The 56268-nt window shown below is 60.7% G+C and carries 56 protein-coding genes, 3 tRNA genes and 1 pseudogene (2 of these 60 cut by a window edge); 44 read left to right on the forward strand and 16 right to left on the reverse strand.

Annotated features, from left to right (window positions below; genetic code table 11):
- Nucleotides 1-238: the final stretch of a COX15/CtaA family protein gene (locus NL154_RS06940; RefSeq protein ID WP_434733831.1), read on the forward strand. 866 nt of this gene lie to the left of the window's left edge; the window shows 238 of its 1104 coding nt (coding positions 867-1104); its start codon lies beyond the left edge, outside the window; it ends in the stop codon at nt 236-238.
- Between the two features lie 18 nt (nt 239-256).
- Here the strand turns inward: NL154_RS06940 and NL154_RS06945 are convergent, their stop codons facing one another.
- The 7 genes from NL154_RS06945 to NL154_RS06975 all read right to left on the reverse strand — a co-directional run bounded on the left by NL154_RS06945 (nt 257) and on the right by NL154_RS06975 (nt 6832).
- On the reverse strand, nt 257-1045 hold the full coding sequence (locus tag NL154_RS06945; protein WP_434733832.1) for a TSUP family transporter: 789 nt from the start codon (nt 1043-1045) through the stop codon (nt 257-259).
- A gap of 7 nt (nt 1046-1052) precedes the next feature.
- Complete coding sequence (gene argC, locus NL154_RS06950) at nt 1053-1985, reverse strand: N-acetyl-gamma-glutamyl-phosphate reductase (RefSeq protein WP_434733833.1); 933 nt, start codon at nt 1983-1985, stop codon at nt 1053-1055.
- A 61-nt stretch (nt 1986-2046) separates the two neighbouring features.
- On the reverse strand, nt 2047-3009 hold the full coding sequence (speB, locus tag NL154_RS06955) for an agmatinase (protein WP_210628321.1): 963 nt from the start codon (nt 3007-3009) through the stop codon (nt 2047-2049).
- A gap of 221 nt (nt 3010-3230) precedes the next feature.
- Nucleotides 3231-4421: a CmlA/FloR family chloramphenicol efflux MFS transporter gene (gene cml / locus NL154_RS06960; protein WP_434733834.1), complete on the reverse strand. Its 1191-nt coding sequence runs from the start codon at nt 4419-4421 to the stop codon at nt 3231-3233.
- A gap of 307 nt (nt 4422-4728) precedes the next feature.
- Entirely contained in the window at nt 4729-5196 is a 468-nt protein-coding gene (rpsI, locus tag NL154_RS06965; RefSeq protein ID WP_009995734.1) for a 30S ribosomal protein S9, read from the reverse strand.
- Between the two features lie 2 nt (nt 5197-5198).
- Nucleotides 5199-5663 carry a 50S ribosomal protein L13 gene (gene rplM / locus NL154_RS06970; RefSeq protein WP_012483399.1) on the reverse strand — a complete coding sequence of 155 codons (465 nt, stop codon included), beginning with the start codon at nt 5661-5663 and terminating at the stop codon, nt 5199-5201.
- Nucleotides 5664-5932: 269 nt separating this feature from the next.
- The gene (locus NL154_RS06975; RefSeq protein ID WP_221147482.1) at nt 5933-6832 is read right to left on the reverse strand and encodes a LysR family transcriptional regulator; all 900 of its coding nucleotides are present in this window, start codon (nt 6830-6832) and stop codon (nt 5933-5935) included.
- A 72-nt stretch (nt 6833-6904) separates the two neighbouring features.
- Here NL154_RS06975 and NL154_RS06980 point away from each other — a divergent pair, with 72 nt between their 5' ends.
- Nucleotides 6905-7135 carry a DUF1127 domain-containing protein gene (locus tag NL154_RS06980; RefSeq protein ID WP_210628317.1) on the forward strand — a complete coding sequence of 77 codons (231 nt, stop codon included), beginning with the start codon at nt 6905-6907 and terminating at the stop codon, nt 7133-7135.
- 82 nt (nt 7136-7217) lie between these two features.
- Nucleotides 7218-8045 carry an enoyl-CoA hydratase gene (locus tag NL154_RS06985; RefSeq protein WP_221147480.1) on the forward strand — a complete coding sequence of 276 codons (828 nt, stop codon included), beginning with the start codon at nt 7218-7220 and terminating at the stop codon, nt 8043-8045.
- Here NL154_RS06985 and NL154_RS06990 read toward each other — a convergent pair whose 3' ends face one another.
- On the reverse strand, nt 8046-8882 hold the full coding sequence (locus tag NL154_RS06990; protein ID WP_210628316.1) for an EamA family transporter: 837 nt from the start codon (nt 8880-8882) through the stop codon (nt 8046-8048). It abuts the gene before it with no gap.
- Nucleotides 8883-9355: 473 nt separating this feature from the next.
- Nucleotides 9356-9679, reverse strand: a complete 324-nt coding sequence (locus tag NL154_RS06995; protein ID WP_434733835.1) for a hypothetical protein — start codon at nt 9677-9679, stop codon at nt 9356-9358.
- 117 nt (nt 9680-9796) lie between these two features.
- Here NL154_RS06995 and NL154_RS07000 point away from each other — a divergent pair, with 117 nt between their 5' ends.
- The 7 genes from NL154_RS07000 (at nt 9797) to NL154_RS07030 (ending at nt 16300) form a co-directional block, all read left to right on the forward strand.
- Nucleotides 9797-10225 (forward strand): CoA-binding protein, encoded by a 429-nt coding sequence (locus tag NL154_RS07000; RefSeq protein ID WP_221147478.1) that lies wholly within the window; start codon nt 9797-9799, stop codon nt 10223-10225.
- 119 nt (nt 10226-10344) lie between these two features.
- Nucleotides 10345-11628: an O-acetylhomoserine aminocarboxypropyltransferase gene (locus NL154_RS07005; protein WP_434733836.1), complete on the forward strand. Its 1284-nt coding sequence runs from the start codon at nt 10345-10347 to the stop codon at nt 11626-11628.
- Nucleotides 11629-11733: 105 nt separating this feature from the next.
- Nucleotides 11734-12252, forward strand: a complete 519-nt coding sequence (locus NL154_RS07010; protein ID WP_210628312.1) for an AAA family ATPase — start codon at nt 11734-11736, stop codon at nt 12250-12252.
- A 94-nt stretch (nt 12253-12346) separates the two neighbouring features.
- Complete coding sequence (locus NL154_RS07015; protein WP_434734155.1) at nt 12347-12721, forward strand: VOC family protein; 375 nt, start codon at nt 12347-12349, stop codon at nt 12719-12721.
- Between the two features lie 289 nt (nt 12722-13010).
- Entirely contained in the window at nt 13011-13322 is a 312-nt protein-coding gene (locus tag NL154_RS07020; RefSeq protein ID WP_210628311.1) for a DUF982 domain-containing protein, read from the forward strand.
- Between the two features lie 265 nt (nt 13323-13587).
- Nucleotides 13588-13938, forward strand: a complete 351-nt coding sequence (locus NL154_RS07025; RefSeq protein WP_210628310.1) for a cupin domain-containing protein — start codon at nt 13588-13590, stop codon at nt 13936-13938.
- Between the two features lie 232 nt (nt 13939-14170).
- Nucleotides 14171-16300 (forward strand): bifunctional diguanylate cyclase/phosphodiesterase, encoded by a 2130-nt coding sequence (locus NL154_RS07030; protein ID WP_221147477.1) that lies wholly within the window; start codon nt 14171-14173, stop codon nt 16298-16300.
- 61 nt (nt 16301-16361) lie between these two features.
- Here NL154_RS07030 and NL154_RS07035 read toward each other — a convergent pair whose 3' ends face one another.
- A complete protein-coding gene (locus NL154_RS07035; protein WP_434733837.1) occupies nt 16362-17606 on the reverse strand; it encodes a cytochrome P450 in 1245 nt (414 codons plus the stop codon).
- 149 nt (nt 17607-17755) lie between these two features.
- A complete protein-coding gene (locus NL154_RS07040; protein ID WP_210628307.1) occupies nt 17756-19183 on the reverse strand; it encodes a GGDEF domain-containing protein in 1428 nt (475 codons plus the stop codon).
- Nucleotides 19184-19402: 219 nt separating this feature from the next.
- Between NL154_RS07040 and clpP the strand changes: the two genes are divergently transcribed.
- The 4 genes from clpP (at nt 19403) to hupB (ending at nt 24909) form a co-directional block, all read left to right on the forward strand.
- Complete coding sequence (gene clpP, locus NL154_RS07045; RefSeq protein WP_038688182.1) at nt 19403-20032, forward strand: ATP-dependent Clp endopeptidase proteolytic subunit ClpP; 630 nt, start codon at nt 19403-19405, stop codon at nt 20030-20032.
- A 301-nt stretch (nt 20033-20333) separates the two neighbouring features.
- The gene (gene clpX, locus NL154_RS07050) at nt 20334-21611 is read left to right on the forward strand and encodes an ATP-dependent Clp protease ATP-binding subunit ClpX (protein ID WP_004680013.1); all 1278 of its coding nucleotides are present in this window, start codon (nt 20334-20336) and stop codon (nt 21609-21611) included.
- 398 nt (nt 21612-22009) lie between these two features.
- Complete coding sequence (gene lon, locus NL154_RS07055; protein ID WP_434733838.1) at nt 22010-24427, forward strand: endopeptidase La; 2418 nt, start codon at nt 22010-22012, stop codon at nt 24425-24427.
- A 206-nt stretch (nt 24428-24633) separates the two neighbouring features.
- Nucleotides 24634-24909, forward strand: a complete 276-nt coding sequence (gene hupB, locus NL154_RS07060; RefSeq protein ID WP_003558438.1) for a DNA-binding protein HupB — start codon at nt 24634-24636, stop codon at nt 24907-24909.
- On the opposite strand, the gene NL154_RS07065 is transcribed toward hupB, so the two are convergent.
- Nucleotides 24899-25165, reverse strand: a complete 267-nt coding sequence (locus NL154_RS07065; RefSeq protein ID WP_434733839.1) for a hypothetical protein — start codon at nt 25163-25165, stop codon at nt 24899-24901. The two genes, hupB and NL154_RS07065, sit on opposite strands and share 11 nt — an antisense overlap.
- Before the next feature lie 182 nt (nt 25166-25347).
- Here NL154_RS07065 and NL154_RS07070 point away from each other — a divergent pair.
- Nucleotides 25348-26257, forward strand: a pseudogene (locus NL154_RS07070) (DMT family transporter).
- Between the two features lie 95 nt (nt 26258-26352).
- The gene (locus NL154_RS07075; protein WP_434733840.1) at nt 26353-28551 is read left to right on the forward strand and encodes an esterase-like activity of phytase family protein; all 2199 of its coding nucleotides are present in this window, start codon (nt 26353-26355) and stop codon (nt 28549-28551) included.
- An 84-nt stretch (nt 28552-28635) separates the two neighbouring features.
- On the opposite strand, the gene NL154_RS07080 is transcribed toward NL154_RS07075, so the two are convergent.
- Complete coding sequence (locus NL154_RS07080; RefSeq protein ID WP_434733841.1) at nt 28636-29535, reverse strand: LysR family transcriptional regulator; 900 nt, start codon at nt 29533-29535, stop codon at nt 28636-28638.
- A 104-nt stretch (nt 29536-29639) separates the two neighbouring features.
- Between NL154_RS07080 and NL154_RS07085 the strand changes: the two genes are divergently transcribed.
- Nucleotides 29640-30629, forward strand: coding sequence for a zinc-dependent alcohol dehydrogenase family protein (locus NL154_RS07085; RefSeq protein ID WP_210628302.1), 990 nt, complete (start codon nt 29640-29642; stop codon nt 30627-30629).
- Between the two features lie 71 nt (nt 30630-30700).
- Here NL154_RS07085 and NL154_RS07090 read toward each other — a convergent pair whose 3' ends face one another.
- On the reverse strand, nt 30701-31687 hold the full coding sequence (locus tag NL154_RS07090; RefSeq protein ID WP_210628301.1) for an aldo/keto reductase: 987 nt from the start codon (nt 31685-31687) through the stop codon (nt 30701-30703).
- Between the two features lie 143 nt (nt 31688-31830).
- On the opposite strand from NL154_RS07090, the gene NL154_RS07095 reads away from it, so the two are divergent.
- Complete coding sequence (locus NL154_RS07095; RefSeq protein ID WP_434733842.1) at nt 31831-32232, forward strand: (R)-mandelonitrile lyase; 402 nt, start codon at nt 31831-31833, stop codon at nt 32230-32232.
- Nucleotides 32233-32338: 106 nt separating this feature from the next.
- On the opposite strand, the gene NL154_RS07100 is transcribed toward NL154_RS07095, so the two are convergent.
- Nucleotides 32339-32944 carry a class I SAM-dependent methyltransferase gene (locus NL154_RS07100; RefSeq protein ID WP_210628299.1) on the reverse strand — a complete coding sequence of 202 codons (606 nt, stop codon included), beginning with the start codon at nt 32942-32944 and terminating at the stop codon, nt 32339-32341.
- Nucleotides 32945-33106: 162 nt separating this feature from the next.
- Here NL154_RS07100 and NL154_RS07105 point away from each other — a divergent pair, with 162 nt between their 5' ends.
- Both NL154_RS07105 and NL154_RS07110 read left to right on the forward strand, forming a co-directional pair.
- Entirely contained in the window at nt 33107-33469 is a 363-nt protein-coding gene (locus tag NL154_RS07105; protein ID WP_434733843.1) for a hypothetical protein, read from the forward strand.
- A 126-nt stretch (nt 33470-33595) separates the two neighbouring features.
- Nucleotides 33596-34144, forward strand: coding sequence for a glutathione peroxidase (locus NL154_RS07110; RefSeq protein WP_221155970.1), 549 nt, complete (start codon nt 33596-33598; stop codon nt 34142-34144).
- Nucleotides 34145-34692: 548 nt separating this feature from the next.
- Here NL154_RS07110 and NL154_RS07115 read toward each other — a convergent pair.
- A tRNA-Val gene (locus tag NL154_RS07115) sits at nt 34693-34768 on the reverse strand.
- 407 nt (nt 34769-35175) lie between these two features.
- On the opposite strand from NL154_RS07115, the gene NL154_RS07120 reads away from it, so the two are divergent.
- From NL154_RS07120 to proS, 24 genes are all read left to right on the forward strand, one after another.
- A tRNA-Asp gene (locus tag NL154_RS07120) sits at nt 35176-35252 on the forward strand.
- A gap of 51 nt (nt 35253-35303) precedes the next feature.
- Nucleotides 35304-35380 (forward strand) — tRNA-Asp (locus NL154_RS07125).
- 247 nt (nt 35381-35627) lie between these two features.
- Entirely contained in the window at nt 35628-35993 is a 366-nt protein-coding gene (locus NL154_RS07130; protein ID WP_010055493.1) for an NADH-quinone oxidoreductase subunit A, read from the forward strand.
- Entirely contained in the window at nt 35984-36568 is a 585-nt protein-coding gene (locus tag NL154_RS07135) for a NuoB/complex I 20 kDa subunit family protein (protein ID WP_210628296.1), read from the forward strand. Before NL154_RS07130 ends, NL154_RS07135 begins: the two co-directional genes overlap by 10 nt.
- 18 nt (nt 36569-36586) lie before the next feature.
- Entirely contained in the window at nt 36587-37189 is a 603-nt protein-coding gene (locus tag NL154_RS07140) for an NADH-quinone oxidoreductase subunit C (RefSeq protein WP_210628295.1), read from the forward strand.
- A 46-nt stretch (nt 37190-37235) separates the two neighbouring features.
- Entirely contained in the window at nt 37236-37622 is a 387-nt protein-coding gene (locus tag NL154_RS07145; RefSeq protein ID WP_210628294.1) for a four helix bundle protein, read from the forward strand.
- Between the two features lie 60 nt (nt 37623-37682).
- Nucleotides 37683-38873 carry an NADH-quinone oxidoreductase subunit D gene (locus NL154_RS07150; protein WP_210628293.1) on the forward strand — a complete coding sequence of 397 codons (1191 nt, stop codon included), beginning with the start codon at nt 37683-37685 and terminating at the stop codon, nt 38871-38873.
- Nucleotides 38873-39145 carry a hypothetical protein gene (locus tag NL154_RS07155; RefSeq protein ID WP_434733844.1) on the forward strand — a complete coding sequence of 91 codons (273 nt, stop codon included), beginning with the start codon at nt 38873-38875 and terminating at the stop codon, nt 39143-39145. The genes NL154_RS07150 and NL154_RS07155 overlap by 1 nt, the downstream gene beginning before the upstream one ends.
- A 16-nt stretch (nt 39146-39161) precedes the next feature.
- Complete coding sequence (locus NL154_RS07160; protein WP_434733845.1) at nt 39162-40325, forward strand: NADH-quinone oxidoreductase subunit E; 1164 nt, start codon at nt 39162-39164, stop codon at nt 40323-40325.
- Between the two features lie 10 nt (nt 40326-40335).
- Nucleotides 40336-41640, forward strand: coding sequence for an NADH-quinone oxidoreductase subunit NuoF (nuoF, locus tag NL154_RS07165; protein ID WP_003558451.1), 1305 nt, complete (start codon nt 40336-40338; stop codon nt 41638-41640).
- Nucleotides 41641-41642: 2 nt separating this feature from the next.
- Complete coding sequence (locus NL154_RS07170; protein WP_434733846.1) at nt 41643-42326, forward strand: 5' DNA nuclease; 684 nt, start codon at nt 41643-41645, stop codon at nt 42324-42326.
- Between the two features lie 222 nt (nt 42327-42548).
- The gene (nuoG, locus tag NL154_RS07175) at nt 42549-44630 is read left to right on the forward strand and encodes an NADH-quinone oxidoreductase subunit NuoG (RefSeq protein ID WP_210628288.1); all 2082 of its coding nucleotides are present in this window, start codon (nt 42549-42551) and stop codon (nt 44628-44630) included.
- A gap of 12 nt (nt 44631-44642) precedes the next feature.
- On the forward strand, nt 44643-45686 hold the full coding sequence (gene nuoH / locus NL154_RS07180) for an NADH-quinone oxidoreductase subunit NuoH (RefSeq protein ID WP_210628287.1): 1044 nt from the start codon (nt 44643-44645) through the stop codon (nt 45684-45686).
- A gap of 40 nt (nt 45687-45726) precedes the next feature.
- On the forward strand, nt 45727-46218 hold the full coding sequence (nuoI, locus tag NL154_RS07185; protein WP_004680064.1) for an NADH-quinone oxidoreductase subunit NuoI: 492 nt from the start codon (nt 45727-45729) through the stop codon (nt 46216-46218).
- Nucleotides 46219-46359: 141 nt separating this feature from the next.
- Nucleotides 46360-46974: an NADH-quinone oxidoreductase subunit J gene (locus NL154_RS07190; protein ID WP_184452956.1), complete on the forward strand. Its 615-nt coding sequence runs from the start codon at nt 46360-46362 to the stop codon at nt 46972-46974.
- A 23-nt stretch (nt 46975-46997) separates the two neighbouring features.
- Nucleotides 46998-47306 (forward strand): NADH-quinone oxidoreductase subunit NuoK, encoded by a 309-nt coding sequence (gene nuoK, locus NL154_RS07195; RefSeq protein ID WP_003587269.1) that lies wholly within the window; start codon nt 46998-47000, stop codon nt 47304-47306.
- A gap of 7 nt (nt 47307-47313) precedes the next feature.
- On the forward strand, nt 47314-49314 hold the full coding sequence (gene nuoL / locus NL154_RS07200) for an NADH-quinone oxidoreductase subunit L (protein WP_210628285.1): 2001 nt from the start codon (nt 47314-47316) through the stop codon (nt 49312-49314).
- Entirely contained in the window at nt 49314-50825 is a 1512-nt protein-coding gene (locus tag NL154_RS07205) for an NADH-quinone oxidoreductase subunit M (protein WP_210628284.1), read from the forward strand. The genes nuoL and NL154_RS07205 overlap by 1 nt, the downstream gene beginning before the upstream one ends.
- 18 nt (nt 50826-50843) lie before the next feature.
- On the forward strand, nt 50844-52289 hold the full coding sequence (gene nuoN / locus NL154_RS07210) for an NADH-quinone oxidoreductase subunit NuoN (RefSeq protein WP_434733847.1): 1446 nt from the start codon (nt 50844-50846) through the stop codon (nt 52287-52289).
- Nucleotides 52289-53053 (forward strand): biotin--[acetyl-CoA-carboxylase] ligase, encoded by a 765-nt coding sequence (locus NL154_RS07215; protein WP_434733848.1) that lies wholly within the window; start codon nt 52289-52291, stop codon nt 53051-53053. Before nuoN ends, NL154_RS07215 begins: the two co-directional genes overlap by 1 nt.
- Nucleotides 53054-53070: 17 nt before the next feature.
- Nucleotides 53071-54741, forward strand: a complete 1671-nt coding sequence (locus NL154_RS07220) for a ribonuclease J (RefSeq protein WP_221147470.1) — start codon at nt 53071-53073, stop codon at nt 54739-54741.
- Nucleotides 54742-54743: 2 nt separating this feature from the next.
- Entirely contained in the window at nt 54744-55148 is a 405-nt protein-coding gene (gene mce / locus NL154_RS07225) for a methylmalonyl-CoA epimerase (protein WP_210628280.1), read from the forward strand.
- A 163-nt stretch (nt 55149-55311) separates the two neighbouring features.
- Nucleotides 55312-55587: a DUF1467 family protein gene (locus tag NL154_RS07230; protein ID WP_210628279.1), complete on the forward strand. Its 276-nt coding sequence runs from the start codon at nt 55312-55314 to the stop codon at nt 55585-55587.
- A gap of 580 nt (nt 55588-56167) precedes the next feature.
- Nucleotides 56168-56268 carry the start of a proline--tRNA ligase gene (proS, locus tag NL154_RS07235; RefSeq protein ID WP_210628278.1) on the forward strand. Its footprint extends 1222 nt past the window's final position, so 101 of the gene's 1323 nt are visible here — the first part of the coding sequence; it begins with the start codon at nt 56168-56170; its stop codon lies beyond the right edge, outside the window.

The raw sequence follows: 56268 nt of genomic DNA on the forward strand, positions 1-56268 counted from the left end.
GGTGATCGCCCTTCGCGCCGCACCCTGGACCACCCATGCCCGCCGCGCCGTCCTGCTTTTCGCGCTGGTGACCGTTCAGGCGGCAATCGGCATTGCCACGCTGCTGATGCAGGTGCCGCTTCACTGGGGCCTGCTGCACCAGGCCGGCGCGCTTGTTGTATTTGGTTTCGCCGTCGCCAACTGGCGCGGCTTTTACGGCGAATACCCGCACGAGACGATGATCACCGAACGCGATTGAAGCGAGAGGCCTTTCGTTCTAACGCAGCACGCCGTCGAGCAGCGGCATGCCGATAACGGCAGCGGCCGCGATCAGCACGTAGCAGGCGATGCGGAAGGTCCGTTCCTCGGCAAGCCCGAACAGTTTCGAGCCGCCATAGAGACCCAGCGCATAACTCGGCAGGACGACGACGGTGAGCGCGAACACGGCGGGCACGAACAGTCCTCCGACATAATAGCTGATGGCGCTGAACACCGACGAGATCGAGAAATACAGCACGACATTCGCTCTGACACGCGCGAAGTCGGTCTTGCCGCCGAGCCAATAGGCGACGACAGGCGGCCCGCCGAGCTGCGCGGCGCCGCTGAAAAGTCCGGCAATCAGGCCGACGCCGCTGCCGAGCGGCGCGAACGGCGCGCCGTGGTAGCGCCATCCCGATACGAGAAGCGCGAGCAGACAGATGGCGATGATCGTGATGCTCCAGCGCAGCAGCGTCGGGTCGAGCAGCGCCAGCAGCGCCGTGCCGGCCGGGACGCCGAGTGCCGCACCGGCCGCCATGACGAAGACCTCGGACCGGTTGGCGTCGCGCCAGGCGGGTGGGATCATCCCCAGTGTGGCGATGCCGTCGATGACGAGCAGGATCGGCGAGACCAGCTTCGGCCCGACGATGGCACCGCCGAGCGGGACGAAGATCAACGCTGCGCCGAAACCGGAAAAGCCGCGAGCTAGCCCGGCGATCAAGGCAAACGCCATCAGCGCATAAATGCCGTGACCGGGTAGGGCGGCGGCAAACCACGCCTGCATATCGGCGACAAGCCTATCCAGCATCGTGGCCTCAGCTGGCGAGCATCAGGTCCATGTTCTGCACGGCAGCACCCGAGGCGCCCTTGCCGAGGTTGTCGAGCAGCGCCACCAGATTGACCTGGGAACCACCCGGCGTACCGAAGACGAAGAGCTTCATCGTGTCCTTGCCCTCCAGTTCGACGGCGTTGACGCGGGGGAGCGCCTTGCTTTCGGCGAGCGGCACGACCGTGACGATGTCCTGTCCGGCATAATGGGCAACCAGTACCGCGTGAATGCTTTCCATCGTCGCGCCCTCGGCGAGATCGCCGAGATGCAGCGGCACCTGTACGATCATGCCCTGCGCGAACTTGCCGACCGACGGCGAAAAGATCGGGGCTCGGTCGAGCAGGCCATGTGCGGTCATCTCCGGCACGTGTTTGTGGGTGAGCGGCAGGCCGTAGAGGAAATGCGGCGCGGTGATCGCATCCGGATGATCCGGGTTTTCCATCTGCGCGATCATCTGCTTGCCGCCGCCGGTATAACCGGAGACCGCGTTGACCGTCACCGGATAGCCGTCCGGCAGGATGCCGGCGGCGCGCAGCGGCCGGATGAGCCCGATCGCGCCTGTGGGATAGCAGCCGGGGTTCGAGACGAAGCGGGCGGCCTTGATCCTGTCGGCCTGTGCGTCGTCCATTTCGGCAAAGCCGTAGGCCCAGGCGGGATTGACGCGGAAGGCCGTGGAGGTGTCGATGACGCGGACGTTGTTGTTGCCCGACAGCATCTGGACCGCTTCCTTCGACGCGTCGTCGGGCAGGCACAGAATGGCGATATCGGCGCCGTTCAGCATGTCTTCGCGCATGGCGGCGTTGCGCCGCTCGGCCTCGGGAATGGACAGAAGCTCGACATCGCGGCGGCCGGCCATGCGCGTGCGGATCTGCAGACCCGTTGTGCCGTGTTCGCCATCGATGAAGATTTTCGGTGCCATGTTAGACCTGCGCTTTCAATGGGTTCTGAGGATTTCCGGATTCAATTTGAACGATGATAAATCAGCCTTGTGAGGCCGCAATGGCGCGTCGCTCGGCATGAAGGCCAAGCATATACATTGCCACCGTTGCCCCCGCAATGGCGGTGATATCGGCATGGTCGTAGGGCGGCGACACTTCGACCACGTCGGCGCCGCGGATATCGAGCTGGTGCAGGCGCTGCAGCACCGAGAGGATTTTGGCGCTCGACGGTCCGCCGGCAACTGGCGTGCCGGTACCTGGCGCAAAGGCCGGATCCAGGCAATCGATATCGAAGGTGAGATAGGCAGGGGCGCCGCGCGTATGAGAGATGATCGCCGAGGCGATGTCGCCGGCATTCATGTCTTCGACCTGATGACCATAGAGAATATTGAGGCCGCAATCCTCCGGCGCATGGGTGCGGATGCCGATCTGGATCGAGCGGTCAGGATCGATGATACCTTCGCGCACGGCCCGCGCCACGAAGGAGCCGTGGTCGATGCGCCGCTCTTCGTCGAACCAGGTATCCTGGTGAGCGTCGAACTGCACGAGTGCGAGAGGCCCGTGTTTTGCCGCATGGGCTTTCAGCAGCGGCCATGTGACGTAGTGATCGCCGCCGAGCGTCAGCAGAAAGGCGCCGCTGTCGAGGATCGCGTTGGCCTGGCGTTCGATGGCACCAGGTGTGTCCTGATGATTGCCGTAGTCGAGCAGGCAATCGCCATAGTCGATCACCGCCATGTCGGCAAACAGGTCGCGGTTGAAGGGATATTGCGCATCATTGTCGAATATCGCCGAGGCACGCCGGATCGCCTGCGGGCCGAAGCGCGTGCCCGGCCTGTTCGATGTGGCGGCATCGAAGGGGATGCCCCAGACGGCGACATCGACGCCGGCAAGCTCCTTGGTGAAGCGGCGGCGCATGAAGGACAGCGCGCCGGCAAAGGTCGGGTCGCTGGCGGCGGAGGTGAGGCTGGTCGCCGTGAAGGCGTGATCAATGGTCTTGTTCGCCAAGGGGGGGCTCCTTCTCTGTGGGCGCCAACGTAGTCGCGTTCGATGTCGACCTTATATTGCCTGGCCACCGTCACGACCAAACCGCCTGATCCTGCCCCGAAAGGAACTGATGTTCGGTTCGGGGTAGGTAAGGGGTAGGCGAGGTGCGCCGAGATTTCAAGCGATGCCTCGCTTGACGGCCGCTCTGCGTTTTAAGCTGCCGCCATTCCGTGGCAAATTCCTCAGGCGGCCTTCCGCGCTAGCTGACGCAATCCGGCCAACGTTATCAGCGCTGCCGCGCCGGTATAGGCAGCGAGTGGCCAGGCTGTGTTCCCGTCGAGCAGAACCACGAACAATGTGCCTGCAACAGCGACCAGCAGGCTTTCGACACAGAAGTAGAGCGCCACGGCTGTTCCCGCGGTATCGCCGAAAGCCGCAAGCGCACCATTTGCCGTGACGGCTGTCGCAAAGACAATGCCGATCGCGATGATCCACATCGGCAGGATGAGGCCGATAAGGGGTGCCTGCAGAAACATCTCTCCCATAGCAAGCGTTACCGCGCCGACAAGCAGCAACGTCATGCCTCTTGCGAGGCTGCCTGTGATGCCCCAGCGTGTGACGAAGCGCTTGGCAAAACGCGCCGTCACGATCATCACCAAGGCCACCGAGGCAAAGATGAAGCTGAAGGTGATGCCGGAAAAGCCGGCCCGATCGATCAGGATACGGGGTGCGGTCGAGAAGAAGACGAAGAAGGCTCCCATCGCCGCGCTGAAACCGGTCGTGTAGATCCAGAAGGGCAGGCTCGCGAGGATCGGGCGTATGGCGATGGTTGTCGTCGCCGCAGCGGGGCGGGTTTCATGCCACCGCATGCCGGCATTGAGAATGGCAACGATCGAAAGCAGGCCGATGACGAGAAAGATGGCTCGCCACCCATAGTGGTCGGCAATCACCGCGCCGACGACCGGCCCGAACGCAGGCACAAGCGATAGCAGCGAACCGAGCAGGCTATAGATCACGCTGCTTTCCGGCCGTTCGGCGTAGACGTCGCGCACTGTTGCGAAGGTGGCGACAAGAGCCGCCGAGGCGCCGATCGCCTGCAACAATCGCAAGGCCACGAAGAGAAGTGCGGATGAGGCCCCGGCAAGCAGAAAGGACGCAAGGGCAAAGAGTGCCGCCCCGCCGATCAGCACGGGCCGTCGCCCGACGATATCGGAGATCGGACCAAAGACAATCTGGCCGACGCCGAGCACAAGCATGTAGAGGCTGAGGGTCAACTGGATGACTTCAGGCGAGGTGCCAAGTGCCTGGGGCATCGTCGGCACGACCGAGAGATAGATGTCCATGGCAAGCGACGCCAGGACGTCGAAAGGGGCGATCAGCAACAAGCTTGCCGGCACGGAGTAATTCCACGACGGAATTTTCGGATAAGACATGGGTAAGGTCCGCTCAAATGATTTTCATTCGGCGGCGATCTGTCTTTCATCAGTATCGGATTTGCTGGACAGATGCCGCAACAACAGCGCAAAGTTGTTGCGGCTTAGTTGTCTGCGGACTTGGTTGTTCCCATGATGCGACCTTGATTGCCGCTCCGCTCGTTCGCGAAGCGTTTTGTCGGATTTTTACCAGCAGAACCGGAGTGCGGCAATGGCGACCGGCAGGCGCTTCCCGGGATTCATCAAACACCCAAAGAAAAAGGCCGGGTTTCCCCGGCCTTTCGCAAATTCCGTCTGTCCGAAGCGATTAGCGCTTGGAGAACTGGAACGAGCGGCGGGCCTTCGCCTTGCCGTACTTCTTGCGTTCGACGACGCGGCTGTCGCGGGTCAGGAAGCCGCCCTTCTTCAGCACCGAGCGAAGGCCCGGCTCGAAGTAGGTCAGCGCCTTGGACAGGCCGTGGCGAACGGCGCCGGCCTGGCCGGAGAGGCCGCCGCCGGCAACGGTTGCGACGATGTCGAACTGGCCGTCACGGGCAGCCGCGACGATCGGCTGGCGCAGGATCATCTGCAGCACCGGGCGGGCGAAATATTCCGCGAATTCCTTGCCGTTGACGATGATCTTGCCGGAGCCCGGCTTGACCCAGACGCGGGCAACGGCGTTCTTGCGCTTGCCGGTGGCGTAGGAGCGGCCGAGCGAATCGACCTTGCGGACGTGGGCCGGAGCAGCAGCTTCGGAAGCCGTGCCGAGATCCTTCAGGGAGGAGAGGTCAGCCATGATCAGGCGCTCCTTACGTTCTTTTTGTTGAGCGCGGCAACGTCGAGGGCGACCGGCTGCTGGGCTTCATGGGGATGGTTGGAGCCGGCGTAGACGCGCAGGTTCTTCATCTGGCGACGGCCGAGCGGGCCGCGCGGAACCATGCGTTCGACGGCCTTTTCGAGGACGCGCTCCGGGAAGCGGCCTTCGATGATCTGGCGTGCGGTGCGTTCCTTGATGCCGCCGGCATAACCGGTGTGCCAGTAGTAGACCTTGTCGGAATACTTCTTGCCGGTGAAAACGACCTTGTCGGCATTGATGACGATGACGTTGTCGCCGTCGTCAACGTGGGGTGTGAAGGTTGCCTTGTGCTTGCCGCGCAGGCGCATAGCGATGATGGAAGCGAGACGGCCAACGACCAGCCCTTCGGCGTCGATGATCACCCACTTCTTCTCCACCTCTGCAGGCTTCTGTGAGAAGGTTGCCATGTGAATACTCTCTTTTAGGACCCTTGGCCCGAGGGCTTTAAGGGCGTTTCTTGTTGCTTGGATTGGCAAGCGCGAACCTGCCAAAAAGAAAGCAGCCCGGACAGGCTGCGTTCTGGCGCGGTGTATAAAGGCAATGTGACACCGGGTCAATATCGGCTTTCGCGACGGACGGAAAAAAGTACAAATGAAAACAAATGGTTATAAGTGTGGTGTTGTGATACCCCACAATCGAACTGAATATTTGCCCCGCCGTCGGTCGAAAACCATCGCTAATCCTCAAAAGCGCGCAGGCATTTTATCATTTCCCGAAGGCCGCGTGTCAGATGTTTGTCCCGGCGAAGAACCATGCCAAGGCGGCGTGTCAGCTTCGGCCGCAGCGACGATGCCGTCAGGAGACCGGCGCGGTCGCGCTTCACCGCCAACCCCGGCAGGATCGACCAGCCGAGTCCCACGGCCACCAGTTCCTTGATCGCCTCAATACTGCCGAACTCCATCGCCGGTCGGATCCTGGTGCCCGGGGCTGCCAGCCAGGCGTCGATTGCCCGTCTCGTATTGCCGCCCTCATATAGTAGCAGCGTCCTGTCGCGCATGAAGGCGGCGTCCGGTCCACCCTTGGGCACGGGGCTGCCCGCGGGGGCGACAGCCAGCAATTCCTCCTCGAAAAAGGGTTCGATCTCGAAGTTCCGTCCCGATGCCGGCAGGGCCACGACGGCGATGTCGAGACTGTTGGCTTCCAGATCGCGCAGAATATCGTCGGCATTGCCGATCGAGACGGTGATTTCGAGGCCGGGCATGGACTTCCGGGCGGCGGAGATGGCGCGCGGAAGCAGATGGATCGATGCCGTGCCGCCGCTGCCGATGCGCACACGGCCGCTGGCGCCATCCCTGTGGGGCATCATCGCTTCTTCCGCCGCGGCTGCCTCCTGAAGCAGACGCCTTGCATGCGAAAGCAGGTCGATGCCCGCCGCCGTCGGTTGCGCCCGCCGTCCGACGCGCTCGATCAGCCTGACGCCGAGCCGCTGTTCGAGCCCCTTGATCTGCAGGCTGACGGCCGGCTGCGTCACGCCTTCCTTGTCGGCCGCAGCCGTAAAGCTCCCGAGGTCGGCGACATTGATGAAGGTTGCGAGTTGGTCGAGATTGAGAGCCATTCCAAAGAAATCCTTATGCATATAATAATATCCATAAGCTTCTTTCGCGGCACCTTCCATCGCATCTTTCGTCCATCAGGAAAGGATGAAGAGATGACTATAGAATTCGACGAAAGCTTGGAGATACCGCTGAGCGCCCTTCGGCTGAAACATCGTGAGACGGCGCGTTGGAGCAGGCGGCTGCTGGTAGCCGTCGAGTGTCGGCTCGAAAAGCGCCGCAGCCGCCGCAAGCTGTCGGAACTCACCGATGACGAGCTACGCGATATCGGTCTGACCCCTGCGCAGGCGAGGGCGGAGAGATCGAAATCATGGTTCTGGTTTTGACCGCGACGGCGGATCCTGCTCGAAATTGGCGGCGCCTTGTGGCAGAACGAATGTGTGAAAATCGAGTGCAGGGAGCAGCATCATGGCCGAAATCGTATCCTTCCGAAAGGAAGCGGACAGGACGGATGGATTGTTGCTCCGCTCGTTGCGCGACGGCGTGCTGCGGCTCGTGCTTAACGACCCGCCGGCCAATGTGCTTTCGATCGCGCTTCTCGAAGCGCTGATGGCTGAGCTCGAAAAGGCGCAGGCCGATTTGGATGTGCGCGTCATCGTCATCGCCTCCACCGGCGTCGTCTTTTCCGCCGGCCATGACCTCAAGGAACTCACGGCCCATCGCGTTGACGAAGATCAGGGCGCCGCTTTTTTCGAGAAAAGCTTCCGGCTCTGCGCCGATTTGATGCTGAAGATCGCGCATCTGCCAAAACCTGTTATCGCCGAGGTCGATGGGCTTGCAACGGCTGCGGGCTGTCAGCTCGTCGCCTCGTGCGATCTGGCGATCTGCACCGACACTTCGACGTTCTGCACGCCGGGTGTCAATATCGGCCTGTTCTGTTCGACGCCAATGGTGGCCGTTTCCCGTGCCGCGCACCGTAAGCAGGCTATGGAGATGCTCTTGACCGGTGAGACGATCGACGCCTCGACCGCCAAGGATTTCGGCCTCGTCAACCGCATCGTGCCGAAGCAGTATCTGGCGCAGGTCGTTTCCAAATATGCCGCCGTGATTGCCGGCAAATCGCCACTGATCCTGAAAATTGGCAAGGAAGCGTTTTATGGGCAGCTCGAACTACCAGTGGAGGCGGCCTATGATTATGCCGCCAAGGTGATGGTGGACAACATGCTGACGCAGGACGCGCAGGAAGGGATCGGCGCCTTTCTCGGCAAGCGCAAGCCGGAATGGAAGGGCGAATGATCAGGCGAGTTTCAGAACCAGCACGCCGATCGCGATGACGACGCCAGCGACGTAACGCCAGATGCCGGCTTTTTCCTTGAATACGACAACCGAGAGCACCAGGGCAAAGAGGATCGAAGTTTCCCGCAGTGCAGCAACGGTCGCCACCGGCGCCTTCGTCATCGCCCAAAGTGCCAGTCCATAGGATGCAATTGATCCCGCGCCGCCGATCAGGCCGCGCCACCAGTTGCGGCGAACGTGACGCAGCACCGTCAAGCTGCCGCGCTGCGACGCCGCCCAGGCAAGTAGCAGTATCGGCGGCAGCAGCGACATCCACAACGTATAGGAAACCGCATTGCCTGAAAGACGAGCGCCGATGCCGTCAACATAAGTGTAGCTGGCGATGACGAAAGCATTGGCAATGGAGAAGGCGACCGCGTGGCCGCTGCTGCGCCGAGCCTCCAGGGCGAGCGTCAGGACGCCGGCTGAAATCGTCATGGTGCCGGCAAGAGCGGCGCCGGAAAGATTTTCGCGCAGGACGACACCGCTTGTCGCGGCGACCAGCAACGGCGCGCAACCACGCATCAGCGGATAGACGAGGCCGATATCACCGGCTCGGTAGGCGGCGGCAACCAGCTGGAAATAGGCGAACTGCAGGATGGCCGAGGCGCCGATGAACGGCCAGGCTGCGCTCTGCGGCAACGGCAGAAATGCCAGAAACGGCAGCGCGGACACCGCGCCGCCGGCCGAAATCAACGCCGCATCCAGGGATTTGTCGCTTCCCGCTTTGACGATCGCGTTCCATGTCGCATGCAGCAACGCACCGAACAGAACGAGCAGGATGACGTCGAGAGGCAAGGGATAAATCCGGTGCTGCGGAGGAAGGCGAAGCGCCTCGCCCCGACGGGGCAGAATTCTGGAAAGACAACTGATATTTGCACGAAAATGCATTGCCGCGGTCGCGGATGCGTTTTCGGTTCCCATACCATCCTTTCAATATGCAGACAATGTCGGGCTCTGATGACAATTTTTACGTGCGCGCGATATGCGTTCAATCCAGGCGATCTTCTCAACTATGAGATGTTTCTAATGGACGAGAGAACATATATAGCTCTTACGGAGAACATAAGGGGAAAAATACGGGGGGAAATCCGAAGCGGATCTTTCTATGCTGCTGAAATACAGATATTATTCTATAACTTTGATATATACAAAAAAGAAGCTTCAGATTGTATAATCTCGGGGAAATCGCAGCGCGCGATTGAGCTCAAAGCTTGTTTGCAAGCGGAGAAGGCGAACGGCGGCCGGGAGGAGGCGTGACGGCGGCAACGTCAGAGCTGATGATTCGGAATGAAGAGCATCCCGTCAAGGTTGTCTATGTTTTGGCAGTTCAGAACCGGGCAGCGGGGATCGTCCTTTGACGGGATATGGGTCCACTCCGCATAATCGGTTGCGTCACAATAATTGCTGTTGCGGACGTAGCGATCATAAAGCGGTAGCCCGCGGGGAGATTGGTAGCGGAAGATGACGGCGCCCTGATTGTGGATGGCCGCCCGCACGCTGGCGCAGCTCATGGTGAGCGGGTTGTAGCGCGAAATCGCCGCTGCGGGTGACGCGGCGAGCACAAGCGTGAGGGCAAGAGCAATATTTCTCATTGAATCATCCTCAGAGCCATTCAACTCCTATATACGCAAAACACGTGCAGCCGGTTTTGTCGACATGCCAAAAAATGCCGGCGGGCTCAAAGGCATTCCCGGAATGGAGAAATGGAAATGGATCATGACGCCTACACGGATGATTATCTCACCGGAATCCTGCAATCGGTAAAGACCATCGCCCTGACCGGTGCCTCGCCCAATCCGGCGCGGCCGAGCAACGGCGTCATGGGCTATCTGCTGTCGCGCGGCTATGAGGTCATACCCGTCAATCCGGGGCAGGCGGGCAAACAGATCCAAGGCCGCACCGTCTATGCCCGGCTTGCCGACGTTCCGGTGCCGATCGATATGGTCGACGTCTTTCGCGCCGCCGAATATCTCGATGGGGTCGTTAACGAGGCGTTGGCGCTGAGGCCGCTACCGAAGGTCATCTGGGCTCAGCTTGGCGTCCGCGACGATGCCGCGGCGGCAAAAGCGGAGGCTGCCGGCATTAGAGTGGTGATGAACCGTTGCCCGGCGATCGAATATCCCCGTCTCATTGCCTGAGCAGGGCTGCCCTGAGAGGGATTTTCCATCGAACGCCCAAGGGTTGAAACGGATCGCGATTAACTTTCGTCGGCGACAAGCTATGATCCTGCCTCGTGATCAACAATTCGGAGGGCGACATGGCCAAGAACGATCCTGGATTCAACACCTTGGCGATCCACGCAGGCGCACAGCCCGACCCAGCGACCGGCGCACGGGTGACGCCGATCTACCAGACGACCGCTTTCGTCTTCAACGATTCCGACCATGCCGCCGCCCTCTTCGGCCTGCAGGCCTTCGGTAATATTTACACCCGCATCATGAACCCGACGCAGGCCGTGCTCGAGGAACGCGTCGCCGCGCTCGAGGGTGGTACGGCGGCCCTTGCCGTCGCCTCCGGCCACGCGGCGCAGATGATCGTCTTCCACACCATCATGCGCCCAGGCGAAAATTTTATCGCCGCCCGCAAGCTCTATGGCGGCTCGATCAATCAGTTCGGCCATGCTTTCGAGAATTTCGGCTGGCAGGTGCGCTGGGCCGATTCCGCCGATCCGGCGAGCTTCGAAAGCCAGATCGACGACAAGACCCGCGGCATCTTCATCGAAAGCCTTGCCAATCCGGGCGGCACTTTCGTCGATATCGCCGCTATTGCCGACGTCGCTCATCGCCACGGCCTGCCGCTGATCGTCGACAACACGATGGCAACACCCTATCTCATCCGTCCGATCGAGCACGGCGCCGATATCGTCGTGCACTCGCTGACGAAATTTCTCGGCGGCCACGGCAACTCCATGGGCGGCCTTATCGTCGACGGCGGCACCTTCGACTGGTCGAAGTCAGGCAATTACCCGATGCTGTCTAGCCCGCGACCGGAATATAACGGCATGGTGCTGCACGCGACTTTCGGCAATTTCGCCTTTGCGATCGCTGCCCGCGTGCTCGGCCTGCGCGACCTCGGCCCGGCGATTTCGCCCTTCAATGCCTTCCTGATTCTGACCGGCATCGAGACGCTGCCGCTCAGAATGCAGCGCCACAGCGACAATGCCATCGCTGTCGCCCGGTGGCTGAAGGTGCACAGCAAGATCGCCTGGGTGAATTATGCCGGCCTCGAAGACGATCCGAACCATGCCCTGCAGCAGCGTTATTCGCCGAAGGGCGCAGGCTCCGTCTTCACCTTCGGCATCCGGGGCGGTTATGAGGCTGGCAAGACTCTGGTCGAAGGACTTGAGCTCTTCTCCCATCTGGCCAATATCGGCGACACCCGCTCGCTCGTCATTCATCCGGCCTCGACGACGCACCGGCAACTGAGCGACGAGCAGAAAATCGCCGCCGGCGCCGGACCCGACGTGGTGCGGCTTTCCATCGGCATCGAGGACGTTAACGACATCATCGCCGATCTTGAGCAGGCGCTCTCGAAGATCTGATTGTCCTTCGCAGCAAACGTTGTAATTTCGCAGATGATCATTGTCGAAATACAACCAGCGCCGCCTTGCGGATGCCTTCTGCTGGCCGCCATTGCGGGAACATTCATGCCACTCGTCATTCTCACCGGCGCATCGGGAGCCGGGAAAACTACCATTGCTGAGGCTGTCGGACGCCGGCACGGGCAGGAGATCGAAGTCTTTTACAAGGACAGCATCGGCGTTCCGCCTATGCAAGAGATGGTTGACCAATTCGGCTCCGTCGAAGAATGGCAGAGAGCGGCCACTTTCGCATGGATATCGCGACTGTCGCCGCTCCTGGCAGAAGGACGTAGCGTCCTGTTCGAGGGGCAGTCGCGTTTTTCCTTTCTGGCCGAAGCTGCCGAACGTGCCGGGATCGGTTCGCATTCCTGCCTCCTGATCGATTGCGACGACGACACCCGAGCCCGGCGCCTTTCGATTGATCGAGGGCAGCCTGAGTTGGCAAATCCGGATATGATGAACTGGGCCGCCTTCCTACGGCACGAAGCAGCGACATACGGATGCGAAATTCTCGACACATCGAAGCTGACGGTGGAACAGGGAATTGAACGAGTCCTTCGCGAATTGCGGCGGCAGCGTGTTTGATCCGGACCAGGCAGTTGAAGTTTGGCCGTTCCAGTGCGGCGGTTCGTCCGCTTGTTCTTGTAAAAGCATAGAATTCGCGCAGAGGGAGGCGCAGTTGCACCTGACGTTGGAGTTGTTTGTCCAAACGCCCCGGACATCGATTGATTTCTATCAGCGAGTCCTGGGCTTTGAAGTCGAGGGCTCGAGCACGGAATATGCGATGTTGAGAAACGGCGACGCCGCCATCGCGATCAATTCGCGAAGCGTCCTTTCGAGCGATCATCCGTTACGCGGCGAAATTGGCGACAGGGTCGGCCTCGGCGTCGAGATCGTCCTGAAGGTCGCTGATGTCGAGGATGCCTATCGCAAGGCGGACGAGAGCGGCTGGCCACTTTCCGCCCTCGCCGTGCAGCCTTGGGGACTGCGTGACTTTCGCCTTATCGATCCCGACGGCTATTATGTCAGAGTGACCAGTACCCACACGCACTGACAGGTCCATGATGGCGGTCATGGGCTTCGTGCCAAACGCTGAGCGGCTGCACTTCGGTGGCGACCGGTTGCAAATCGGTCGTATCAATTGCTGTCCTCGTAATCAGCGCGACCCATATCGCCGGGCCTCAGGACGCCCGGACAGGAGGTCCCTGAGCCCCTTTCTTTAGTCTCCGCTACTTCACGTTGAAGCAGTTTTATTGCTCAGTTTTCAATTCCAAATTTCAGAAAACAAGCGTATGTTGCGCGGTTAGGACTGCAGTAACCATGCCTTTGAGGGGTCGGGGACGATGTGCTGGAATACATCATCGGCATTCACGCCGGTCGCGCTTGCTTTGCGCGGTCCGGCAACACGCAAGATCGTCCGGACGCTCGGCGATGCGGCGCATCTCCTGATCAACGATTGGCCTTCTGATGACGGCGAGGAATACGTCGCTGCCGTAAAAGCCTGTGTCGATGCAATTACCGGGAAAATTAGCCCGGAACGATTCCGCGAGGCGCTTCTGCTTGCAGCCGATGAAGCGGGTATCGCTGCTCTGACAGTCGTCCCCGTCGGAGTGACAGAGCGGCGACCGGACCTGCGTTCGGCCGCGCCAAGATAGCCCCTATTTCAAGCGGCTCCTTATCAGCCTGGCATTGCGTCAGATGCGGCCGCGGCCAAGGCAGGCAAAACTCTCACAAACTGAAAGCACTACCGACAATTCTAACCGCCATCTTCACAAATGTCGCTCAAGGTGATGGGAGAAGGGGCTCCTGGAATTTCCAAGCGCGGTCAATGCCCTGTGAGACGAGAGACAAATTGCAAAATTTCAAACAATCGCGCGCAGACCCTTGCCGCAAACGACACTGACAGCGGAGAGGTCCACGATGGTTGCGGCGAATTTCATCACCTTCAACATCGACAATGTCGAACCCGAGTTCGGCGCGCCGGAGCCCGCTCGGATCATCTCCGGTGATCCGCAATTTCGCACCTGGAATCTGGAGGAGGGCGACGGCGGCCTCTATTCCGGGATCTGGGAGGCGACACCCGGCAAGTGGCGGATCGTTTACGAGGAGTGGGAATATTTCAGCTTGCTGTCAGGCCATTCGATCGTCACGGAGGACGGCGGTGAGCCGGTCCACCTGAGGGAGGGCGACCGAATGATCTTGAGGCCCGGCTTCAAGGGAACCTGGGAAGTCGTTGAAACGACTCGCAAGGACTATGTGATCAAGGTCTGAACAGCGGCTGCGAGCCGGCTTTGGCGATGGCGGTCTGTCCCGGTTTGCGGCGATTATGATCCGTTTCCCCCGAAATAACCGCCTCTCTTTCACGGATGGAGGGCATTTGATCTTTCCCATTAACGAGACCTACATCGTCAAATGCTAGACCTTATCTGCAGCGCATTGCGGACATGATGTCTCCTGCCGTCACCACAGACATGACCTTGCAGTTCATCTTTTCGGGATTGGCATGTCGTCGAATCTTGCGGGTAGGCACGTTCGAACCCAAACGTCTTCCATCATTGCGACAACCGTTTTCTTCCTCGTCGTCGCGCTCGTCTTGACCGGCCTCATGGCGCATGTCGTCGCCACGATGACGCGGTCGGCGAACGAAATCGATGATGCCAGAGCCAGCCGCGCCGCTCGCGCGGCGATCGCAGCCTTTGTCAGCCGCCTGAGCGCGACAACGACTGACAACGCCGTATGGGATGATGCCTATAAGGCGATCGCATCTCCCGGCGCCGCGGATTGGGCTTATGAGAACTGGGGTAAAACCAGCGAGGATTATCCGCTTTACGACGGCGCCATCGTGACCGGTCCCGACCGCTCGTCGATCGTCTCCGCCTATGCCAAAGGCAAGCCCTTCCAGCCGAGCGCCTTTTTCGGCGAAGCTTTCTACCGGCAGATCAATACGGCCACCGATTTCGGACAGGCGCCGGTTGTCAATTTCATCAAGACGGAAACCGGCATCGCGCTCATCGCGTCACAACCGATCCAGCCTTATCAAGCGGAAGGCGAGCTTCCGACGAAGCTCAGCGTGCTGAGCTTCTACAAGGAATTCAACTCGGACGTTCTCAGCACGCTTTCGAACGAACACGAACTCGAGGGCTTGCGCCTTGCCGCCGCGCCCGAGCCGAGTCTGCTGAACACACCGATCACGGATATGAAGGGTGGCGTCATCGGCCATCTCGTCTGGCCGAGCAAAGCGCCGGGAAGCGCCGTGTTCCGACAGGTCTACCCTTTTGTTGCGGCCGCTATCATCATTCTCGTGCTGTTCCTGGCCGGCGTTCTGCTGGTGGGCGCAGCCGAAGCGCGGCGTCTTCGTCAACTGGCGCAAGCAGCGATTTTCGAAGCGAACCACGATAGCCTGAGCGGCCTCCTGAACAGGCATGGGCTTCTCGCCCTGCTGGAAGACCTGAAAGGCTCGGAGATTTCGCCGCCTCGGCTCTACCTGGTCGATCTCGACGGTTTCAAGGCGGTCAATGACGCCTGGGGGCATGCGGTCGGGGATGATCTGATCAGGATCGTCTCGAACGCGCTGATCGCCTGCCACCCCGAAGTCGTTGCCGTGGCCCGGTTGGGGGGCGACGAGTTCGCTCTGGTCCAGGTCGGAACTGTCGCGCGTCAGGAGATAGAAGAGACGATTCTGGCGCTGTTTGCCGAACCCTTCAAAATCGATGGACGAACGATCGAGGTTGGCGCGAGCATCGGCGCTGCTGCGCGTGACGCAGACATTGAGCCCCTGGAGCTTTTGCGCAGGGCTGACATGGCGCTCTACCGCGCCAAGGAAAATGGCAGAGGGCGGGCGATCGAATACGACCCCGAGTTGGATCGGGAGCGCCAAAGGGTCGCCGAACTGGAAACTCTGTTGAAGAATGCCATCGGCAATGGCGCGATCGAAGCCGTCTTCCAACCTCTCGTTTCGGCGACGACGGGCGTTGTCACCGGTCTTGAAGCGCTAGCCCGCTGGCGCACTGCGACAGGAAATATCAGTCCGGAGATTTTCATTCCGCTTGCTGAAAGATGCGGCCTCATCGATGCTCTCGGCGGTCACATGCTGAAAACATCGATCGAGCACGCCAAGAACTGGCCCGGTTTAGCGTTGTCCGTCAACGTTTCGCCGGTCCAGCTCTGCAATCCGGAATTTGCCGCCGAGGTGATCTCTCTCCTGCAGGAACTCGATTTCGATCCCAGGCGCCTGACATTGGAAATCACCGAAGGCGTCCTCATGACCAATCCGGATCAGGCGCGTCGGTCGATAGATCACCTCAAGCAGGTCGGTATCAAATTCGCGCTCGACGACTTCGGCTGCGGCTATGCAAGCATCGGCGCATTGCGGCAGTTCGGCTTTGATCGGATGAAGATCGATCGCTCGCTGGTCTCCGCTCTCGACCAGGCCTCCAATGGCGCCGATGTTCTCAAGGCGACCATCGCTTTGGCGACCGCTCTGCAGATTCCCGTGACCGCGGAAGGCATCGAGAATATCCGCCAGGCGGCGATCTTGCGGGAGGCCGGCTGCGACCAACTGCAAGGCTATTTGATCGGAAAACCCATGTCGGCGCTCGACATATCCAGCAAGCTTCAAGAACAGGCAGCGTAATGCCGCGAGATCGCACAAGCACGCCGCGCAGAGCTTCCGCTGATCTGCCGACCGGTGCCGATCACCACCGGAGATCCAGCCGGTCGAGCCCGTGAAAATGATAGACGTCCTTGACGACGGGCGTCTTCGCCAGCCTGAGGCCGGAAAGCCGTTCGAACAGGATCGGCAGGACGACGTTGAGCTCCAGCCGAGCCAGCGGTGCGCCGATGCAGAAATGGATGCCGGCGCCGAAGGAGAGGTTCGGCGCCTCGTTTCGGTCTGGCCGGAAGGCGAGGGGGTCGGTGAATTTCGCCGGGTCGAGATTGGCGGCGGCGAGGATGAGGCTTACCTTGTCGCCGCGCCTGAAGGAAACGCCGTCGATCTCAGCGGGCTCGAGCGCCCAGCGCTGGAAGATGTGGACGGGCGCGCAGATACGCAGGGTTTCCTCGACGGTGCGCTCCGTCGCCGCTTCATCCCGGAAGAGTTCTGCCGGATCGCAGCCGCTGTCGAGGATGGTGTGTACGGAGTTGCCGATCTGGTGCACGGTCGCTTCATGGCCGGCATTGAGCAGCACGATCGTCGTTGAAATGAGCTCCTCCTCGGTGAGGTGCTGACCCTTGTGCTCCGTGTGGATCATGTGGGTCAGCAGGTCATCGCGCGGCTCGGCCCGGCGTTCAGCGATCACTACTCTGACATAGTCGGAAAATTCTCTGGCGGCCCGTTCGGCCTCTTCTTCTTGCCGGCGCGTGCGGCCGAACATGTACATGCGCACATAGGCATGCGACCAGGCGAGCAGTTGCGGCCCCATCTCCTCCGGGATGCCGATCATCCGCGCGATCATCGTCACCGGGATGATGTCGGCAAAGGCCGAGAGCAGCTCGACCTCGCCCTTCTGCGCGAAGCCGTCGATCAGCCGGTTGGCAAGCTCGACAAGCTCCGGCTTCATCTTCTCGACATGGCGGGAGACGAAGGCGCGATTGACGAGCGTGCGCAGCCGCGTGTGCTCGGGTGGTTCGAGCTCGAGCAGGGAATAACGTTCCGAGAGATCGAAACTTTCAAGATGCGCCATCGGCTCGGCAAGGCCGAGTTCCTCGCGGCTGGCGATATGCAGGATCTGCCGGCCGAAGCGGCGGTCGCGCAGCAGCGCGTTCACATGGTCGTAGCCGGTGAAGAACCACTGTTTCTGCTCGGTCCAGTAGAAGGTCGAACAATGGGCGTGGAGCGCGGCGTAAACGGCATTCGGGTTGCCGTAGAAGGCCGGATTGCGGACGTCCAGCGAGACATGGCGGAGGGCAGGGTCGATCGAAAGGAAGGGCGGTAACGTCATGAACCGAGGCTTAGCGGATTTACCGGCCCTCGAAAAGATGTGGAGAGGCGTGTTGGGCACGGAACGAGGAGCGCCCGATCTGAATGCGCCAACGGCTTTAAGATCTGTGTCTAAGCCCGGGGATTGATTCTGCTTTTTTTGACTTACGGCTAACTGGCCCGTGACAGGGCGCCCATGCGCCGCAGCGCCTCGACCTGGTCGTCGACCGTCGGCACGAGTTCGCCGGCGGTGGTGCTCGGCGTGGCCGGCGCCGGGGCCGCCGCTTCCTCTTCGCCGAAGGTGACCGTGCAATTGCGGCCGGCGGCTTTGGCCGCATAGAGGGCTCGGTCGGCGGCCGAGATCAGCTTGTCGATATTGGCGTCGATCGAGGAGGCGAGGGCGACGCCAATGCTGACCGTGACCGGAACGATCGCTTCGCCAGTGCTGACGGGAAGGCGGCAGAATTCGGTGCGGATCGCTTCGGCGATCGCCTCGGCTTCCGTCTGGTCTGTGACGCTCGCGAAGGCGGCGAATTCCTCGCCGCCCATGCGGCCGAAGATGTTGTTTGGAATATATTGCCGGGCCATGCGAGCGAAGGCGGTGAGCACGGCGTCGCCGGACTGATGGCCGAAGCGGTCGTTGACGCGCTTGAAATGATCGAGGTCGAAAAGGATCACCGCGACCTGCCGCTGCTCGCTATGGGCTCTCTCCTGGATGGACTCGAAATAGCCGAGCAGGCCACGACGGTTGAGCACGCCGGTCAGGGAATCGGTCAGCGTCATCGCGCGTAGATGCCGTTCGGAGCGTTCCATGACCAGTCGGCAAGTGAGCGCGAAGGCGATGGTGAGCAGGAAGGCGCTTGCCATGGCGGAGACACCGCCGAGATTGGTCGCCTCGATATCGCTTGGCAGCGTCACCGCCATCGTCAGCGCCGAGCCGAAACACAGGCAGCCCTGGATAACGAACACCCCCATCAGCTTGATGCGGGTGCGCTCGCGGCGCATGTCGCCGGCGGCGACCGCCATGGCCAATGCCGTGGCACCCGTCGCAGAAGCGAGATTATAGAGCACGACGCGGTTGGAATAATCGGTGTTGACCCAGGGCAAAAAGACCCCGGCAAGCCAGATTGCCGGCGGCAGCAGAGCCCACCATTCGATCTTTTTGCGGTCGAGCGCCAGAAAGCCCGCCACCCAGGCGCTCTGGCCGAGCAGCGCGATGGCATTGCCCACCTCGATGGAAAGCAGGCTGGGGATTTCGCTGCGCAGCGAGATCATCGCAAAGCCGATGGCGGTCAGAAAGAAGCCGAGGCCCCAATAGAGATAGGCTTCGTTCCTGACATTGTGGCGCCAGGCGACGAAAAGCACCAAAGCGAGCGTCATGGCCTCCGAACACCAGATGGCGAGACCCGTAGCGATATTGAACACGGCAGCAACCCCTTGCCCGTCGACCTGTCTGTTGGCCCGCATCCTTGCGGAGGAAGCTCGCCAGTTCCTTAATGTCGCTGCACTGCGGCATGATTTTCGGCCGGTATCTGGCGATAGGCTTTCCGTTGAGTAAACGTGCATGAGCGCTGTCGAATGGAGTAACCTTTCCTTCATCCTGTCATGGAGAAAAGCCGGGGAGTCGACATCGAGGGCTCGCGGCCAACAGGCGTTTGCGAGAAAGAGGCTGCCGGCGTCGAAGCCCTGCGGCCTTGCCCTCCTTCTTAACGTTATCCCAATGCGTGTCTTGAAGAGGAGGGCAGGGACACTCTATGTAGGGATAAGACATTTTCTTTGATTCCCGGCCTGCCGGCATGACGTTGACAAAGGACGCACATGAGAAACCCAGTTGATACCGCAATGGCCCTCGTGCCGATGGTCGTGGAACAGACCAACCGCGGTGAACGCTCCTACGACATCTATTCCCGCCTGTTGAAGGAACGCATCATCTTCCTGACCGGCGCCGTCGAGGATCACATGGCGACGCTCGTCTGCGCCCAGTTGCTCTTCCTCGAGGCCGAAAACCCGAAGAAGGAAATCGCTCTCTACATCAATTCTCCCGGTGGCGTCGTCACCGCCGGCATGGCGATCTACGACACGATGCAGTTCATCAAACCTGCTGTATCGACGCTCTGCATCGGCCAGGCGGCGTCCATGGGTTCGCTGCTGTTGGCGGCCGGCCATAAGGACATGCGCTTCGCCACCCCGAATTCCCGCATCATGGTTCATCAGCCCTCGGGCGGCTTCCAGGGCCAGGCCTCGGACATCGAGCGCCACGCCCGCGACATCCTCAAGATGAAGCGCCGCCTGAACGAAGTCTACGTCAAGCACACCGGCCGCAGCTACGAGGAAGTTGAAAAGACCCTCGATCGTGACCATTTCATGGATGCGGACGAGGCCCAGGGCTGGGGCGTGATCGACAAGGTTTTGACGTCGCGCCTCGAGATGGAAGGCGAGCAGGCCTAGTAATTAATTGGGATGGTGTTTTTGCCGCCACAGTTCTATCTCATTTGTGATCGAACAAGGCTTTCATCTGGCGGCGAAGACGCTAATAGTAACTATTAATGCTATGTTGAATTTTTATGACATAGCATTTGGCATTCGAAGGGGATTCGTTGCCGCCGGAACCCGAACATGGTTGATTGGGACCGGTTCGTAGCCCCTGAAGCCCTTCTCGGCAAAGGCTCCGGAAACGGAGTGCCGCCAGGAGCTGATAGAGTGGACCGCGATTTCGCCTTGAAATGCGGCGTGCTGGAAGGAAAATGATATGAGCAAGGTCAGCGGCAGCAACGGCGGCGACTCCAAGAACACCCTCTATTGTTCGTTCTGCGGAAAGAGCCAGCACGAAGTCCGGAAACTGATTGCCGGACCGACCGTCTTCATCTGCGATGAATGCGTCGAATTGTGCATGGACATCATCCGCGAGGAAAACAAGTCCTCGATGGTCAAGTCCCGCGACGGCGTTCCGACGCCCCAGGACATCATCAAGGTCCTCGACGAATATGTCATCGGCCAGCGCCAGGCGAAGAAGATCCTGTCGGTTGCCGTTCACAACCATTACAAGCGCCTGGCGCACGCCTCCAAGAACGGCGAAGTCGAGCTGGCGAAGTCGAATATCATGCTGGTCGGACCGACCGGCTGCGGCAAGACCTATCTTGCCCAGACCCTGGCCCGCATCATCGACGTTCCCTTCACGATGGCCGATGCGACGACGCTGACGGAAGCCGGCTATGTCGGTGAGGACGTCGAAAACATCATCTTGAAGCTCCTGCAGGCGGCCGACTACAATGTCGAGCGCGCCCAGCGCGGCATCGTCTACATCGACGAAGTCGACAAGATTTCGCGCAAGTCCGACAATCCGTCGATCACCCGCGACGTCTCGGGCGAGGGCGTCCAGCAGGCGCTTCTGAAGATCATGGAAGGCACGGTCGCTTCCGTCCCGCCGCAGGGCGGCCGCAAGCACCCGCAGCAGGAATTCCTGCAGGTCGACACGACGAACATCCTGTTCATCTGCGGCGGCGCTTTCGCCGGTCTCGACAAGATCATCTCCGCCCGTGGCGAGAAGACCTCGATCGGCTTCGGCGCGACCGTCAAGGCCCAGGACGACCGCCGCGTCGGCGAAGTCCTGCGCGAACTGGAGCCGGAAGATCTGGTCAAGTTCGGCCTCATCCCGGAATTCATCGGCCGTCTGCCGGTTTTGGCGACGCTCGAGGATCTCGACGAGGATGCGCTGATCCAGATCCTGTCCGAGCCGAAGAACGCGCTGATCAAGCAGTATCAGCGCCTGTTCGAGATGGAAGACGTCGAACTGACCTTCCACGAGGACGCGCTGCGCGAAATCGCCCGCAAGGCGATTGTGCGCAAAACCGGTGCCCGCGGCCTTCGCTCGATCATGGAGAAGATCCTGCTCGACACGATGTTCGAACTGCCGACGCTGGAAGGCGTGCGCGAGGTCGTCATCTCCGAGGAAGTGGTGCGCGGTTCGGCCCGTCCGCTTTACATCTATGCCGATCGCCAGGAAGAGAAGGCCAACGCGTCGGCGTGACCTTGGACTTTCGCACGATTCTTTTGGGGGCTTGCCATTGGCGGGCCCCTTTCTATTTGAAAAACCATGCGAGGCGCTGTTAGTATTTGCAGTGGGGACTGGATATGCCTTTGCCGATGTTGTGCAAGGGTGATGCTTGGCAATGATGCGATGATCTCGTAAGCCTGTTGCCGACGTTGTATTTTAGCCTGGTCGGAAGTGGTAAGCGCCGGTCCAGCCACGCGCTTCATAGTGTTGGCGTTCCGTTGTAATAAAGCTGTCACGTCCGGGGAACGCGGGCGTTAGCGTGGCTTGAAAAGCGTAGTCAGAACCTCCACTTGTAGAGCCAAGTGAGAGCCGGCCGGTCCCAAGCGGCCGTGCAGAGAGCCCGGTAACGGGACGATGGAAAGGACAAAAAAATGACGAAGAAAACGTCTGTAGCGAGCAGCACCGCCTACCCTGTTTTGCCTTTGCGCGACATCGTGGTGTTCCCGCATATGATCGTGCCGCTGTTTGTCGGACGGGAAAAATCGATCCGTGCGCTCGAAGAAGTCATGGGCTCGGACAAGCAGATCATGCTGGTGACGCAGATCAACGCCAGCGACGATGATCCGGACCCTTCGGCGATTCACAATGTCGGCACGGTGGCCAACGTGCTGCAGCTCCTGAAGCTGCCCGACGGCACCGTCAAGGTTCTCGTCGAAGGCCGCGCTCGCGCCGAGATCGACACCTATACCAGCCGCGAGGATTTCTACGAGGCGCTCGGCCATGTGCTCGAGGAGCCCCATGACGATCCGGTCGAGCTGGAAGCGTTGTCGCGCTCGGTCGTCTCCGAATTCGAAAGCTATGTGAAGCTCAACAAGAAAATTTCGCCCGAAGTGGTCGGCGCCGCCAGCCAGATCGACGACTATTCCAAGCTCGCCGATACGGTCGCCTCGCATCTGTCGATCAAGATCACCGAGAAGCAGGAGATGCTGGAGACGACCAGCGTCAAGCAGCGTCTCGAAAAGGCTCTCGGCTTCATGGAAGGCGAGATCTCGGTCCTGCAGGTCGAAAAGCGCATCCGCTCGCGCGTCAAGCGCCAGATGGAGAAGACCCAGCGCGAATACTACCTCAATGAGCAGATGAAGGCGATCCAGAAGGAGCTCGGTGACGGCGAGGAAGGCCGCGACGAGATGAGCGAACTGGAAGAGCGCATCGCCAAGACCAAGCTGTCCAAGGAAGCCCGTGAAAAGGCCGAGGCGGAGCTGAAGAAGCTGCGCCAGATGAGCCCGATGTCGGCGGAAGCCACCGTCGTGCGCAATTATCTCGATTGGCTGCTCGGCATCCCGTGGGGCAAGAAGTCGAAGATCAAGGCCGACCTCAACAATGCCGAGAAGATCCTCGAAGCCGATCACTTCGGTCTCGACAAGGTCAAGGAGCGCATCGTCGAATATCTGGCCGTGCAGGCGCGTGCCACCAAGATCAAAGGCCCGATCCTCTGCCTGGTCGGCCCTCCGGGCGTCGGCAAGACCTCGCTCGCCCAGTCGATCGCCAAGGCGACCGGCCGTGAGTATGTCCGCATGGCGCTCGGCGGCGTTCGCGACGAAGCCGAAATCCGCGGTCACCGCCGCACCTATATCGGCTCGATGCCCGGCAAGGTCATCCAGTCGATGAAGAAAGCGAAGAAGTCCAACCCGCTCTTCCTGCTCGATGAAATCGACAAGATGGGCATGGACTTCCGCGGCGATCCGTCCTCGGCCCTGCTCGAAGTGCTCGATCCGGCGCAGAACTCGACCTTCATGGACCATTACCTGGAAGTCGAATACGACCTCTCCGACGTGATGTTCATCACGACGGCGAATACGCTGAACATTCCGGCGCCGCTGATGGACCGCATGGAAATCATCCGTATCGCCGGCTACACCGAGGATGAAAAGCGCGAGATCGCCAAGCGGCACCTGCTGCCGAAGGCCATCAAGGAACATGCGTTGCAGCCGGAAGAATTCTCGGTCAGCGACGATGCCCTGATGGCGATCAGCCAGCAGTATACCCGCGAAGCCGGTGTCCGCAGCTTCGAACGCGAATTGATGAAGCTCGCCCGCAAGGCGGTCACCGAGATCATCAAGGGCAAGACGAAGTCCGTTCACGTGACGGCCGTCAACATCGCCGACTATCTCGGCGTCCCGCGCTTCCGCCATGGTGAGGCCGAGGGCGAGGATCAGGTCGGCGTCGTGACCGGTCTTGCCTGGACGGAAGTCGGCGGCGAGCTGCTGACCATCGAAGGTGTGATGATGCCGGGCAAGGGCCGCATGACGGTTACCGGCAATCTGAAGGACGTCATGAAGGAATCGATCTCGGCGGCGGCCTCCTATGTCCGCTCGCGCGCTGTCGATTTCGGCATCGAACCGCCGATGTTCGAAAAGAACGACATCCACGTGCACGTGCCGGAAGGGGCGACGCCGAAGGATGGCCCGTCGGCCGGTGTCGCCATGGCAACCGCCATTGTCTCGATCATGACCGGCATCCCGGTCAACAAGCATGTGGCCATGACCGGTGAAATCACCCTCCGCGGCCGTGTGCTGCCGATCGGCGGCCTCAAGGAAAAGCTGCTAGCAGCGCTTCGCGGCGGCATCAAGAAGGTGCTGATTCCGGAGGAGAACGCCAAGGACCTGGCGGAGATTCCGGACAATGTGAAGAACAACATGGAGATCATTCCGGTCTCGCGGATGGGCGAGGTGATCAAGCACGCGCTGATCCGGCGGCCGGAGCCGATCGAGTGGGATGGGACGGTGGAAACGCCCGTCATCACTTCGGTCGAAGGCCTCGATGACACTGGCGCAACCATAGCGCATTGAGTGGCATTTGCCACATTTGTGCCCTATTGGCGCAAAAGACGCAAAAAGGCTGGCGGAAACGCCAGCCTTTTTTGTGAAAACGTCATGGAGACGCTTGCTTTTCCTTGATTTGCAGGGCTTTTGGGTTCCCGGCGGGCCTGATGAAACCTAATCTGCGCCTAGCTTAGATTTGAGTCGTTTCATACCATTTAGAAAGGGGTGGAAACATGAACAAGAATGAACTCGTGTCCGCAGTCGCCGAAAAGGCAGGACTGACGAAGTCTGACGCGGCTTCCGCTGTTGACGCGGTTTTTGACGTTGTCCAGGCCGAACTCAAGAACAAGGGCGACATCCGCCTCGCTGGTTTCGGCAGCTTCACCGTTTCTCATCGCGCTGCAACGAAGGGCCGTAACCCGTCGACCGGCGCTGAAGTCGATATCCCGGCTCGCAACGTTCCGAAGTTCACGCCCGGCAAGGGCCTGAAGGACGCCGTCAACGGCTGATTTGATCGTCCGCCGGCCGTAAACGAGAACGGTTGAGCAGGATTTCGAGGGGTTCGGCGCGCCGGACCCCTTTTTGTTTTGCCGCTTGCCGCAGGCAGCGCTTTGTTTTACGAACGGTGCTGTTGGTGAAAGTCCCCACCGGCGGTAAGGGCTGCGGCCCGAGCCCGCGAGCGCCTTCCGAGGCTTTGGCCGGGGAAGGGTCAGCAGGTGCGATTCCGGAGCCGACGGTATAGTCCGGATGAAAGAGAATGAGCATGGCCGCGAGCGGGCAGGGGACTGCCGGCGTCTGTGCGCCGTCGCCTCATGCGTCCTGATTTATGTTGGTCGCCTGCATAATTCCCTAAATCGGAATCGATTCGAGGATGAAATTATGCAGCAATTAAAAGCGCTACAGCGTCCTTTGCGCGTCTGGAAAGACGCGCGGCGCTGTAGTTCTGGGTGGAAGACATGAATCAGAATTCCCTTACAATGCAGCGTTCCCGCGCCTTTGCTGGCGCTGCTTTCATGGTGCTTGGAGGCGTCGCTTTCTCGCTGCTCAACGTCGTCACCCAATGGCTGACCATGAAGCTCGCCTTTCCGCCAGCCTCTGCTGCTTTCTGGCAATATGCCTTCGCCTTCCTCTTCTCCTTGCCCTTCCTGCGCAAATCCGGCCTTGCGGCTATGCGTACGAACTATCCCTGGCGGCACGTCGTGCGCGTCGTCTTTGCCGCGCTCGGCGTCGAGGCCTGGGTTTCCGGTCTTGCCTCAGTGCCGATCTGGCAGGCGATCGCGCTGGTCATGACCTCACCCTTCTTCATCATTCTCGGTGCCCGCCTGTTCCTCGGTGAGCGCGTCGGCGCGGCCCGCTGGGCAGCGACCGGTGTCGGCTTTGCCGGCGCCATGATCATCCTCCAGCCATGGTCGGACAGCTTCACCTGGGCAGCGCTCCTGCCGGTACTCTCGGCACTGCTCTGGGGTGCGTCGTCGCTCATCACCAAGAGCCTGACCGGTATCGAGAGGCCGGAGACCATCATCGTCTGGTTGTTGGTGTTGCTGACGCCGATCAACGGCGGTCTGGCGCTTGCTGCGGGCTTCGCAGTGCCGCCAGGCACGACACTCGCGCTCTTCCTTCTGGCAGGCCTCCTGACGGTCGTGGCGCAGTATCTGCTGACCCTTGCCTATGCCAGCGCCGACGCCGCCTATGTCCAGCCCTTCGATGACCTGAAGCTGCCGCTCAACGTGCTCGCCGGCTGGGCTGTTCTTCGGCTATGCGCCCGCCGGCTATCTGTGGCTGGGCGCTGCACTCATTCTTTCCGCGTCGCTCTTCATCATGAGGAACGAGATGCGTCGGGAAAAACAGGCAGCCTGACGCCGACCCTCTGAAATTTTGGGGGCTGTCATGTCTCTGTCATAGCGGTCCCGCAAAACCCCTCTGTTCGATCTTTTTGGACATTGGGGGTTTCCATGACAGTTTCATCCCGCAAGGCAGCGCTCGCTGCCGTGCTTCTCGCATCCGTGGCCTTCCCGGCTGCGGCCGAGCCGGTTTTCAACCGCATCGCCTCTTTCCCGGTCGCCCAGAACCTGCCTGGTGACAAGGACAAGCTGTCGCCGACATCCGCAGAAATCATCACCGCGACCGACGACGGCAACACCCTGATCTATAGCGACAGCCCGTTCGGTGCGATCGGCTTCATCGACATCACCGACGCCAGGGTTCCAAGGGCCGGCGGCGCGCTGATGATGGATGGCGAGCCGACATCGGTCACCTCGAGTGCCGGCAAGGCGCTGGTTGCCGTCAATACCTCCGAAAGCAAGGCCAGGCCCTCCGGCCGCCTCGCAATCGTTGACGTAGCGACAAAGAAGATCGAGAACACCTGCGATCTCGGCGGCCAGCCGGATTCCATCGCCCTCAACAAGGACAAGACGCTCGGTGCCATCGCGATCGAAAACGAGCGCGACGAAGACGTCAATGACGGCAAGATCCCGCAGATGCCGGCGGGCGACCTCGCCGTTTTCCAGGTCAAGAACGGCACCGTCGATTGCGGCACCATCAGGCATGTGGCGCTGACCGGCCTTGGCGGTGTCGCCCCTGAAGACCCGGAGCCGGAATTCGTTGCCTTCAACGGGCAGAACGAGATTGCGCTGACGCTGCAGGAAAACAACGAGATCGTCATCATCGATGCCAACACGGCTCAGGTGAAGGCCCACTTCTCCGCCGGCAGCGTTGATCTCTCAGGCATCGACACCAAACGCGACGGCGCCCTGAAATTCTCGAGCGAATCGAAGGGCGTCCTGCGCGAGCCTGATGCCGTGAAGTGGCTGGACGACAACCGCCTCGTCATCGCCAATGAAGGCGATTACCAGGGCGGCTCGCGCGGCTTCACCATCTTCGACAAGGCGGGCGAGGTTCTCTATGAATCGGGCGCTTCCTTTGAACGCGCCGTCGCCCATATCGGCCATTACCCCGAAAGCCGTTCTGGATCGAAGGGCGTCGAGCCGGAAGGCCTTGAAGCTGCCAAGTTCGGCGACGACCAATATTTCTTCCTGCTTGCCGAGCGCGCCTCGGTCGTTGGCGTCTATAAGGATACCGGCGCCGACCCCGAACTCATGCAGCTTCTGCCGTCGGGCATTTCGCCGGAAGGCGGGGTCGCCATCCCGCAGCGTAACCTCTTTGCGACCGCCAATGAACTCGATCTCGGCAAGGACGGCGGGGTGCGCTCGCACGTAATGATCTATGAGCGTGCGGAAGGCGACCAAGCCTATCCGCAGATCGTCTCCGCCGACAAGGAAGGCACTCCGATCGGTTTCGCAGCGCTTTCGGGTCTCGCCGCCGTTCCCGGCAAACCGGGCATGCTCTACGCCGTCAGCGACAGCGCTCTGGGCTCGCAGCCGACGATCTACACGATCGACGCAACCAAGAAGCCGGCCGTCATCATCGACGCGCTCGTCGTCAAGCGTGACGGCGCTCCAGCCCAGAAGCTCGACATCGAAGGCATCGCGGCGGCGGCCGACGGCTCCTTCTGGCTTGCCTCGGAAGGAAACAGCGAACGCCTCGTCCCGCATGCCCTCTACAACGTCAATGCCAAGGGCGACATCAAGGCCGAGATCGCCCTGCCTAGGGAACTCGCCGCCAACGAGATCCGCTACGGCTTCGAGGGTGTGACCATTGTCGGCACCGGCGACGATGCCACGCTCTGGATGGCCGTCCAGCGCGAGTGGGGTGACGACGAGAAGGGCTTCGTCAAGCTCGTCTCATACAATCCGAAGAAGAAGGAATGGGGCGCCGTGCGCTATCCGCTCGACAAGACGGAAAGTGGCTGGGTCGGCCTGTCTGAGATCTCCGCCCACGGCGATAGCGTCTATATCATCGAGCGCGACAACCTCGTCGGCGACGCCGCCAGGCTGAAGAAGCTTTACAAGGTGGCGATCTCGGAACTGAAGCCGGCCAAGCTCGGGGGCGAACTGCCGGTCGTGAAGAAGACCGAAGCGCACGATTTCCTCGGCGAACTGAAGACGGCGACCAACGGCTATGTGCTCGACAAGCTCGAAGGCTTCACCTTCGACGCATCGGGCAAGCCTTACGCTGTCACCGATAATGACGGTGTGAGCGACTCGTCCGGGGAAACCCTGTTCTTCCCGGTCAACTTGACCGCCACGAACTGAGTTCGCGTTCCCATCGAACTTAAAGGCCGGGTTTTGCTCCCGGCCTTTTTCTTTTGGCCGATTCGCCCCTGAACGGCCGATGGCCTACGTCATGAATTTGGGCAAGGCAGCCGCCAATGCGTCGACCGCAAGACGAGTCCTGAGCGGCAGGTGCGATGTCTGCAGCCACAGCGCATGACAATCATACGGGAATTCCGGCTCGTCCGGCAGGACCACCACCAGCATCCCTGCCTGCACACGGTCCCGGATAAGCCAGGAGGGCAGCCAGGCGAGCCCCATGCCTGCCGTTGCCGCATCGGCAATGGCATCGAGATCATCGAGCCTCAAACGGCTCTTGGGCCTGATTTCAATCGGTGGCTCGCCGCCGCGTGGAAAAAGCCACGGACGGAACCGGGCGGAGCGGGCATAGACGATAGCATCGTGCCCGCCGAGATCCTTGAGCTGTTCAGGCCTGCCGTGGTCATCGAGATAGGCCGGCGAGGCGCAGACCACCATGCGCTGGCGCGCGACACGGCGTGCAATGACGCCCGATCTATCCTCCAACTCGCCGGTGCGGATCGCGAGATCGTAGCCGCCCTCCGCGAGGTCGACGACAGGATCGCTGAGCGATAGATCAAGTTTGAGGTTCGGATGCCGCTGAGCGAGTTCGATTAGGATCGGGACCACGCAGCGCCGACCGAAATGAACGGGCATAGTGACGCGCAGCCTTCCGCAGGGTTCGGAAAGATGGTCGACTGCAAGCGCATCCGCAGCCTCGGTCTCCGCAAGGATCATCCGGCAGCGCTCGTAATAGGCGCGTCCGAATTCCGTCGGGCTCTGGCGCCGCGTCGTCCGGTTGATGAGGCTCACACCCAAGCGCTCCTCGAGAAAGCGGATATGCTTGCCGACCATCGGTCCGGACAGGCCAAGAGCCGCGGCGGCCGCTGCGAATGAGCCCAGATCGACGGCCTTCACGAAGACGGCCATGCTGGTGAGACGATCCATATTGCAAACTCTTGGTTTCTTCTGTCTTACCTCCGGGCCAATTTATCTTCTGGAGGCGGCTTGGCATAGATCATTCGGTTCAATCATTTTGGAGTTGATATCGAATGCCACGCGTAATCCGCTTCCATGAGCTTGGCGGCCCCGAGGTTCTCCGCATCGAAGATGTAGTGATTCCCGCGCCCCAGCCGGGGTTGGTTCAGATCCGTGTCAAGGCGCTGGGCATCAATCGCGCTGAAGCTTTGTTGCGGTCAGGCGCCTATATCGAAACCGCGCCGCTGCCTTCTGGCCTCGGCCTCGAAGCGGCCGGTATCGTCGAGGCGGTGGGCGAGGGTGTGGATGGTTTTGTGCCGGGCGACCGTGTTAGCATCATCCCGCCCATCTCCATGGTCCAGTGGCCGGCTTATGGGGAACTCATAAATTTTCCCGCCGAATTTGTCGTCAGGCATCCGCCGACGCTGTCCTGGGAGGCGGCCGCTGCCGTCTGGATGCCGTTTTTGACGGCCTACGGCGCACTCATCGACACTGCCGGGTTGAGCAAAGGTGATTTCGTCGCCGTTACCGCGGCCTCGAGCAGCGTGGGTCTTGCTGCGATCCAGATTGCCAACAAGGTCGGTGCGATGCCGATTGCGATTACCAGGACCTCCCGCAAGCGTAAGGCATTGCACGATGCCGGTGCTGCGCATGTCCTCGCTTCACAGGAGGAAGATCTGGAAATGAAGCTGAAGGCCGTCGCCGGCCGGGATGGCGTTCGGGTCGTCTTCGATGCTGTCGCCGGCCCCATTTTCGAACCGCTGAGCGCGGCAATGTCATCGGGCGGCATTTTCATCGAATATGGCGGATTGAACCAGGAGCCGACGCCGTTTCCGCTCCCTGCGGTGCTCGGCAAAGGCCTGACGCTACGCGGTTATCTCGTCCATGAGATTCTCCGCGACCCGGCGCGGCTGCAGGCTGCAAAGACCTTTATCTACGAAGGGCTCGCGTCCGGCGCCCTGGAACCTGTCATATCAAGGACATTCCCTTTCGAACAGATCGTCGAAGCGCACCGCTTCTTGGAATCGAACGAGCAGTTCGGCAAGATTGTCGTGACGGTCTGATCCGGTCCTTCTTGGGATGATGTCTCAGGCCCGGCCAAGTGGCCGGGCGGGCTAGAACGGCCCGTCAGAGCTTACCAGCGCTGATGCACATGCGGTGCGATCAGCCGCTCGTAGATTTCACGCGTCGCCGCCATGACATCGGCCGAAAGCGGCGCGAGGTCGGCGGCGGCCGCGTTTGCCTTGGCCTGTTCGGCATTGCGGGCGCCGGGGATGACGACGGTGACCGCTTCAGCCATCAGGACCCAACGCAGCGCGAAGCCAGCCATAGTGGCGCCGGCTGGCACCAGCTTGCGCACTTCCTCGACCGCCTGCAGTCCGACCTCGAAGGGAACGCCTGCAAAAGTCTCGCCGACATCGAAGGCCTCACCATGGCGATTGAAATTGCGGTGGTCGTCGCTGGCGAAATGTGTAAGCCGGGTGATCTTGCCGGAGAGAAGGCCGCTTGCCAGCGGCACGCGGGCGATGATCGCCACGTTCCTGCGGCGTGCTTCCTGGAAAAACAGATGGGCGGGGCGCTGGCGGAAGATATTGTAGATGATCTGAATACTGACGACGCCGGGATATTCGATCGCCTTCAGCCCGTCCTCGACCTTTTCGACGCTGACGCCATAGCCCTTGATCTTGCCGGCCTTCTGCAGCGTGTCCAGGCTCTCGAAGACCTCAGGCTGGTAAAGCACCTCGCGCGGCGGGCAGTGCAACTGCACGAGGTCGAGACAGTCAACCGCAAGATTCTCCAGGCTGCGATCGATAAAGCCCTCGAGATTGGCCCTGGTATAGCCTTCCGCGACATGCGGGGTGAGGCGGCGGCCTGCCTTGGTCGCGACCATCGGGCGCTCGCCGCCGCGTGCCTTCAAGACATCGGCAATGATCTTTTCCGAGCGGCCGTCGCCGTAAACATCCGCCGTGTCGATGAACGTCATGCCGGCATCGAGCGCGGCATTCAGCGCCGCGCGCCCATCCGCCTCGCTGATATCGCCCCAGGAGCCGCCGATCTGCCAGGCGCCGAAGCCGACATTGGTGACGGTGAAGGGCGTGCGGCCAAAAGCATGGTGTTTCATGAACATCTCCCCAGGTTATGAAAGGCACTCGCCTATCAGGCGGGCAACTGTGCGGCAATTGCCAATCCGGCCTTGATCGGTCGCCTCGATCAAATATCGTCCGGAGACAAGGCTTCAACCGCAATGGACGGAAAGGAACGATCATGGAGATTAAACCCGCTGGCTCTCGCCCTTCAACGAAACCGCCGGCCGACTACTTTACCGGCAATGTTCGCCAGGATCCGCTGATCGAGCCGCCGGCGCCGGCCCGGGTGAGGGCAACCTCCGTCACCTTCGAACCGGGCGCCCGCACGGCTTGGCACACGCATCCGCTCGGCCAGACGCTGGTCGTCACCTCAGGCAAGGGCCTCGCCCAGAGCTGGGGCGAGGAGATTCGCGAAATCCGCGCCGGCGACACCGTCTGGTTTGCGCCGCGCGAAAAACACTGGCACGGCGCCGGCCCGGCCACGGCAATGACGCACATCGCTATCCACGAGGCATTGGACGGCAGTCATGTCGACTGGATGGAAAAGGTCAGCGACGATCAATATTCCGGCAAGGCGTAAAGCATGTCTCGCAAAAGTGTGCAGCGGTTTTGCGATAAAGACATGCGCAAAAAAGACTAAAGCGCGGGCCAAGCGAATCTGAAGATCGCGCCGCGCTTTAGACGGATCAGAGGCGCTTCAGGCAATAGGAAAAATGCGCGTGTGATTCGACCGTCAGGAATTCGAATTGCCAGCCATAATCCTTGCAGAATTTGGTAACCGCCTCGACGACACCGTAGACGATCGGTTTGACCGTGTTGCCGGTGCAGAAATCATGACCGGCAATGCGTCCTGTCCGCTTCACCTTCTTCTCGCAGAGCAAGAGCTCCTGCCAGGTGAGCTCGAACGAATGGTCGGTGTCGATATAGGCCCAGTCGAGGAAGTCATCCGCGAATTCGGCGAGCTTGTCGAGCGATGTGCCTTGCATCAGGTGCAGCCGGCCGGCGCCGATCTCGGCTGCGAAATTCGTGTGAATCGCGTCGAGCCCGGAGCTGTAGCGATCCATCGACCAGGGATCGATGAGATAAAGCTGGGCGGGGCGATTCTTTTCCAGGATCTCCGCCGTATATTCGCCGAAGGCTGCACCCACTTCGACGCCGATGCCGCCATTCGGGATCCGGTAGAGCAGTTCGCCGCGATCCGGCAGCAGCCGGGCGTTTTCCATATGATGGGCGCTGAGCGGGGTGCGCGGCATGCTCGCCCGCAGCGCCTGCCTTTCTTCACGTGTCTTCATCTCTGATCTCGGGATTGGGGCGGCTGACGGCCCTGGTGCGGTTCGAGGGAACGTAGGAGCAGCCGACGCCGATGACAACGGCATGACAAGAATTTGCTTCTTTCGGACAAAGCGTTAAGTTTCGCCTGTGAATGACGAAAGAGCCCTGGGAGGAGCGACTTCATGAGACGGATGTGGCCCGAAGAGTTCAATGCCATCATTGCCGATGCCGAAGAAGTGATGCTGGAATCATCCGCAGAAGCAGGCGCCGGCGAGCCGCTGCACCGGAACGCGCTGAAGGCGCGCATCGCCATGGAAGATTACGAGCGAATCTGGCCGCTCGCCGAGATGCGCTTCCGATTGGGCGAGGGGCCGTTCGCCGGCAAGGCCATCACGCTCATCACCACCAACCCTCATTATCATCCCTGGCATCCAAAGGATGGCGGCAGCGTCGAATCCGTCTCGGACAGCGGCCGCCACTACAAGACGGATTACCTCGTCGTGCATTTCCTGCTCGATGACGTAAGGGAAACCTCACCTGCCTGATCGGTTGCCCCGGGGTTGCCAACGGCGACGCCGGGGATGCTGACGCCGAGTTGATCTTCACCCTGATGACAATGACGGCGATATCGCTAAGCTCGCCGGACCGATCCTTGCCAATTGGAGGTTCCCATGATGGGCAATGTGCTGGATATTCCGGTCAAGACGGTGGATGGTCGACAGATCACACTGAACGAATACAAGGGCAGGGTGCTTCTGATCGTCAACGTCGCCTCGAAATGCGGACTCACGCCGCAATATGAGGGACTGGAAAGGCTCTATGGCGAAAAGCGCGAGCGCGGCTTCGTCATCGCCGCTTTCCCCGCCAACGACTTCAAGGGCCAGGAACCCGGCACCGACGCCGAGATCTTCGATTTCTGCACCACCACCTACGACGTCACCTTCCCGATTTTTTCTAAGATTTCGGTCAAGGGCGAGGCCCAGCACCCGCTCTACCGGCAGCTGACCAAATCGGGCGTGAAGACGACGGGCGAGGGTCCGATGCGCGAACGCCTGAATGCCCACGGCATTTCAGGCGGCGACGAGGATGACATCCTCTGGAATTTCGAAAAATTCCTGATCGGCCGCGACGGCAAAGTCGCCGCCCGCTTTGCGCCCGATGTGACGGCGGATGATTCGCGGCTGGTTTCCGCGGTGGATCAAGAACTGGCGAAGGCATGATTTGTCAGGAGCCGAGCAGGATCTTCAGATCCCGAGCACGGTCACAAGCGGGGGCGTAAAGTCCTTGAAACCCAGTCTCGGCTGGTCGCATCTCCTGTCAAACTTCGTCTTCGATACGTGGCGCTGACAGTTCGGATTCGTTTTGAACGCGTATCCGGGCAGGCTGACATATGTGGCGCTTGGCGCGCCAAGGGCTATCGCGATGCACAGCGTCAATGCGGAGCTGAGAGCCCTCATGGCACACCTCCAGGTGTCATAAGCCTCCAAACGCGAAGACTTTCCGGGCGGCGATTCTCCCACTTTTGCCGGCCCCCATCCATTCGCCCAATAGGAGGTGGCCCGGCGGCCGGAGTAGTCCGTTTTGGCGGAACCTGGTTTCCAGACGGCGCCGCATTTGACCTGCCGGACAGCTATGCTGCGCCGGAACGTCTTGCCGAAGCCGCGTTCCCAGCCGGCAGCCTCTGCAGAGGCAGATAGCTGCGTGAGCCAATCAGCGGCAGATGAGACTGCGGTTGTTGACATCACTCTTTGAAACTTGAGGGGAAGAATGGTGGGCGATGAGAGACTCGAACTCCCGACATCCTCGGTGTAAACGAGGCGCTCTACCAACTGAGCTAATCGCCCATCGCTGGCGAAGCCGATCGGCCTGCTGCGTTGGTGGCCGTCATCTATGCGGATCACGGCAAAACCGCAAGAGTGTTTGTGAAGAATTTTTGATTTTTTTGGCGGTCGTCTGCTGGTCTGCGCTGCCGATCAGGCGCAGTCGGCCTGTGGATAAAGGGGGGGCGGCGGATTTATCCATTTTGCCTGCGCCGCCGGCTCCCATCGTGCCTCGCTGCGGCTGCGGAGGTTGGAATTGCCGGCTTTCCGTTCTGCCTGCAGCGGCTTTACCGAAACAATTCAGCGACTGTCATGGTTTTGTCTCCAAACCTGCTTGACACTAAAAGGCGAACCCCGTAGTTAGCCGCTCATCGAAACGGCCAGCCGTTTTGGTGAGGGTGCGAAGGCATCCGGATTGCTTGAAATGAAGTGCGGGTGTAGCTCAGTCGGTTAGAGTGCCGGCCTGTCACGCCGGAGGTCGCGGGTTCGAGCCCCGTCACTCGCGCCATTTCAAAGCAGGCGTTCAGGCGCCGCCGTCCGGCTCTTCCGTCCGTCATGCGCGGGTGTAGCTCAGTCGGTTAGAGTGCCGGCCTGTCACGCCGGAGGTCGCGGGTTCGAGCCCCGTCACTCGCGCCATTCTCCTCCGAAAGCCATGCAGTTTCCAGGGGTCAGGCATGCAGCTTGAATCGACTTCTGCGGATTTGTCGCGACATCGTTGCATCTGCTTGATAATGTCCGCGCGCGACGCGTCGAATTGCCGCCGTAAAAGTCTTGCGCCGGGGCGTCGGCTGCGCTAACCACGGCTTGTTGCAACGCACGTTCGCTTGTCGGGCAATTGCCCAAAAGCGCCGTCTGGCGCCTCCGACAAGCAAGGATGAACATGATGACTGAACTGCTCAGTTCCTATATTCCGATCGCTATCTTCATCGCCATTGCGCTCGTTATCGGCCTGGCGCTGCTCATTGCGCCGTTCGCCGTGGCTTTCAAAGCGCCAGATTCGGAAAAGCTCTCGGCTTACGAATGCGGTTTCAACGCCTTTGACGACGCCCGCATGAAGTTCGACATCCGCTTCTATCTCGTGTCGATCCTCTTCATCATCTTCGACCTCGAGGTCGCCTTCCTCTTCCCCTGGGCCGTTTCTTTCGGCGCCATCGGCTGGTTCGGCTTCTGGTCCATGATGGTCTTCCTCCTCGTGCTGACCATCGGCTTTATCTATGAATGGAAAAAGGGAGCCCTGGAATGGGAGTGACCCCTGTGAGCAACCAGTCGCTCGTCGCGCCGCAGCCGAAGGGGATCATCGATCCGTCGACCGGCAAGCCGATCGGGAGCAACGACGCATTTTTTGGCGAGATCAACAACGAACTCGCCGACAAGGGTTTCCTCGTCACTTCGACGGACGAACTGATCAACTGGGCCCGTACCGGCTCGCTGATGTGGATGACCTTTGGTCTTGCCTGCTGCGCCGTCGAAATGATGCAGCTCTCCATGCCGCGTTATGACGTCGAGCGCTTTGGTTTTGCGCCGCGCGCTTCGCCGCGCCAGTCCGACGTGATGATCGTCGCCGGCACGTTGACCAACAAGATGGCGCCGGCGCTCCGCAAGGTCTACGACCAGATGCCCGAGCCACGCTACGTCATCTCGATGGGCTCCTGCGCCAATGGCGGCGGCTACTATCACTATTCCTATTCCGTGGTGCGCGGCTGCGACCGCGTCGTGCCGATCGACATCTACGTGCCGGGCTGTCCCCCCACGGCCGAAGCGCTGCTCTACGGCGTGCTTCTGCTGCAGAAGAAGATCCGGCGCACCGGCACGATCGAACGCTAAGGGTTAAGGACAAGGCATATGAGTGAAGCCCTGACTGAGCTTGCCTCCTATCTTGGCGAAGCGCGCGGCAACCTGATCGCCGCATCGCAGTTGAAGTATGGCGAGCTGACGCTGACGGCGACGGGTGAAAACCTGATCGCGCTCCTGACCTTTCTGCGTGACGACGCCAAATGCGGATTCGTCAACCTGATCGATATTTGCGGCGTCGACTGGCCGCAGCGCGAGCTGCGCTTCGACGTCGTCTATCATCTGCTGTCGCCGAAGAAGAACCTGCGCATCCGCGTCAAGGTCGCGACCGACGAGGATACGCCGGTCCCATCGGCCTGTGCGGTTCATCCCGGCGCCGATTGGTTCGAACGCGAAACCTGGGATATGTACGGCGTCCTGTTCACCGGCCATCCGGATCTGCGCCGCATCCTGACTGATTACGGTTTCGAAGGGCATCCTTTGCGCAAGGACTTTCCGACGACCGGTTTCGTCGAAGTTCGCTACGATGACGCAGCGAAGCGCGTCGTCTATGAGCCGGTGGAACTGAAACAGGAATTCCGCAACTTCGACTTCATGTCGCCATGGGAAGGCACCGAATACGTGCTGCCGGGTGATGAGAAGGCGAAACAGTAGTTCTAGGCAGAAGCCAATAGGCAGTAGGCAATAGTGATAAGGGAGAATGGCAACGGCGATTAATTCCTATCAGGATCTTCCGGTGTGGCAGCGCTCCATGGATCTTGCGGTTGAATGTTACGGCCTGACCAAGGGATTTCCCAAAGAGGAAGTTTATGGCCTTACCTCCCAGGTAAGACGTTCGGCAGCGTCCATCGCGGCAAACATAGCGGAAGGTTACGGGCGCGAGGCAACGGGTGCATATGTTCACCATTTGAAAATCGCCCAAGGATCCCTGAAGGAATTGGAGACGCATCTGATACTCTCGGCGCGAGTAGGAATAGCCACGGTCTCGCAGACCCAGTCGGCGCTTTCCTTGATTGCGGAGATAGGGAAGATGCTGCGGTCGCTTATTCGCCGCCTGCAAGATGGACAGAACGAACGTGAGAACTAACCACTACACTATTGCCTATTGCCCACTGGCTAATGCCTGCAATAGCGGAGCGCCTAGCAAATGACCGAACATAACGTCCGCAACTTCAACATCAATTTCGGACCGCAGCATCCGGCGGCGCACGGCGTTCTTCGTCTTGTCCTGGAGCTTGACGGCGAAATTGTGGAGCGGGTCGATCCGCATATCGGCCTGCTGCATCGCGGCACCGAGAAGCTGATCGAGACCAAGACCTATCTGCAGGCGGTGCCCTATTTCGATCGCCTCGACTATGTCGCGCCGATGAACCAGGAGCATGCCTATGCCATGGCCGTCGAAAAGCTGCTCGGCATCGAGATCCCGATCCGCGGCCAGCTGATCCGCGTTCTCTATTCGGAAATCGGCCGCATCCTCTCGCATCTTCTGAACGTCACGACGCAGGCGATGGACGTCGGCGCGTTGACGCCGCCGCTCTGGGGCTTTGAAGAGCGTGAAAAGCTGATGGTGTTCTATGAACGGGCCAGCGGCTCGCGCATGCACGCTGCCTATTTCCGTCCGGGCGGCGTCCACCAGGATCTGCCGGAAAAGCTCGTGCAGGACATCGGCGACTGGTGCGATCCGTTCCTCAAGGCGCTCGATGACATCGACGATCTTTTGACCGGCAACCGCATCTTCAAGCAGCGCAACGTCGATATCGGCGTCGTCTCGTTGGAAGATTGCTGGGCCTGGGGCTTCTCCGGCGTCATGGTGCGCGGTTCGGGTGCTGCCTGGGATCTGCGTCGCGCCCAGCCTTACGAATGTTATTCCGATCTCGAATTCGACATCCCGATCGGCAAGAACGGCGACAATTATGACCGCTACCTCATCCGCATGATCGAGATGCGCCAATCGGTCCGCATCATGAAGCAGTGCGTCAATCGCCTCCTCTCGGATGCGAAGACCGGTCCTTTCTCGTCGATCGACGGCAAGGTCGTTCCGCCGAAGCGCGGCGAGATGAAGCGTTCGATGGAAGCGCTGATCCACCACTTCAAGCTCTATACCGAAGGCTATCATGTGCCGGCCGGTGAAGTTTACGCCGCGGTCGAAGCGCCGAAGGGCGAGTTCGGCGTCTATCTCGTCTCCGACGGCTCGAACAAGCCGTATCGCTGCAAGATCCGCGCTCCGGGTTACGCCCACCTGCAGGCGATGGACTTCATGTGTCGCGGCCACCAGCTTGCCGACGTCGCTGCTGTCCTTGGCTCGCTCGATATCGTCTTCGGCGAGGTGGACCGCTGATGCAGCTTCTGCCGCTGGCCGTCGCAATTCTTCTCTCGGCGTCCGGGGTTTCGGCTCAGGAGGCTCACACCCTCGGCACGCCGCTGGGTCATAAGGAAGTGACGCCGCCGGGGCAGCAATCGTCCATGGGCGAGCTTTTGTCCAAGGGCTATCAGATCAAGGCCGCCATCCCGAATGGCAGCAAATTCGTCGTATTTATGCAGAAAGACCAGTCGGCCTATGCCTGCGAAATGCAGTCTTTGACCGCTTCGCGGTGTGGAACCCTAAACTGACAAGGCGTGAGGAAGAATGTCCGTTCGTCGATTAGCCGAAGATCAATTTCAGCCTGCCGCATTCGCTTTCAGCGATGAAAATGCGGTCTGGGCGGACAAGACGATCCAGAAATACCCCGCCGGCCGCCAGCAGTCGGCGGTCATTCCGCTGCTGATGCGAGCGCAGGAACAGGACGGCTGGGTCACGCGCGCGGCGATCGAAAAGATCGCCAACATGCTTGACATGGCTTATATCAGAGTGCTCGAGGTCGCGACCTTCTATACGCAGTTCCAGCTGCATCCTGTCGGCACGCGCGCCCATGTCCAGGTCTGCGGCACCACGCCCTGCATGCTGCGCGGCTCGGAAGCGCTGATGTCGGTCTGCAAGAGCAAGATCCATTCCCACCCATTCGAGCGCAATGCCGAAGGCACGCTCTCCTGGGAAGAGGTCGAATGTCTTGGCGCCTGCGTCAACGCCCCGATGGTGATGATCGGCAAGGACACGTACGAAGACCTGACGCCGGAGCGCCTCGAGGAGATCATCGAAACCTTTGCTGCCGGCAATGGCGCGAGCATCAAGCCGGGCACTCAGATCGATCGGATATTCTCAGCACCGGAAGGCGGCCCGACCTCGCTGACGACCGAAGAGCCGAAGGCAAGGACACGCGCCAAGAAGAGCGAGGCCGAAACCGTGTCGGCACCGGTCGACGCTGCGCCGGTCCCGCCCTCCGAGGCCGGCCGCCCGAAGAGCACTGATGCCGAGACCAATGCGGTCTTGAAGACACCGGCGACGGCGCCGAAGGCTGCTGCGAAAAACGCCAGGGCAGCCGAGGAGCAGCCGGTTTCCGGCACGGCGCCTGCCGAGGCGACGCCTGCTGCGGCCAAGGCCGAAACCGCTCCGGCGGCCAAGCCCAGCCTGACCGACAAGAACCGTCCGGCCGGCATCGAAAAGCCCGCCGCTCCTGATGACCTGAAGATGATCTCCGGCGTCGGTCCGAAGATAGAGGCGACATTGAATGAAATCGGCATCTTCACCTTCGCGCAGGTCGCAGGCTGGAAGAAGGCCGAACGCGAATGGGTCGATAGTTACCTGAACTTCCGCGGCCGCATCGAGCGCGACGACTGGGTCAAGCAGGCCAAGGCGCTCGCCAAGGGCGGCGAAGCGGAATATATCAAGGTCTTCGGCAAGAAGCCGCGGTAAGAGGTGAAGCATGTTACAAGATAAAGACCGCATCTTTACCAATATCTACGGCCTCAAGGACAAGTCCCTGAAGGGCGCGATGAGCCGCGGCCACTGGGACGGCACCAAGCAGATCCTCGAAAAGGGCCGCGACTGGATTATCAACGAGATGAAGGCCTCCGGCCTTCGCGGTCGCGGCGGTGCCGGTTTCCCGACAGGCCTCAAATGGTCCTTCATGCCGAAGGAAAGCGACGGCCGCCCGCATTACCTCGTCGTCAATGCCGACGAATCGGAGCCCGGCACCTGCAAAGACCGCGACATCATGCGCCACGATCCGCATACACTGATCGAAGGGTGCGTCGTCGCAAGCTTCGCCATGGGCGCCAATGCCGCCTACATCTACGTGCGCGGTGAATACATCCGCGAGCGCGAAGCGCTGCAGGCGGCGATCGACGAGTGCTATGACTACGGCCTGCTTGGCAAGAACAACAAGCTCGGCTGGGACATGGACATCTTCGTCCATCACGGCGCCGGCGCCTATATCTGCGGCGAGGAAACCGCGCTGCTTGAAAGCCTGGAAGGCAAGAAGGGCCAGCCGCGCCTGAAGCCGCCTTTCCCAGCCAACATGGGCCTCTACGGCTGCCCGACGACCGTCAACAACGTCGAATCGATCGCGGTCGCGCCGACGATTCTGCGCCGCGGCGCTGGCTGGTTCTCGGCCATCGGTCGTCCGAACAATGTCGGCACCAAGCTGTTCATGCTCTCCGGCCACGTCAACAAGCCGTGCACCGTTGAAGAGGAAATGGGCATCACCTTCCGCGAACTGGTCGACCGCCACGCCGGCGGCATCCGCGGTGGCTGGGACAATCTGCTCGCCGTCATTCCGGGCGGTGCATCCTGCCCGATCGTTCCGGCCAAGGACATCATCGATTGCCCGATGGATTTTGACGGTCTGCGCGGCGTCGGTTCCTCCTTCGGCACGGCCGCCGCGATTGTCATGGACAAGTCCACGGACGTCATCAAGGCGATCGCCCGCATCTCCGCCTTCTTCAAGCATGAGAGCTGCGGCCAGTGCACGCCCTGCCGGGAAGGCACGGGCTGGATGTGGCGCGTGATGGAGCGCATGGCCAAGGGCAACGCCCAGAAGCGCGAAATCGACATGCTGTTTCAGGTGACCAAGCAGATCGAAGGCCACACCATCTGCGCGCTCGGCGACGCCGCCGCATGGCCGGTGCAGGGTCTGATCCGTAACTTCCGTCCCGAGATCGAAAAGCGCATCGACCAGTATACGGCGAGCGCGCTCGATCACGGCGCGGTTCTGGAGGCGGCTGAATAATCATGACCGACAAGGCATCCAAGAGTGGGAAGAAGGAAGAGACCGCCGATTTCGCGGCCGGCTTCGGCCGTCTTGCCGCCGAGATGCTGGAAAACGCACAGGCAATGCCGGTGCATCCGCTGATGGCACATCCTGCCGCAGCCTTTGCCGCCGCAACGGCTATTGGCTTCGGTTTCTCGACGCAGATGGCGGGAGCCTTTTTCGGGGCCTTCCAGAGTGCTCTGGAAACGACGGGCAAACTCGCCGCCGCCCTCGATGATACGCCGCCCGACGAACCGGCGCCCGCTGTCGATATCCGGTCGGAGAACATCCGCCCGGCCGTCAAGGCGTTCAGCAAGCCCGCGGCCGACAAGCCTGCCGCCGAAAGGAGGGCTGGGCCGAGGCTGAGAGTCGTCAAGCCGGCAAGCGAACCGACTCAGGCAAGCCAGCCGACGCCCAGCGTGAAGGTAAAACCGGCTCAGCGGGCTGCAAAGGCCGACGATCTCAAGCTGATCGCCGGCATCGGTCCGAAGCTGGAGCAGGTGTTGAACACCAAAGGCATTCGCGGCTTCGCCGAGATTGCCGCCTGGACCGACGAGGATATCGCCCGGCTTGACGCCGAGCTCGGCCTTAGCGGCCGCATCGCACGCGACGACTGGATCGGTCAGGCGAAGGTTCTGGCCGGGCGGGGCCGCAGAAGGAAATGAGCTGTCCGGCCGCGCAAACCGGCCGGAAATAGGGCGGATCAGCGAAGGGGCGGAGGGCCCACGCTGCAGATGCCGGTGCGGGTTCCGCGTCTGGAACGCGCGACAGACAATTTGGGCGACATCGGCTGCCAGCAGGACGAAAGATCCGGCTCGGCAAAGAGAATGTTGCAAAACAGGTTTGTTTGCCGTCATCAGGCAAACGGGAAACAGGACTGAGCGACGATGGCAAAACTGAAGATTGACGGCAACGAGATCGAAGTTCCGGATCATTTCACGCTATTGCAGGCGTGTGAGGATGCCGGCGCTGAAGTTCCGCGCTTCTGCTTCCACGAGCGCCTGTCGGTTGCCGGCAACTGCCGCATGTGCCTTGTCGAGGTGAAGGGCGGACCGCCGAAGCCGCAGGCTTCCTGCGCCATGAGCGTGCGCGACATCCGCGGCGGCCCGAATGGCGAACTGCCCGAGGTCTTCACCAACACGCCGATGGTCAAGAAGGCCCGTGAAGGCGTGATGGAGTTCCTGCTGATCAACCATCCGCTCGACTGCCCGATCTGCGACCAGGGCGGCGAATGCGACCTGCAGGATCAGGCGATGGCATTCGGCATCGACACCTCGCGCTACCAGGAAGACAAGCGCGCAGTCGAGGACAAGTATATCGGCCCGCTCGTCAAGACGGTGATGAACCGCTGCATCCATTGCACGCGCTGCGTCCGCTTCACCACCGAGGTTGCCGGCATTTCCGAACTCGGCCTGATCGGTCGCGGCGAGGATGCCGAGATCACCACCTATCTGGAACAGGCGATGACCTCCGAACTGCAGGGCAACGTCGTCGACCTCTGCCCGGTCGGCGCGCTCACCTCCAAGCCCTTCGCCTTCACCGCCCGCCCCTGGGAATTGAACAAGACCGAGTCGATCGACGTCATGGATGCCGTCGGTTCGGCGATCCGCGTCGACACCCGTGGCCGTGAAGTCATGCGCATCCTGCCGCGCGTCAACGAGGTGATCAACGAGGAGTGGATTTCCGACAAGAGCCGCTTCATCTGGGACGGTTTGAAGACGCAGCGCCTCGACCGGCCTTACGTCCGCCGCGACGGCCGCCTGCAGCCGGCCAGCTGGGCCGAGGCCTTCGGCGCCATCAAGGCTGCTGTCAGCGCCACTTCAGGCGAAAAGATCGGCGCGATCGCTGGCGATCTCGCTTCCGTCGAGGAAATGTATGCGCTCTCCGAGCTGGTCAAGGCGCTGGGATCGGCTAATCTCGACTGTCGCCAGGATGGGACGGCACTCGATCCGTCGCTCGGCCGTGCAAGCTACCTCTTCAACCCGACGATTGCGGGCATCGACCAGGCCGACGCGCTGCTGATCATCGGCGCCAATCCGCGTTTCGAGGCGGCTATTCTCAACGCCCGCATCCGCAAGCGCTGGCGTCGCGGCAAGTTCCCGATCGGCGTGATCGGCGAGCCCAGTGAACTGCGTTACAGCTATGACTATCTCGGCGGCGGACCCGACACGCTCAAGGATCTGGTCGATGGCGGCCATGCCTTCGCGAACGTCCTGAAGAACGCCGCCAAGCCGATGATCATCATCGGCCAGGGCGCGCTGTCGCGCAGCGATGGCGCCGGTGTTCTCGCAAGTGCCGCCAAGCTTGCCGGTTCGGTCGGTGCGGTCGTCGAAGGCTGGAACGGCTTCGCCGTCCTCCACACCGCTGCCTCCCGTGTCGGCGGCCTTGATCTCGGCTTCGTGCCGGGTGCTGCGGGCGTCAATGCCGCTGAAATGCTGCAGTCGATGGAGGTGCTCTTCCTGCTCGGCGCCGATGAACTCGACTTCACCGCCAAGAAGGCCAAGCTCACCGTCTATATCGGCTCGCATGGCGATAACGGCGCGCACCATGCCGACGTCATCCTGCCGGCCGCAGCCTATACCGAAAAGTCCGGCACCTGGGTCAACACCGAAGGCCGCGTCCAGATGGGCAATCGCGCAGGCTTTGCGCCGGGCGATGCCCGTGAGGATTGGGCGATCATCCGTGCGCTGTCCGACGTGCTCGGCAAGAAGCTTCCCTTCGATTCACTGAGTGAGTTGCGCGGCCGGCTCTATGCCGCTTTCCCGCATTTCGCCGCCATCGACGAGATCGCCGAAACCGATAGCGCCCAAATTGCCGCAGTCGCGAAAAAAGCCGGCAAGATGAACAAGTCAGGGTTTGCGTCGCCGGTCAAAGACTTCTATTTGACGAACCCGATAGCGCGCGCCTCGGCTGTCATGGCCGAGTGCTCGGCATTGGCCCGCAACAACTTCAAAGTCGCGGCAGAGTAAGGGCAGGAACTCATGGATTCTTTCTTCTCAACCTATGTCTGGCCGGGGATCATCATGATCGGTCAGTCGCTGCTGCTTCTCGTCTGCCTGCTCGTCTTCATCGCTTACGTGCTGCTTGCCGACCGCAAGATTTGGGCGGCCGTGCAGCTGCGCCGCGGCCCGAACGTTGTCGGTCCCTTCGGCCTGTTCCAGTCCTTCGCCGACCTTCTGAAGTTCGTGTTCAAGGAGCCGATCATTCCGGCCGGCGCCAACAAGGCGGTGTTCCTGCTGGCCCCGCTGGTGACCGTGCTGTTGGCGCTGTCCACCTGGGCGGTGGTGCCGCTCGCTGATGGCTGGGTGATCGCCAACATCAATGTCGGCATTCTCTATATCTTCGCGATCTCCTCGCTTGAAGTCTACGGGATCATCATGGGCGGCTGGGCTTCGAATTCGAAGTATCCCTTCCTCGGCGCGCTGCGCTCGGCCGCACAGATGGTGTCCTATGAAGTCTCGATCGGCTTCGTCATCGTCACCGTTCTGCTCTGCGTCGGCTCGCTCAACCTGACCGACATCGTCAATGCGCAGCATACCGGCCTCGGCACCATGCTCGGCCTGCCGGCCTCGTTTCTCGACTGGCACTGGCTGTCGCTGTTCCCGATGTTCATCGTCTTCTTCATCTCGGCGCTCGCCGAGACGAACCGTCCGCCTTTCGACCTTCCGGAAGCCGAATCGGAACTCGTCGCCGGCTTCATGGTCGAGTACGGTTCCTCGCCATACATGATGTTCATGCTCGGCGAATATGCGGCCGTCTGCCTGATGTGCTCGCTGACGACGATCCTCTTCCTCGGCGGCTGGCTGCCTCCTGTCGATATCTGGATTCTCAATTGGGTCCCGGGCATTATCTGGTTCATGCTGAAGGCATGCTTCGTGTTCTTCATGTTCGCGATGGTCAAGGCCTTCGTCCCGCGCTACCGCTACGACCAGCTCATGCGCCTCGGCTGGAAGGTCTTCCTGCCGCTGTCGCTCGCCATGGTCATCATCGTTGCATTCGTGCTGAAACTGATGGGATGGGCGTAATGATCCCAGCTCTCGTTTCCGGCAAAATTGGAGGTTGAAGATGGCAAGCTTGTCCAGCTCCATCAACTCGCTGTTCCTCAAGGAATTCTTCGGCGCGTTCTTTCTGTCGATGCGCTATTTCTTCCGCCAGAAGGCGACCATCAACTATCCCTTCGAAAAGGGTCCGGTCTCCCCGCGCTTCCGCGGCGAGCATGCGCTGCGCCGTTATCCGAACGGCGAGGAACGCTGCATCGCCTGCAAGCTCTGCGAGGCGATCTGTCCAGCCCAGGCGATCACCATCGAGGCCGGTCCGCGCCGCAACGACGGCACGCGCCGCACCGTGCGCTACGACATCGACATGGTGAAGTGCATCTATTGCGGCTTCTGCCAGGAAGCCTGCCCGGTCGACGCGATCGTCGAAGGTCCGAATTTCGAATTTGCGACGGAAACCCGCGAAGAGCTCTATTTCGACAAGGCGCGCCTTCTCGATAACGGGGACCGGTGGGAGCGCGAAATCGCCCGCAACATCGCGATCGACTCGCCGTACCGCTGATTGAGATCTGAAACGCCGCGGTGGAGCTGCTCGCTCCTGTCACGGTCAATATGCACAGGAGCTTTGCCGGCGAGTGCCGCGAAGCTCCATCGGGCAGGGAAAATTCCCGGCTGCCCGGGGGAAGATGAAAAAGGCACCAACATGGGTCTGCAGGCTCTATTTTTCTATCTTTTCGCCTTTGTCGCGGTGGCGTCGGCGTTCATGGTCATCTGGGCGAAGAACCCGGTTCACTCGGTTTTGTTTCTGATCCTGGTGTTCTTCAACGCGGCCGGCCTGTTCCTGCTGCTCGGCGCCGAGTTCCTGGCGATGATCCTGCTCGTCGTCTATGTCGGCGCCGTCGCCGTCCTCTTCCTCTTCGTAGTGATGATGCTCGACATCGACTTCACCGAATTGAGGGCAGGCGTGCTCGAATATGCGCCGATCGGCGGATTGATCGGGATCATCCTGGCGGCCGAACTGATCGTCGTCATCGGCGGCAGCGTCATCTCGCCTGAGATCGCCAAATCAGTCGCCATGCCGATCCCGGCACTGACCGAGCGCACCAATACGGCCGCTCTCGGCGACGTGCTTTACACCAACTACGTCTATTTCTTCCAGATTGCCGGCCTGGTGCTGCTGGTCGCCATGATCGGCGCGATCGTGCTGACGCTGAGGCATCGCACCAACATCAAGCGGCAGAATATTTCCAGGCAGGTTGCCCGCACGCCCGCCACCGCCGTCGAGGTGGTTACGGTCAAGCCGGGGCAGGGCGTCTAAAGGCAGGTCAAGGAACAAAGAACATGGTCATCGGTCTTTCCCACTACCTGACGGTCAGCGCCATCCTCTTCACGCTCGGCGTCTTCGGCATCTTCCTGAACCGGAAGAACGTCATCGTCATCCTGATGTCGGTCGAACTGATCCTGCTTGCCGTCAACATCAACATGGTCGCCTTCTCTTCCTTCCTGAACGACATTGTCGGCCAGGTCTTCGCGCTGTTCATTCTGACGGTCGCGGCTGCCGAAGCGGCGATCGGTCTTGCAATTCTCGTTGTCTTCTACCGCAACCGCGGCTCGATCGCGGTCGAAGACGTCAATATGATGAAGGGCTGAGTGGCTCATGTTCCTCTATAAGGCTATTGTCTTTCTTCCCTTGATCGGCGCGATCGTCGCCGGCCTTTTCGGCCGCGCCATCGGCGCCAAGGCCTCGGAATATGTAACCAGCGGCCTGATGATCATCGCCGGCATCCTGTCGTGGATCGTCTTCTTCAACGTTGGCATGGGCCATCTTGAAGGCGGGCCGATCAAGGTCGAGGTGCTGCGCTGGATCCAGTCCGGCGGCGTCGACGTCTCCTGGTCGCTGCGCGTGGATACGCTGACCTCAGTCATGCTGATCGTCGTCAACACGGTCTCGACCTTGGTGCATATCTATTCGATCGGCTACATGCATACCGATCCGCATCGCCCGCGCTTCTTTGCCTATCTCTCGCTCTTCACCTTCGCCATGCTGATGCTGGTGACGGCCGACAACCTGGCGCAGATGTTCTTCGGCTGGGAAGGCGTCGGTCTCGCCTCCTATCTTCTGATCGGCTTCTGGTTCAAGAAGCCGTCGGCGACGGCCGCGGCGATGAAGGCTTTCATCGTCAACCGCGTCGGCGACTTCGGTTTCGTGCTGGGCATTGCCGGTGTCTTCGTGCTGTTTGGTTCGATTAACCTCGATACGATCTTCGCCAATGCATCGAATTTCGCCCCGCATGAAGGCGGCGGTGAGGCGAGCGAAGTGATCCTCAACCTCTTCGGCATGCAGCTCGACAAGGCGCACGCGCTGACCGGCATCTGCCTGCTGCTGTTCATGGGCGCAATGGGCAAGTCGGCGCAGTTCCTGCTGCACACCTGGCTCCCGGACGCGATGGAAGGCCCGACCCCGGTCTCGGCCCTCATCCATGCCGCGACCATGGTCACCGCCGGCGTCTTCCTCGTCGCCCGCATGTCGCCGCTGTTCGAACTGTCGCCGGATGCGCTCACGGTCGTCACCGTGATCGGCGCGATCACCGCCTTCTTCGCGGCAACCGTCGGCCTGGTGCAGAACGACATTAAGCGCGTCATCGCCTATTCCACCTGCTCGCAGCTCGGCTACATGTTCGTGGCGCTCGGGGTAGGGGCTTACGGCGCGGCGATTTTCCATCTCTTCACGCATGCCTTCTTCAAGGCGCTGCTCTTCCTCTGTGCCGGCTCGGTCATCCACGCCGTCGACGGCGAGCAGGACATGCGCCACATGGGCGGCCTGTATCCGCACATCAAAGTTACCGCCGGCCTCATGATCATCGGCACGCTGGCGATCACCGGCGTCGGCATTCCCTTCACGCCGTTCGGCCTTGCCGGCTTCTTCTCCAAGGACGTGATCATCGAGGCGACCTACGCATCGCATTCGCCGGTCTCGGGCTTCGCCTTCTCGCTGCTGGTCATTGCGGCTCTATTTACCAGCTTCTACTCCTGGCGCCTGATCTTCATGACCTTCTTCGGCAAGCCGCGCGCTTCGCATGAGGTCATGCACCACGTCCACGAGTCGCCCCAGGTCATGCTGGTGCCGCTCTATATCCTTGCGCTCGGCGCCATATTTGCGGGCGTGATCTTCGAAGGCCGGTTCTACGGCGAGGAATATGCCGAGTTCTGGAAGGGCGCGCTCTTTACCGGTGCCGAAAACGAACTCCTCGAACAGTTCCATCATGTACCCACGCTTGTCGGCTTAAGCCCCTTCATCGCTATGGTGCTGGGTTTCGTCATTGCCTGGTACATGTATATCCGCTCGCCGCAGACGCCGCGCGTCCTCGCCAAGCAGCACCGGGTGCTCTACCATTTCCTGCTCAACAAGTGGTATTTCGACGAACTCTACGACTTCCTGTTCGTCCGCACGGCAAGGGCGCTCGGCCGCTTCCTGTGGAAGAAGGGTGACGTCGGCGTCATCGATACCTACGGGCCGAACGGTGTCGCCGCCCGCGTCGTCGCCGTCACCGATCGCGTGGTCCGCCTGCAGACCGGTTACCTCTATCACTATGCCTTCGCCATGCTGCTCGGCATTGCGGCGCTCGTTACCTGGATGATGCTCGGGAGTTCCTTCTGATGACCGATTGGCCTATTCTTTCAACGGTCACCTTCCTGCCGCTCGCCGGCGTGGTGCTCCTGCTCTTGATGAATGGCGACAGCGAAAGCGGCCGGAGAAACGTGCTGGGGATATCGCTGATCACCACCGTCTTCACCTTCATCGTCTCGCTCGTCATCTGGATCGGCTTCGACAATGCCAATCCAGGCTTTCAGATGGTCGAGAAGCATGACTGGCTCGGCACCGGCATTGGCTACCACGTCGGCGTCGACGGCATCTCTATGCTGTTCGTCATCCTGACGACCTTCCTCATGCCCTTCTGCGTGCTGGCGAGCTGGCTCTCGATCGAGAGGCGCCTGAAGGAATACATGATCGCCTTCCTCATCCTCGAAACGATGATGGTCGGCGTTTTCGTCTCGCTCGATATCGTGCTCTTCTACGTCTTCTTCGAGGCGGGCCTCATCCCGATGTTCCTGATCATCGGAGTCTGGGGCGGCAAGGATCGCGTCTATGCGAGCTACAAGTTCTTCCTCTATACGCTGCTCGGCTCGGTGCTGATGCTGCTCGCCATCATGGCGATGTACTGGCAGGCCGGCACGACCGACATCACCGCGCTGCTCGCCTACAAGTTCCCGCCGGCGCTGCAGACCTGGCTCTGGCTTGCCTTCTTTGCCTCTTTCGCAGTGAAGATGCCGATGTGGCCCGTTCATACCTGGCTTCCGGATGCGCACGTTCAGGCGCCGACGGCAGGCTCGGTGATCCTTGCCGGCGTGCTCCTGAAGCTCGGCGGCTACGGTCTCATCCGCTTCTCGCTCGGCATGTTCCCGGTCGCGTCCGATTATTTTGCGCCGCTCGTCTTCGCCATGTCGGTCATCGCCATCATCTACACCTCGCTGGTAGCGATGATGCAGGACGACATGAAGAAACTGATCGCCTATTCCTCCGTGGCGCATATGGGCTACGTGACCATGGGCATCTTCGCCGCCAACATGCAGGGTGTTCAGGGGTCGATCTTCCAGATGCTGTCGCACGGCATCGTCTCCGGCGCGCTCTTCCTCTGCGTCGGCGTCGTCTACGACCGTACTCATACCCGCGAGATCAACGCCTATGGCGGCCTCGTCAACAACATGCCGAAATATGCCGTGGCGATGATGGTCTTCACCATGGCCAATGTCGGGCTTCCCGGCACGTCTGGCTTCATCGGCGAATTCCTGACGCTGATCGGCGTCTTCCGGGTCAACACCTGGGTCGCGCTCTTTGCCGCCACCGGCGTCATTCTCTCGGCCGCCTATGCGCTCTGGCTCTATCGCCGGGTAATTTTCGGCGCGCTGGAGAAGGAAAAGCTGAAGGCGCTGCTCGATCTTTCCAGACGCGAACAGCTGATCCTTTATCCGCTGGTCGCGCTGACCATCTTCTTCGGCGTTTATCCGGCTCCGGTCTTCGATGCGACGGCCGCCTCGGTGGATCTGCTGGTCAACAACTACACGGCCGCCGTGCACGCAGCGCAGAACGTTGCGCTGTCTATGAAATGATGACGGGACTTATCGGACATGACCGCTGAAACAATTCTCCTCAGTCTGCATCTTTCCGCGCCGGAGCTCATCCTCGCGGTCGGCGCCCTGGTCCTGTTGATGGTCGGCGTCTTCTCAGGCGAGCGGTCGGGCCTTGTCGTCACCGGCCTCGCCATCGTGCTGCTGCTCGCATCCGGTCTGTGGCTGCTCTTCGTGCCGGCGGAAGGCCTCGCCTTCGGCGGCGTCTACATGGCCGACGGCTTCTCGCGCTTCATGAAGCTGGTGGCGCTCCTCGGTTCGCTGGTCGCTCTGTTCATGACGATGGGGCATGCCCGCGAAAATCAGCTCGACAAGTTCGAGTTCCCGGTTCTCCTGCTGCTGGCGACTCTCGGCATCCTGCTGATGATCTCGGCCAACGACCTGATCTCGCTCTATCTTGCGCTGGAACTGCAGTCGCTGGCGCTTTATGTCGTCGCCGCGATCAACCGCGACAGCCTGAAGTCGACCGAGGCCGGTCTCAAATATTTCGTGCTCGGCGCACTGTCATCCGGCATGCTGCTCTACGGCATGTCGCTGGTCTATGGCTTCACCGGTCACACCCATTTCGCCGAAATTGCCCAGGCGCTGTCCGTCGAGGGCGCACGGTCGCTCGGCCTCATCTTCGGCCTGGTCTTCATCCTCGCCGGCATCGCCTTCAAGATCTCGGCCGTTCCGTTCCACATGTGGACGCCGGATGTTTATGAAGGCGCGCCGACGCCGGTCACCGCCTTCCTTGCCGCAGCCCCCAAGGTTGCCGCCATGGCGATGATGACACGCATGGTCATCACCGCCTTCCAGCCGGTTCTGGCCGACTGGCAGCAGGTCGTCGTCTTCATCTCGATCGCCTCGATGCTGCTCGGCTCCTTTGCCGCGATCGGTCAGAAGAACATCAAGCGGCTGATGGCCTATTCTTCGATCGGCCACATGGGTTATGCGTTGGTCGGCCTAGCTGCCGGCAATCAGACCGGTGTTTCCGGCGTCATGCTTTACATGGTCATTTACATGATCATGACGCTCGGCACCTTTGCAATCATCATGTCGATGCGCCGCAAGGACGGCACCGTCGTCGAAAACGTCGACGATCTCGCCGGCCTCTCCACGACAAACCCGTTCATGGCCGTCGTGCTGACGGCGCTGATGTTCTCGCTCGCCGGCATCCCGCCGCTGGCAGGCTTCTTCGCCAAGTACTTCGTTTTCGTCGCCGCCATCGAAGCCAAGCTTTATGCGCTCGCCATCATCGGCGTTCTCGCCTCGGTCGTCGGCGCCTATTATTATCTGCGCGTCATCAAGCTGATGTGGTTCGATGAAGCGACCGGCGAATTCGCCCGTGTCTCCGGCGCCCTGCGGCTGGTCTTCGGTGTCTCCGGTCTCTTCGTCACCGCTTATGTCCTCATCGGCGGCCCGATCGGCGGCGCGGCAGAGCTTGCCGCCGCGACGCTCTTCTGATGGCCTCCGACGGACGGCGCCGGATATCGCTCGGCGATATCAGGCATGAGGCTCTGTCGGAAACATCGTCCACCAACAGCGAATGCCTCGCCCGAGCCCGGGCGGGGGATCCCGGCAATCTCTGGGTGACGGCCGAGAGGCAGACGGGCGGCCGCGGCCGTCGCGGCAGGCTCTGGGTTTCCGAACGCGGCAATCTCTACGCCTCTCTTCTGCTGATCGACCCGGCGCCGATTGAGCGCCTCGGCTCGCTGCCGCTGGCAATCGCCGTTGCCGTTCACCAGGCGATCCGCCGGGTGCTGCCGCTGGGCGCCGAGCCGCTCGAGGTCAAATGGCCGAACGATGTCCTCATCGGCAGAAAGAAGACCTGCGGCATCCTGATCGAAGGCGAAAGGCTGCCGGACGGCCGCTATGCGCTGATCGTCGGCATCGGCATCAATGTCTCGGTCATGCCGGACAATCCGCTCTATCCCGTCACCTGCCTGCGCGAGCATGCGAGCGCGGCGTCGCCGGAGGAGCTCTTCGCCCATCTCTTCGCGGCGACGGCGGATGTGCTCGAAATATGGGATCAGGGCCGCGGCATTGCCGAGATCACCGCGCGCTGGCGCGCCATCGCCTGCGGCGTCGGGGAAAATATCACGGTCAATTTACCGGACCGGTCGATTTCCGGACAATTCGCCGGGATTGATGATAATGGCTTGTTGATGCTCGATACCGGCGCTGGCACGGTCATGTCTATTGCCGCGGGTGATGTGTTTTTTGGATAGCGGAAAAAACGAAAATTATGGCGAAACAGGACGAATTGGTATTCCTGCCTCTGGGTGGCGTCGGCGAGATCGGGATGAATCTTGCCCTTTACGGCTACGGCCCGCCCGAGCATCGCCAGTGGATCATGGTTGACTGCGGCGTCACTTTCCCCGGACCCGACCTGCCGGGCGTCGATCTCGTTCTGCCCGATATCCGCTTCCTCGCCAGCGAGCGCAAGAACCTCAAAGCGATTATCATTACCCATGCCCATGAAGACCATTACGGGGCGCTTGCCGACCTCTGGCCGGGCCTAAATGTTCCGGTTTTCGCCTCGGCCTTTACATCGGGTCTGCTCGAAGCCAAACGCAACTTCGAGAAGGCAACGATCGGCGAAGTGCCGGTGACGCCGTTCAAGGCAGGCGACACGATCAATGTCGGCCCCTTCAGCATCGAAGGTGTGGCCGTCAATCACTCGATTCCCGAGCCGATGTCGCTGATGATCCGCACGCCGGCCGGCAACGTTATCCACACCGGCGACTGGAAGATCGACCACGAGCCTTCGCTCGGGCCGCTGACCGATGAGACGCGCTTCCGCCAGCTTGGCGACGAGGGCGTGCTGGCGCTGATGTGCGATTCCACCAACGCCCTGCGCGACGGTGTTTCGCCCTCCGAGAAAGATGTGTCGGAAAGCCTGCGCAAGATCATCGAGGATGCCGAGGGCCGGGTGGCGATCACCACCTTCTCGTCGAATGTCGGGCGTATTCGCACCGTAGCCGAGGCTGCCGAGGCGGCCGGCCGCGAAGTGCTGCTGCTCGGCAGTTCGCTGAAGCGCGTCGTCGATGTCGCTAGTGATATCGGCCTGATGGAAGGGGTCAAACCTTTCATTTCCGAGGAGGAGTACGGTTACATTCCGCGCGACAAGGTCGTCGTCATCCTGACTGGCAGCCAGGGTGAGGCGCGGGCCGCCCTTGCCAAGCTCTCCCGCGACGAGATGCGCAACGTGGCCTTTGCGGCAGGCGATATCGTCGTCTTTTCCTCGCGCGCCATTCCCGGCAACGAGAAGGCGATCCAGGATATCAAGAACGGCCTTGTCGAGCAGGGCGTACATATCATCACCGATACCGAGGCGCTCGTCCACGTCTCCGGCCATCCGCGCCGCAACGAGTTGCAGAGGATGTATGAGTGGACCCGGCCGAAAATCGTCGTGCCGGTGCATGGCGAGGCGACGCATCTGACGGCGCATAAGGAGCTTGCCGAGCAATCCGGCATTGCGATCGTCCCGCGGGTGCGCAACGGGGATATCCTGCGGCTGGCGCCAGGTCCGGTCGAGGTGATCGGCGAAGCGCCGCATGGCCGGATCTACAAGGACGGCCTGCTGATCGGCGATTTCGATGAAATGGGTATCGGCGAGCGCAAGAAACTCTCCTATGTCGGCCATGTCGCGGTAAACGTCTTGCTCGACGCGCGGTATGACATTCTCGGCGATCCCGATCTCGTCTCGATCGGCCTGCCGGTTTATGATGACGAAGGCGAGGAGATGGAAGATACGCTCTACGATGCGGCGATCAGCGCCATCGAAAGCATTCCGCGCGCCCGCCGCAAGGATATCGACATGCTGCAGGAGGCCGTGCGGCGTGCCATCCGCGCAGCTGCAAATCACGCCTGGGGTAAAAAGCCCCTTGTCACCGCCTTCATCACCAAGGTCTGACCATGCTCGGCCGAGTGAACCATATCGCCATAGCCGTTCGCGACCTCGCAGCGGCGACGGCCGCTTATCGCGACACGCTGGGGGCCGCCGTATCGCAGCCGCAGCCTCTGCCGGAACACGGGGTCACCGTCGTCTTCGTCGAATTGCCGAACACCAAGGTCGAATTGCTGCAGCCGCTCGGGCAAGACTCGCCGATCGCAACTTTCCTCGAAAAGAACCCGTCCGGCGGCATGCATCATATCTGTTACGAGGTGGACGATATCATCCTCGCCCGTGACCGACTGGTCGTCGCCGGCGCGCGGGTGCTTGGCGACGGCCAGCCGAAGACCGGCGCGCATGGCAAGCCGGTGCTCTTTCTGCACCCCAAGGATTTCTTCGGCACGCTGATCGAACTCGAACAGGCCTAAAGCAAATACAATCGGACTCGTTTTCGCTGCGGCAGAGTGACCCGAAGACGGCGAAATGTTGCGTTCGCTTTGAGTTGGACGCTATTCCGCCGTATAAGTGCGCCAGCTCCAAGCGGCACCGCGCTTCACGCGTTCTGTCGGCAAGACACCACCGGGAAAGATAATGCTCCAGACCTTCCTTCAGGGATTCGCCGTCTATTTCATCATCTGGTGGATGACGCTGTTCGCCGTTCTGCCGATCGGCCTGCGCACCCAGGCGGAAGACGACGATGTCGTGCTCGGCACCGTGCCAAGTGCGCCCACCCGCTTTCGCGCCGCCTTCGTCTTTTCGCTGACGACGCTGATCTCGGCGCTGATCTATGGCATCTGGTATGTCTGCGACACTTATTTCGGCTGGGGATTTGACGCCCTTCCACAACTCGGGCCTAGCTTCTATTGAAATAGCTTTTGCTCAAACTTTGAGCATATGCAAATCTTATCATGGAAGTCCAGTGGCGTCATGCTGGCGCGTCAGAGCGCTCGCCTAACGGAATGAGGGGCTCACCTTACGGAAGCCGTCTGGAGTTTGAAGGGGAGGAGAGGGTGAAAAACCAAAAAAAAAACAAGGCTAAAAGCCTTGTTTTAAGTATCGCGTGATCTGTAACCGTTGCCGGGGCTGCGACGAGCGCGCCTAAGATCTGATCCTCCCAAGACTTGACCGCGAAATGGCAAGAATTAACTTCCTTGCCTGTTTTGTGAGCTAAAACTAGCCCAAACATTGGGCTTTGTCATTAGCTTTTTTTGCATTTTTGCTACACGCCAGCAAAATTTTTCTGTTGACAAGATTTTCGTTCAAGTCCTTATAAACACGCACTTTTTCACGCCCTTTCATTTTGCGGGTGCGAACAAGCGTGTCCCGGAGGCGCCCGACAGCAGTTGCGGGTTTCCTTCCCGCTGCGAAGCGGCTATGAACGCTCCCACATTCACAACGTATCTTCGATTCCGCTCGCCAGCGGGATCTCAACTGCTCCGGAATCGCCATGCGTCTGTCTCGCTACTTCATGCCCATCCTTAAGGAAAACCCCAAGGAGGCGGAAATCGTCTCCCATCGGTTGATGCTGCGCGCCGGCATGATCCGCCA

This window comes from Rhizobium sp. YTUHZ044 (assembly GCF_051123975.1).
Lineage (GTDB): Bacteria > Pseudomonadota > Alphaproteobacteria > Rhizobiales > Rhizobiaceae > Rhizobium.

Coding starts and splice junctions, on each gene's coding strand:
- NL154_RS06945 (WP_434733832.1), bottom strand. CDS start 1,045: ATGCTGGATAGGCTTGTCGCCGATATGCAGGCGTGGTTTGCCGCCGCC.
- argC (WP_434733833.1), bottom strand. CDS start 1,985: ATGGCACCGAAAATCTTCATCGATGGCGAACACGGCACAACGGGTCTG.
- cml (WP_434733834.1), bottom strand. CDS start 4,421: ATGTCTTATCCGAAAATTCCGTCGTGGAATTACTCCGTGCCGGCAAGC.
- rpsI (WP_009995734.1), bottom strand. CDS start 5,196: ATGGCTGACCTCTCCTCCCTGAAGGATCTCGGCACGGCTTCCGAAGCT.
- rplM (WP_012483399.1), bottom strand. CDS start 5,663: ATGGCAACCTTCTCACAGAAGCCTGCAGAGGTGGAGAAGAAGTGGGTG.
- NL154_RS06975 (WP_221147482.1), bottom strand. CDS start 6,832: ATGCATAAGGATTTCTTTGGAATGGCTCTCAATCTCGACCAACTCGCA.
- NL154_RS06980 (WP_210628317.1), top strand. CDS start 6,905: ATGACTATAGAATTCGACGAAAGCTTGGAGATACCGCTGAGCGCCCTT.
- NL154_RS06985 (WP_221147480.1), top strand. CDS start 7,218: ATGGCCGAAATCGTATCCTTCCGAAAGGAAGCGGACAGGACGGATGGA.
- NL154_RS06995 (WP_434733835.1), bottom strand. CDS start 9,679: ATGAGAAATATTGCTCTTGCCCTCACGCTTGTGCTCGCCGCGTCACCC.
- NL154_RS07000 (WP_221147478.1), top strand. CDS start 9,797: ATGGATCATGACGCCTACACGGATGATTATCTCACCGGAATCCTGCAA.
- NL154_RS07005 (WP_434733836.1), top strand. CDS start 10,345: ATGGCCAAGAACGATCCTGGATTCAACACCTTGGCGATCCACGCAGGC.
- NL154_RS07010 (WP_210628312.1), top strand. CDS start 11,734: ATGCCACTCGTCATTCTCACCGGCGCATCGGGAGCCGGGAAAACTACC.
- NL154_RS07020 (WP_210628311.1), top strand. CDS start 13,011: ATGTGCTGGAATACATCATCGGCATTCACGCCGGTCGCGCTTGCTTTG.
- NL154_RS07025 (WP_210628310.1), top strand. CDS start 13,588: ATGGTTGCGGCGAATTTCATCACCTTCAACATCGACAATGTCGAACCC.
- NL154_RS07030 (WP_221147477.1), top strand. CDS start 14,171: ATGTCGTCGAATCTTGCGGGTAGGCACGTTCGAACCCAAACGTCTTCC.
- NL154_RS07035 (WP_434733837.1), bottom strand. CDS start 17,606: ATGACGTTACCGCCCTTCCTTTCGATCGACCCTGCCCTCCGCCATGTC.
- NL154_RS07040 (WP_210628307.1), bottom strand. CDS start 19,183: ATGAAGGAAAGGTTACTCCATTCGACAGCGCTCATGCACGTTTACTCA.
- clpP (WP_038688182.1), top strand. CDS start 19,403: ATGAGAAACCCAGTTGATACCGCAATGGCCCTCGTGCCGATGGTCGTG.
- clpX (WP_004680013.1), top strand. CDS start 20,334: ATGAGCAAGGTCAGCGGCAGCAACGGCGGCGACTCCAAGAACACCCTC.
- lon (WP_434733838.1), top strand. CDS start 22,010: ATGACGAAGAAAACGTCTGTAGCGAGCAGCACCGCCTACCCTGTTTTG.
- hupB (WP_003558438.1), top strand. CDS start 24,634: ATGAACAAGAATGAACTCGTGTCCGCAGTCGCCGAAAAGGCAGGACTG.
- NL154_RS07065 (WP_434733839.1), bottom strand. CDS start 25,165: ATGCTCATTCTCTTTCATCCGGACTATACCGTCGGCTCCGGAATCGCA.
- NL154_RS07075 (WP_434733840.1), top strand. CDS start 26,353: ATGACAGTTTCATCCCGCAAGGCAGCGCTCGCTGCCGTGCTTCTCGCA.
- NL154_RS07080 (WP_434733841.1), bottom strand. CDS start 29,535: ATGGATCGTCTCACCAGCATGGCCGTCTTCGTGAAGGCCGTCGATCTG.
- NL154_RS07085 (WP_210628302.1), top strand. CDS start 29,640: ATGCCACGCGTAATCCGCTTCCATGAGCTTGGCGGCCCCGAGGTTCTC.
- NL154_RS07090 (WP_210628301.1), bottom strand. CDS start 31,687: ATGAAACACCATGCTTTTGGCCGCACGCCCTTCACCGTCACCAATGTC.
- NL154_RS07095 (WP_434733842.1), top strand. CDS start 31,831: ATGGAGATTAAACCCGCTGGCTCTCGCCCTTCAACGAAACCGCCGGCC.
- NL154_RS07100 (WP_210628299.1), bottom strand. CDS start 32,944: ATGAAGACACGTGAAGAAAGGCAGGCGCTGCGGGCGAGCATGCCGCGC.
- NL154_RS07105 (WP_434733843.1), top strand. CDS start 33,107: ATGAGACGGATGTGGCCCGAAGAGTTCAATGCCATCATTGCCGATGCC.
- NL154_RS07110 (WP_221155970.1), top strand. CDS start 33,596: ATGATGGGCAATGTGCTGGATATTCCGGTCAAGACGGTGGATGGTCGA.
- NL154_RS07130 (WP_010055493.1), top strand. CDS start 35,628: ATGACTGAACTGCTCAGTTCCTATATTCCGATCGCTATCTTCATCGCC.
- NL154_RS07135 (WP_210628296.1), top strand. CDS start 35,984: ATGGGAGTGACCCCTGTGAGCAACCAGTCGCTCGTCGCGCCGCAGCCG.
- NL154_RS07140 (WP_210628295.1), top strand. CDS start 36,587: ATGAGTGAAGCCCTGACTGAGCTTGCCTCCTATCTTGGCGAAGCGCGC.
- NL154_RS07145 (WP_210628294.1), top strand. CDS start 37,236: ATGGCAACGGCGATTAATTCCTATCAGGATCTTCCGGTGTGGCAGCGC.
- NL154_RS07150 (WP_210628293.1), top strand. CDS start 37,683: ATGACCGAACATAACGTCCGCAACTTCAACATCAATTTCGGACCGCAG.
- NL154_RS07155 (WP_434733844.1), top strand. CDS start 38,873: ATGCAGCTTCTGCCGCTGGCCGTCGCAATTCTTCTCTCGGCGTCCGGG.
- NL154_RS07160 (WP_434733845.1), top strand. CDS start 39,162: ATGTCCGTTCGTCGATTAGCCGAAGATCAATTTCAGCCTGCCGCATTC.
- nuoF (WP_003558451.1), top strand. CDS start 40,336: ATGTTACAAGATAAAGACCGCATCTTTACCAATATCTACGGCCTCAAG.
- NL154_RS07170 (WP_434733846.1), top strand. CDS start 41,643: ATGACCGACAAGGCATCCAAGAGTGGGAAGAAGGAAGAGACCGCCGAT.
- nuoG (WP_210628288.1), top strand. CDS start 42,549: ATGGCAAAACTGAAGATTGACGGCAACGAGATCGAAGTTCCGGATCAT.
- nuoH (WP_210628287.1), top strand. CDS start 44,643: ATGGATTCTTTCTTCTCAACCTATGTCTGGCCGGGGATCATCATGATC.
- nuoI (WP_004680064.1), top strand. CDS start 45,727: ATGGCAAGCTTGTCCAGCTCCATCAACTCGCTGTTCCTCAAGGAATTC.
- NL154_RS07190 (WP_184452956.1), top strand. CDS start 46,360: ATGGGTCTGCAGGCTCTATTTTTCTATCTTTTCGCCTTTGTCGCGGTG.
- nuoK (WP_003587269.1), top strand. CDS start 46,998: ATGGTCATCGGTCTTTCCCACTACCTGACGGTCAGCGCCATCCTCTTC.
- nuoL (WP_210628285.1), top strand. CDS start 47,314: ATGTTCCTCTATAAGGCTATTGTCTTTCTTCCCTTGATCGGCGCGATC.
- NL154_RS07205 (WP_210628284.1), top strand. CDS start 49,314: ATGACCGATTGGCCTATTCTTTCAACGGTCACCTTCCTGCCGCTCGCC.
- nuoN (WP_434733847.1), top strand. CDS start 50,844: ATGACCGCTGAAACAATTCTCCTCAGTCTGCATCTTTCCGCGCCGGAG.
- NL154_RS07215 (WP_434733848.1), top strand. CDS start 52,289: ATGGCCTCCGACGGACGGCGCCGGATATCGCTCGGCGATATCAGGCAT.
- NL154_RS07220 (WP_221147470.1), top strand. CDS start 53,071: ATGGCGAAACAGGACGAATTGGTATTCCTGCCTCTGGGTGGCGTCGGC.
- mce (WP_210628280.1), top strand. CDS start 54,744: ATGCTCGGCCGAGTGAACCATATCGCCATAGCCGTTCGCGACCTCGCA.
- NL154_RS07230 (WP_210628279.1), top strand. CDS start 55,312: ATGCTCCAGACCTTCCTTCAGGGATTCGCCGTCTATTTCATCATCTGG.